The following is a 55497-nucleotide window of genomic DNA, read 5'->3' on the forward strand; positions in this document are numbered from 1 at the left end:
CACGGTCTGTACTGGCTAGAGTCAGATGCTGGCTTTTAGTCCCACCACCCCTACAAGTCTAAACATACAAGCTGGCTCGCCATGGTGTTACGGCAAGGTCGGTGCGTTCGGTACCGCCAATTCCCCCTCACACGCGCCGCGCAACTGACTTTCAAACTGCTCGATGATCGCCGTCCACCCCTGACGGCTCGCGTGCTGACGTGCATTCAGGCGTATGCAGCGCAGGGCCTCCGCTTCCTCCAACAGCCAGCCAGCGGCATCGCAAAAGGCGTCTTCATCCCCTGGCATCGCCACGACACCGTTGTAGCCATGGCGAATGTGCTGCGCCGCGGCGGCCTGATCGTAGGCCACCACCCCAAGGCCTGAGGCCAGTGCTTCCAGTACCACATTGCCGAAGGTTTCGGTCAGGCTCGGGAACACGAAAATGTCCCCGGATGCATAGTGGCAGGCCAAGGCTTCACCGCGTTGTGAGCCGCAGAAGATTGCATCGGGCATGTCCTTTTCCAGGGCGGCGCGCTGTGGTCCGTCACCGACCACGATCAATTTCATCCGACGCTGTGGATAAGTTGATTGCAGGTGTTGGTAGCAGCGTTTGAGCAACCCCAGGTTTTTTTCCGGGGCCAACCGGCCCACGTGAATCACCGCGATGTCGTCATTGGCCAGCCCCCAGCTTTCCCGTAGAGAGCCCAGGCGTTTGGTCGGGTGGAACAACTGGCTGTCGACTCCCCGGGACAACAGCGCCAGGCGCTCGAAGTGCCGACGCTCCAGTTCCAGGCGCTGGCTGGCGCTGGGCACCAGCGTCAGTTGGGAGCGGTTATGGAACCAGCGCAAGTAGTGCGTCAGCAGCCGGGTCAACAGCCCGAGGCCGTACTGGCTGGAGTACTGCTGGAAATTGGTGTGGAAACCGCTCACCGCGGCAATGCCCAATCGCCGTGCTGCCCGCAAGGCAGACAAGCCCAATGGCCCCTCGGTGGCGATGTAGAGCACGTCCGGGCGCTGACGCTTCCAGCGCCTGAGCAGCTTGTGCATCGACGATTGGCCCCATTGCAGTCCAGGGTATCCGGGCAGCGGCCAGCCTCGGCAGAGCAACAGCTCGTCATCACTGGCTCGGGCCTGATCGCCCGCCTGGCGCGGTCGCACCAGTTCGATCTGGTGCCCACGCGCGCGCAATCCATCGCACAAGCGGCCAAGGGTATTGGCCACACCGTTGATTTCGGGTGGAAAGGTTTCGGTGATCAGGGTGATGTGCAGGGCTGTCGTCATAGCCTCAGTGTCGGCTGAGGCCGTGTCGTCATTGTGTCAGCGCGATGACGAATTCATGAAGGGTCAGCCTTGCTTGGCCACCAGGTTTTCCGCGCCGCGCTCGCGCACCCAGAACAATGTCGCCCCAGCCACGGCGGCCGGCATCATCAGGATATTGACCACGGGAATCAGCAGCACCAGGTAAACGCTGCCGCCAAAGCCCATGCTCTGCCAGCGTTTCTCGCGCAGCCAGGCGAGCATCTCGTTCCAGCCCAGCTTGTGGTTGTCCGCCGGGTAGTCGATGTACTGGATCGCCATCATCCACACGCCGAAGACCAGCCACAGCGGTGCGGCAATCAGGTTGAGCACGGGAATGAACGACAGGATGAACAGCGCCAGGGCCCGGGGCAGGAAGTAGCCGAGCTTGCGCATCTCGCGGGCGAGGGTGCGTGGGATCATGGCGATCAGTTCTCCCCAGCTGAAGGCCGGGAAATCGTCGGTGCCACGCACCACCACTTCGACTTTCTCCGCGAGAAATCCGTTGAAGGGGGCAGCGATCACGTTGGCCAGCATGGTGAAGCTGAAAAACACCATCAACACCACCAGCACCACGAACAGTGGCCAGAGCACATAACTGAGAAAACTCAGCCAGTCGGGCAGGGAGGGCATCAAGGTGTCGACCCACAGGCTGAACTGATGGCTGGCCAGGTAGATCAATCCGACGAACAGCACCAGGTTGATGGCCAGTGGCAACAGCACAAACAAGCGCAGGCCGGGACTCAGGATCAGCTTGAGGCCTTCGCGCAGGTATTGCGGGCCGGACAGAACGGGGGCGGGCATAGTGTGCTCCGAGCAATGAGAAACGCGCCGACCTTACCGGCTTTGCCCGGCAGGCGAAAGCACGGTAACGGCATCGACATTAACTGTAACAAAGGCGCCTATAAATAGACCTCCGGTGTATAGAGACCGCCTATGAGCTGGATTGTTAAACCGTATTTCCTTAATCTTCGCCTCCTCGATACGCTGCACCCATTATTTTTCAGGGCTGTCCCACTATGGCGCTTCCCCAAGCGTCGGCACGGTCCTTTTTTATTCCAGCCGGCAATCCGGCATCCGCGCCAGGTAGTACCGGCCGGTCGATAGGAGTGAGTCATGTCTGATGTACGTCATTCGCGAGTGATTATTCTCGGTTCCGGCCCTGCCGGTTACAGCGCTGCGGTCTATGCCGCCCGCGCTAACCTCAAGCCGTTGCTGATCACTGGCATGCAGGCGGGTGGTCAGTTGACCACCACCACCGAAGTCGACAACTGGCCGGGCGACGTTCACGGCCTGACCGGCCCGGCGCTGATGGAGCGGATGAAAGAGCACGCCGAGCGTTTTGAGACCGAAATCGTTTTCGATCACATCAATGCCGTCGACTTTGCTGCCAAGCCGTACACCCTGATCGGCGACAGCGGCACTTACACCTGTGACGCCCTGATCATCGCTACCGGCGCCAGCGCTCGCTACCTGGGCTTGCCGTCGGAAGAGACCTTCATGGGCAAAGGCGTTTCGGCCTGCGCGACCTGCGACGGTTTCTTCTACCGCAACAAGCCAGTGGCCGTGGTCGGCGGCGGCAACACCGCTGTTGAAGAAGCCCTGTACCTGGCCAACATCGCCAGCAAGGTGACCCTGATCCACCGCCGCGAAACTTTCCGTGCCGAGAAGATCCTGATCGACAAGCTCAATGCCCGGGTTGCCGAAGGCAAGATCGAACTGAAGCTGAACGCGACCCTGGACGAAGTGCTGGGCGACAACATGGGCGTGACCGGCGCGCGCCTGAAGAACAACGATGGCAGCTTCGACGAGTTGAAAGTCGACGGTGTGTTCATCGCCATCGGCCATACCCCGAACACGTCGCTGTTCGAAGGCCAGTTGACCCTCAAGGACGGTTATCTGGTGGTGCAGGGCGGTCGTGAAGGCAATGCGACTGCTACCAGTCTCGAAGGTATCTTCGCCGCCGGCGACGTGGCTGACCACGTCTACCGTCAAGCGATCACCTCGGCGGGCGCTGGCTGCATGGCCGCACTGGACGCAGAGCGTTACTTGGACGATCTGCAGAACGCTTGATTTCGCGAGCGTTGAAATGAAAAAACCGGCCTTGGCCGGTTTTTTTATATCTGTCGATCAGTGCCGTCGTGCGATGAATGAGCTTTTGTGGCGAGGGAGCTTGCTCCCGCTCGGCTGCGAAGCAGTCGTCATCCGGTTTTAGGGTCGCTACGCGCCCCAGCGGGAGCAAGCTCCCTCGCCACAGTGATCGAGCCAAGCTCCTTTCAGCGGCGCGCCAGTGGCTGCTGCGTAAACTTCACACCCGCCAGGCCATGGGCAATCAGTGCCCGGATGTTGCCGTGATCACTGCCTTCAGGCGTCGCCACCACCGAGCGGTAGTGTTCGCCAAATGCCAGCAGTGCCTCTTCATCGCTCAAGCCTTCCAGCAGGGCCAGGCCCAAGGTCTTGCACGAACCTTCGTTCTGCCCGGCGGCGTTTTCCACGCCACCGTTGTTGAAGGCCTGTGGCTGGTAGTCGTAGCCTTCGGCAATGAACGCCAGGGTATCGGCGAACGCGTGTTCGCCGCTGTTCAGGCTGGCGCGCAGGGTGTTCAGGTCAGTCATGGGTTTTTCCTTTGGCGAACGCCGCTTGTTGCTCGGCGCTGGCTTCTTGCTGGTATTGGGCTTTCCACTCGGCATAGGGCATGCCGTAAACCACTTCACGGGCGTCGTCGAGGCTGACCTCGATCTGGCGTTCGTCAGCGGCGGCCTTGTACCACTTGGACAGGCAGTTGCGGCAGAACCCCGAGAGGTTCATCAGGTCGATGTTCTGCACGTCCTTGCGGCTGTCCAGGTGGGCAACCAGCCGACGGAAAGCGGCGGCTTCAAGTTCCAGGCGTTGTTGGTCGGTCATAGGTCTCTCTGAGCCAGCTTCAAGCGGCAAGCTTCAAGCTGCAAGATATGGATTACGTTGGCTTCTAGCTTAAAGCTTACGGCTTGTAGCTCAAAGCTCAGCGGCTTGCCGCGAGGGTGATCGACACCGACTCGGCAAAGCGCAGGGCGTGGGGTTTGTCGACTTCGACCTCGGCGTAGAGCACGCTCTGGTTGGCCATGACCAGGTCCAGCAACTCCTGGGTCAGGCGTTCGAGCAGCGCAAACCGGTTACCTTCCACGTGGGCGATGATCGCTTTGGTAATGGTGCGGTAGTTGAGCGCGTGATCGATGTCGTTATCGCGTACCGCGTCTTGGGCGGCATACAGGATGGTCAGGTTGATCAGGATGTCCTGCTTGTTGAGGATTTCATCCTCATTGATCCCGATGAAGGTCCGCAGACACAGGTCCTTGACCCGGATGCGGGCCATTCCTGGTTGAAGTTGTGGCATTGCTACTTGCTCCGTCCAATCAATTGCAGGAATTCTTGACGGGTGGTGCTCGACTCGCGAAAAGCGCCGAGCATCACCGAGGTATTCATGATCGAATTCTGTTTTTCGACGCCGCGCATCATCATGCACATGTGCTGGGCCTCGATCACCACCGCAACACCGGCGGCGCCGGTCACACGCTGCACCGCCTCGGCGATTTCCCGGGTGAGGTTTTCCTGGATCTGCAAGCGCCGGGCGAACATGTCGACGATGCGCGCAATCTTCGACAGGCCCAGCACCTTGCCGGTAGGAATATAAGCGACATGGGCCTTGCCGATGAAGGGCAGCAGGTGATGTTCGCAGAGTGAGTAGAGCTCAATGTTGTCGACGATGATCATTTCATCATTGTCAGAGGCGAACAGTGCACCGTTGACAATCTCTTCGACACTTTGCGCATAACCATGACACAGGTACTGCATGGCCTTGGCCGCGCGCAACGGGGTGTCGAGCAGGCCTTCACGGTCGGGGTCTTCACCCAGGCCGATCAGGATCTCACGGTAGTGCTGGGGCAATAACGTCATGGAACATCCTCGCGGGGCGGCTTACTTGACGTGCCGTCCGCCGTTGACGGTCAGGGTCGTGCCGGTGACATAAGGGTTGTCCAGCAAATAGCGCAGGCTCTGGTAGATCACTTCGGCACCGGGCTCGATGCCCAGCGCGGACTTGGCCAGTGCCTTGGCGCGGTAGGCAGCATCGTCGTCGGGGTTGAACAGTAGCAGGGCGGGGGCGATACCGTTGACCTTGATCTTCGGGGCGTACTTTGCCGCGAACGAAAGGGTCAGGCTGTCGAGCCCCGCTTTGCTGGCGCAGTAGGCGATGTGCTTGCTGCTGCCCTTGCGCGTGACATCGTCGCTGATGTGCACGATGTCCGCCGGGGTCGAGCGCTCCAGCAGGTCTGCACAGTGCAGGTTGATCAGGTAAGGCGCCAGCATGTGCACGCTGAACATCCGGGTAAATGCGCTCGCTTCGGTGTCAGGCGTTTCTGCCAGCCAGGAGGAGGCGTTATGCACGATGGCGCGCAAACAGTGGGTGTGCTGTTTCAGTTCGCTGATAAAGGCCAGGATCCCGGATTCGCTGGAGAAGTCCGCGAACAGTGTGATCGCCCCCAGATCGCGCAGGGTTTGCACGCCGGGGCGTTCACTGCGGTAACTGACGATCACCGGTTGACCGTCTTCCAGCAGCCGTTTGGCGCAATGCAGCCCGACACGCTGGCTGGCGCCGGTGATGAGGATCGGGGCAAGGGAAGGGGGCATGGGCAGCTCGCACGGCGGGTATGGCAAAACTATACCAGCGACGAGCCTTGTTAACCTATGCCAAGCGCACCGGTGGGGGATCAGCGATTCTGTGTGGAGGGCTCGGTGGGCAACGACCGTACAGGCGTGCTGTTCAACCAGCCGGCCAGCAGGCGGGTCGACAATGGAATGAAGAGGTAGACCATCAGCGGAGTCAGGGCCAGCGTGCTGACGAGCACGCGGGGCAGCATGCTCATGTCGTTGAGCAATGGACCGAGGACGAAGTTGAACAGCAGCGAGACCGGGAAAAACGCCAGCCAGATCGCCACGGCCTGTTTCCAGCGAGGGGGACGTTGCCCGATGGCACCGAACCAACCGTCGATGCCACTGACGCGATGCTCGGAGGGGTGGGCAAACAGGTCGCTGCCGCGCGCAAGCCACGTGGTGCGCGAGACGGAATGTTCCCAGGCGTGCAGGGTTTTCTCGTCGGCAAAGCGGAAGATGATCTGGAACTCGTCATCGTCGGGCGGCGGAGCGAGCACGCCAGAGCCCAGATAACCAGGGAAGTCGGTGGCCAGTTGTTCGCCTTCGCGCAACCAGGCGATCAGGTCCTGATAGCGCCCATTGGCAACGCGACGCGCCACCATCAGGGTGACCGGTGAGGTAGACATTTTGTATCTCCATATGACGTGCATGCATTTCCGGGTAAGAGGCATGCGAAACGCAGCGCCGGGGTAGAGGACTGCGCTAACAAACAGGCAAGAATTATTCCTGATTGTGCGAAAAACACCAACGACCTTCGTCGAATGCCGCGCGCTTGAATGTCGGGGGCGCTTGAGGGATAAAGTAAGATCCGACTTGGCAAGGATGTCCACGCGCCCATGGAAGATACTGAGCTTCACGAGCCTTTATTGGCTCCTCTTGCCGTCAGTCAGGAGCAATTGTTCCCGATTCGAGAAGTGGCGCGCCTGACAGGCGTCAACCCCGTAACCCTGCGTGCCTGGGAGCGGCGCTATGGTTTGATTCAGCCGACGCGCACCGAAAGCGGACATCGACTCTACTCCATGACCGATATCGAGCAGATTCGCAGCATTCTTGGCTGGATTGGCCGGGGCGTGGCGGTCAGCAAGGTAGGGCGGATTCTGACCCAAAGCCGTGAAATCCGGGTTGTCTCGAAGATCATCCCGGATGAGCTGGGCCAGGCCGACTATGCCCAGTGGCAAACCCAGATCAAGGCTGCGCTGAGTCATTTCGATGATGTCGAACTGGGGCGTATCTACGGTCAGGTCTTTTCCACCTATTCACTGGCCGTGGTGTTCCAGGACATCTTCATGCCGTTATGGGCGCAGCTACTGCAACAGAAGGATGTCTTCGGACAAACCAGCGAGTGGGTGATGCTCGACGGGTTCCTGCGTACCAGGCTTCTCCAGCGTCTGATCATGTTGCGCGGTTCGCGGCCGGTGCGGGTCGCCGTGGCTGCCATCGAAGGGCACTGTCACGAGCTTGAGTTGCTGTTGGCGGCGTTGTATCTGGGCAGCGAGGACATGGGTGTCAGGGTACTGGCGTTGGGAAAGCCCTTTGATGAACTGACCCTGGTCTGTGAAAAAATCCAGCCCCAGGCACTGGTGCTGGTTTCCAATCGGGCGCCGACACCGGACTTCACTCGTCGTCTGAATCGTCTGGCAATGAGCCTGGATTGCCGTCTGCTATTGGTCGGCGATGCGTCGGACCTGGCACAGGACAGCCTGGCCGGGTCGTCCATTGGCTGCCTGGGTAGCGAAGGCGGGCTGATGCAACAGCGTCTGCAGCGGTTCCTTCTGGGAACGCTCGATACCTGATGCTCAGGTGTGCAGGGCAGGGTGGGTCAGGCGGTGTTGCTGAAGGATGTACTGACGCAACCGTTCGGTTTCGTCCTTGTCGCCCTGGTTGAGCCGATAGGCGTAGTAACCGTGTTCGGTTTCCCGCTCGAAGGTGCCGCGCAGGGCGATACGCTCATAACCTGAAGGGCTGAACCACAGCGCGAAGCTTTTCGGTGGCTTGGTGCGATTGCGCACTTCCAGCAGGACCCCTTTGAATGACACTTCATGTACCCACAGCATGCCTGGCTGGCCTTTGGCGTTTTCCAGCGCGACCGGCTCTTCAAGCACCAGGCGCCACGGGCGAACCATGGGGCCGTCTTCATAGATGCTCGGTACGCCCAGGCGCAAATGCAGCGCATGAAACTCGTCTTCGACCAGGTGCAGGGGGAAGGTTATCTGCTGGTTTTCAAACTGTGCCTGGATGGTCACTTGCTCGTGCGCTGCCAGGCGAGTCAGCAGGTCGCGAATTTGGGCGCCCCCATTCACCAGCAGGCTCGACGTTGCGTCACGCACGTTGAGCTGCGGGTTGTGTTGCATCATCTGGATGAAATCGAGTTCATCCTGAGTCAGAAGGGCATCGCGGTGCATGGTTTACTCGAAAGATATAATTACAAAGTCATTGGTGATTGTAGTTAGTGACCATTGATTCGTTCAGTTGTTTTGACCGTTTGTCGTATTGAGCGCCCGCAATTGGGCTTTCAATGTGCTCAACTCGGCTTCCAGTTGTTCGACCCGCAGTTGGGCCTTGACTTGGGCCGTGACGTTTTTTTGTACACCGACGAAATATGTCTGCTTGTCGCTTTCGTTATACACCGTTGAAAGCGACAGTTCATTCCAGAACGGTGTACCGTCCTTGCGGTAGTTGCGCAGGACCTCGCGACAGGAACCGCCGTTTTCCAGCGTTTCACGGATACTGCCCAAGGCGCGTTGATCGCGATCTCCAGACTGGAGAAAACGACAGTCCTGATAGAGGATTTCTTCAGCGCTGTAACCGGTGAGCTTTTCGAAGGCCGGGTTCACGTAGATCAGGATATTGTCTTCGCCTTCCCTTTCGGCAATCACGATTCCATCGTTTGAAGCGTTGATCACCAATTGCAGCAATTGAGCGTTGATCATCGAAGAGTCCTTTCTGCGTTGAGTGGTGCGTTGCATTCTATGACAGGCCGGGAAACTGTCCACTGGCTATCATTGCTGATTGAGAGTCAATCGCAGTTTTTTTGCGTCAGCTGTTAGTATTCCGGTTTTCACTCAGATTCAGGATCAGATTGATGAAAGTCGCCATCCTTTCCGGCTCGGTCTACGGCACGGCTGAAGAAGTCGCCCGACATGCGGCCAAGCTACTCAATGCTGCGGGGTTCGAGACCTGGCATAACCCGCGCGCGACCCTGGCGGATGTTCAGGCATTCGGCCCTGAAGCGTTTCTGGCGGTGACCTCGACCACCGGCATGGGCGAGCTGCCGGACAACCTGCAACCGCTGTACTCGATGATTCGCGATACGTTGCCAGCGGCCTGGCGCGGTTTGCCGGGCGCGGTGATCGGTCTGGGCGATGCCAGTTACGGTGATACCTTCTGCGGTGGCGGTGAACAGATGCGCGAGCTGTTCAGCGAGTTGGGGGTGCGTGAAGTGCTGCCCATGTTGCGCCTGGACGCCAGTGAAAGTGTGACCCCCGAAACGGATGCCGAACCTTGGCTGGCTGAGCTGATCAGCGCACTGCGCGGTTGATCGGACGCTCGCGCGACTATGCAGGGCAGTGTGACCAGACGCCGTTCGCCGGGGGCCTGCTCAAGTGGGTGTCGTGCCATGGGGCACGACCCAGTCGACTGGAAAATGTACTGACTCGTTAGGTCATTAAGCTGGCTGCCAATGCAACTACCCGAATGCCGATAGCTGACTAGACTGTTTTCACATGTTGAGAATAATAAGAACTGAGGTCTTGTCGTGAGCGCAGCCCCCGCAGCATCAACCCCGAATGTCAGAGATCAGGTCAGCGTCACCGAGTGGCAGGCGCGGGTGGATCTGGCCGCCTGTTATCGGCTGGTGGCTCTGCATGGCTGGGATGATCTGATCTTCACCCACATTTCGGCCAAGGTGCCGGGCACCGAAGATTTCCTGATCAACCCGTTCGGGATGATGTTTCACGAAATCACCGCGTCGAGCCTGGTCAAGGTCGATCGGGCCGGCAACAAGCAAATGGACAGTCCGTACGAGATCAACCCCGCCGGTTACACCATCCATAGCGCGGTGCACGAAGTGCGTCACGACGTGGCGTGCGTGCTGCATACCCACACGGCAGCGGGCGTAGCGGTTTCTGCGCAAAAGCAAGGCGTGCTGCCGATCAGTCAGCAATCGTTGTTTGTCCTCTCCAGCCTGGCGTATCACCCTTATGAAGGTGTTGCTTTGAACCATGAGGAGAAGGCACGCCTGCAAGAGGACCTTGGGCAGAACCACTTCCTGATGCTGCACAACCATGGGCTGCTGACCTGTGGCAGCACGATCGCCGACACTTTTCTGATGATGTTCACCTTCCAGCGCGCCTGCGATATCCAGGTGCTGGCGCAGAGTGGCGGGGCCGAGTTGATTGCCATCGAACCGCAGATCCTCGCCGGCGCCAGAGCGATGATTGCCGGCGTGACCAAAAGTGCTCAAGGAATGGGTGGCGCGCTGGCCTGGCCTGCGTTGCTGCGCAAACTCGATCAACAAGACCCGGGTTACAGACTCTAAATGTCTCTCGCCGAAATCCCGTTATGCGTCTGGCGCAAACGAAGCCAGAGCTTTGTGTTCCGTGGCCAGGCCATCCGCTATTGGGTGGCTGGCCAGGGCGAACCCTTGCTGCTGATCCACGGCTTTCCCACCGCCAGCTGGGATTGGCACTACCTGTGGCAGCCCCTGGCCCAGCGTTATCGGGTGATCGCTTGCGACATGCTCGGTTTTGGCGACTCGGCGAAACCCCTCGGCCATGAATACTGTCTGCTGGAGCAGGCAGACCTGCAGCAGGCACTACTGGCTCATTTAGGCATCGACCAACCCGTGCATCTACTGGCCCACGATTATGGGGACAGCGTGGCACAGGAGTTACTGGCCCGGCACGAAGAGGATCGAGCGCAGATTGCCAGTTGCGTGTTCCTCAACGGCGGGCTGTTTCCCGAGACTCATCGGCCGGTGCTCATGCAGAAATTGTTGCTCAGCCCCTTGGGCTGGATGATCGGGCGAGCCTTTACGCGAGATACCCTGGTCAAGAGTTTTCGGCAGATCTTCGGTCCCCGATCCCGCCTCAGTGAAAGCGAGCTGGACGATTTCTGGAGTTTGATCAACAGCAACAATGGGCCGCGTATCCTGCACAAGCTGATCGCCTATGTGCCGCAACGCCGTGCACTGCGCAATCGCTGGGTTCGCGCCATGCAGACGGGAGAGGTTGCACTACGGGTGATCGACGGTGAAGCCGACCCGGTGTCGGGTGGACACATGGTCGAACGCTACCGGGCGCTGATTGCCAATCCGGACACCGTGTTGCTGCAAGGCATTGGTCATTACCCGCAGATTGAAGCGCCGGTGCAGGTGCTCAAGCACTACCTGGCCTTTCGTGAGCATCTGAGTTCCCTGGCGTTGAAAGTCGCCTGTTCCTGATCGCCTGGCACACCGCTCGATCATCCCCCTGCCTTATCGTCCACCATTCAGCTTCAGCCCACTTGATTGTGAGTGCATGCCGTGTGCCCGACACTCGGGTTCACTGTCCTTGGGCCTGCTGGAGTTGGGTAATGAATGAGTCTGTGCGCTTCGAAGATAAAGTCGTGATCGTGACGGGGGCGGGCGGCGGCCTGGGACGGGCCCATGCGTTGCTGTTCGCCAGGCACGGGGCCAACGTGCTGGTCAACGATCTTGGCGGCTCGGCGCAAGGCGAGGGGGCCAACGCCAGCGCAGCTGACCGAGTGGTCGCCGAGATTCGCGAGGCCGGCGGTACTGCCATCGCCAACCATGACTCGGTGACCGACGGCGAGAAAATCGTTCAGCACGCACTCGACGCCTTTGGCCGGATCGACGTGGTGGTGAACAATGCCGGGATCCTGCGGGACAAGACGTTCCATAAAATGGACGACAGCGACTGGGACCTGGTTTACCGCGTCCACGTCGAGGGCGCCTACAAAGTCACCCGTGCCGCCTGGCCGCACATGCGCGAGCAAAACTACGGTCGGGTAATCTTCACCGCGTCGACGTCGGGCATCTACGGCAACTTCGGCCAGTCCAACTACGGCATGGCCAAGCTCGGCCTCTATGGCTTGACCCGTACCCTGGCCATCGAAGGCCGCAAAAACAACATCCTGGTCAACGCCATCGCCCCGACCGGTGGTACACGCATGACCGAAGGCCTGATCCCACCACACGTGTTCGAGCAACTGAAACCGGAACTGGTCAGCCCGCTGGTGGTGTACCTGGCGAGCGAAAACTGCCAGGAAACCTCCGGGCTGTTCGAAGTGGGTGGCGGCTGGATGGGTAAAGTGCGCTGGGAGCGTAGTCTCGGTGCCGGGTTTGATCCGCGCGAGGGTTTTTCGCCAGAAGAGGTAGCGGCCCATTGGCAGCAGATCTGCGACTTCGAAGGTGCGGCACATCCGAAGGACAACATTGAAGCGTTGAAGGAGATGATGGGGAATTTGCAGAAGTATTCGTTGTAACAAGTTAAAGGCCGCTGCTCATGCAGCGGCCTCGGTAGAGTGTTCGATCAAGTTACGATACTCGTATGTTGAACAGGGTGCTATTTCGAGTACTTTTTAACCAGTGCCGCCAGGTTCGCCGCTGTTTCCAGATCCATGGCGCCATCATATTTTTCAGGACGAAAATGCAGCTGGAATGCCCGCACCAGTTGCTGGAATCCAGACTTCGTGTTGGCCGCCTTAATGTCATACCCATAAGACTTGAAGAGTGTGAGTGACTGTTGGCGCGTGGGCAGTCCGTTTGTTTGATATTCGTTGAAAAAAGTGCGTTGAGTCACTGGGTCAAACCAGGCGCCGATACCCTTCAAATACAGCGCATGCCATGGAAATTCCGGGCCCGGGTCGCTCTTTCGGCCAATGGAAATGTCGGAGTGGCCCAGGACATTACGCGCACTGATGTCCGGGTAGCGCTTGAGTATGTCCAGTGCCAGTTGCTCAATCGCGGCGACTTGCAGAGGGTGATAAGGCGGAAAGTTGAAGTGTCCCTGATTGTCACTCGCCAGATTGACCACCTCGATACCGATCGAGGTGTCATTGAGATTGTTGCGATTGTCCCACTGGCTGACTCCGGCGTGCCATGCCCGCTGCCGTTCATCGACAAGACTGAAAATCTGCTGATCCGTGAGCCCGGCCTTGGCGTAGGTGGGGTCGGTAACGTCGGGGATCAGGTAATGAGCGCTGACGCTGGGGCCGGTCAGTGCTGCGATCGAACTTGAGAAGTTGCCGGCAGTGTAGTGAAGGATCAGAAATCGAATTCGGCTGTTGTAACCTTTGGTGGAACGGTATTGGGTATTGATGGGGAACATGATTGATAACTCTGCTATAGACGTATTTTAGTTGGCGTTTACCGCCAGTTAAAATTAGCCTATCAGTGAGGTATCGGTAATTGTGTGGCGCTTATCTGGTGCTTGTGTAGGAGAGGGCGTTAGTGTTGTCTGGCTTTGTATCGCCGGTGCTGTAGTGCCAGGTTGTAGTGAATAAAAACCTGCGCATAAAAAAGGCCGCTGCAAACGCAGCGGCCAAGGTAAGACGTTAGATCAAGGAGCTACAAATCAACGTCAGTGAACAGCGGGCAATGAATTGAATCGGAGGCTCAACTCATCTGAACTTTTTGGCAGGGCAAGTGGACGATCCACACTTGAGTGCCTTTGCGCATTCAGGGTGTTTCCCGTGAAAGCCAGACAATAGTAAGTTCTTCTTTGCATGGGAAAAATAGCGATTCGAGACATGCACTGTTACATCATTGGCAACAGTCGCGATCTCGACTTTGGTGCGCTTGCATCATGGGTGTGGCTGATACCCCCGTCATCCTGTCCGTCCATGCCCGGTTCAAAGTCCCGGGCCCGCAAGGGTATTGATCCTCGGAAAGTGCGCGGTTGAACGTCGAACCCAGGCGGTGGCCAAGGCCTTGGATTTTTTTACCTGAGTGCAGTCGTGCAGCGATCAGGTCAAGGCCGTGGCGGGTTCATGCCCCATGCGCCAGCTCACGGCCCGGGTTGCTGCCAACAGGCGCTGCGCCGCCGGCCCGTTTTCGTCGGCGTGGAACAAGGACGTCGGGCCGACGATGGTCAGCACGGCGGCAATCTGTCCAACCGCATTGAACACCGGTGCCGAGAGCGCATCGACGCCTGGCATCAGCAAGCCATGCACATGGTGCAGGCCGCGTTGGCGAATCTGTTCGCACAAGGTGCTGTAGGCCTGTTCATCGGCCAAGGGGTGAGCCTCTGCGGCCTGGACTTCCTGCTCTCGCAATTCGGCGGTTTCCCGATGCGGCAAGTACGCGCCGAATACCAGGCCGGTGGACGAACTGAGCAGCGGTAGCACCGAGCCTAACTGGGTCACCACCGTCACCGCCCGCACCGCAGGCTCGATGTGCACCACGGTTGCCCCCTGATTGCCCCACACCGCCAGGAAACAGGTTTCATTCAGCTCGTCGCGCAACTCGCTGAGTGGCAGGGCGGCGACTTTCAGCACGTCCATACTGTTCAGGGCCGCCAGGCCGACGCGCAAGGCTTCACGGCCCAGACCGTAGTGGTTGGTCGTCGTGTTCTGCTCGGCAAAACCGCTGGCGATCAGCGCCTGCAGATAGCGGTGAACCTTGCTCGCCGGCATCTGCACGTGTTCGGCCAGACGCGACAATGACGTCGACGGCGACAACTCGGCCAACGCCTTGAGGATGTCGGTGCCGACCTCGGCCGAGCGGACTTTCTGTTTACCGTTGCTGTCGCTGGTTGCGCGCGGCTTTTCCATGGTTCAGTCATGCCTGGAGATGAATGGGCGTCTTTATAGCTTGACGGTCAATACCAATCAAATTACGTTAAGCGTAATCGAATTACGATAAAAATAACCTGGGCGTGCCGAGACTCTGAAAAGGAGCCATGGCCACGGCCTACTCCCTGTTCAGGAGGCTCCATGAACCTCGATTCAACGGCACCGGCGCTGGTTTATCAGTCAGGCTTCGGCAACGAATTCAGCAGTGAAGCGCTGCCTGGCGCATTGCCTGTCGGCCAGAACTCTCCGCAAAAAGCCCCTTACGGGCTCTACACCGAACTGTTCTCCGGCACCGCATTCACCATGGTTCGCAGCGAAGCGCGGCGCACCTGGATGTACCGTATTCAGCCGTCGGCCAACCACCCGGCGTTCGTCAAGCTGGAGCGGCAACTGGCCGGTGGTCCGCTGGGCGAAGTGACGCCCAACCGCTTGCGCTGGAACCCGTTGGACATCCCCGCCGAGCCGACTGATTTCATCGACGGCCTGGTGAGCATGGCCGCCAACTCGGGTTCGGAAAAACCGTCCGGCATCAGCATTTACCATTACTGCGCCAATCGCTCCATGGAACGGGTGTTCTTCAATGCCGATGGCGAATGGTTGCTGGTGCCTGAGTTGGGCCGTTTGCGTATTGTCACCGAGCTGGGCGTGCTGGAACTGGAGCCGCTGGAAATAGCGGTACTGCCGCGGGGCTTGAAATTCCGTATCGAACTGCTCGACCCGCAAGCTCGTGGCTACCTGGCCGAGAACCATGGCGCGCCGTTGCGTCTGCCGGACCTGGGGCCGATAGGCAGCAACGGCCTGGCCAACCCTCGGGACTTCCTGACCCCGGTCGCGCACTACGAAGATCTCAGGCAGCCGACCACCCTGGTACAGAAGTTCCTCGGTGAACTGTGGGGGTGCGAGCTGGACCATTCGCCGCTCAACGTCGTGGCCTGGCACGGTAACAATGTCCCGTACAAATACGACCTGCGTCGTTTCAACACCATCGGCACTGTTAGCTTCGACCATCCGGACCCATCGATCTTCACCGTTCTGACGTCGCCCACCAGCGTTCATGGCCTGGCCAACCTCGACTTCGTGATCTTCCCGCCACGTTGGATGGTTGCCGAGAACACCTTCCGTCCGCCTTGGTTCCATCGCAACCTGATGAACGAATTCATGGGCCTGATCCAGGGAGCCTACGACGCCAAGGCTGAAGGCTTCCTGCCGGGCGGCGCGTCGTTGCACAGTTGCATGAGCGCTCACGGACCGGATGGCGAGACCTGCACCAAGGCGATCAATGTCGAACTGACACCGAGCAAGATCGACAACACCATGGCGTTCATGTTCGAGACCAGCCAGGTATTGCGCCCAAGCCGTTTCGCACTCGACTGCCCGCAACTGCAAAACACCTATGATGCTTGCTGGGCTTCGCTGCCCGTCACTTTCAATCCGAATCGGAGATAACCCATGATCCAGACCACCCCCACTCGTAGCTGGGTTGCCTCCGCCAACGGCCACGCGGATTTCCCGTTGCAGAACCTGCCGCTGGGCGTGTTCAGCACTCAGGGTTCGGCGCCGCGCAGCGGCGTGGCCATCGGTGAGCACATTTTTGACCTGGAAGCGGCACTCGAGGCCGGCCTGTTTGACGGTGCTGCACGCACGGCCGTCGAAGCCACCCGTGGCGGCCAACTGAACGCGTTCTTCGACCTCGGTCGCGGTGCGCGGGTTGCCCTGCGTGAGCGCCTGCTGGAACTGTTCGCCGAAGGCAGCACCCTGCACGGCAAGATCGAAGCCCAAGGCGCGAAATTGCTGCCACTGGCCGCCGATTGCCAGATGCACCTGCCGGCGAAAATCAATGACTACACCGACTTTTATGTCGGCATCGAGCACGCACAGAACGTTGGCAAACTGTTCCGTCCGGACAACCCGCTGCTGCCGAACTACAAGTATGTGCCGATCGGTTATCACGGCCGCGCCTCGACCATCCGTCCCTCCGGCACCGACGTCCGTCGCCCGAAAGGCCAGACCCTGCCAGCCGGCCAGACCGAGCCGACTTTCGGCCCGTGCGCACGCCTGGACTACGAACTGGAGCTGGGGATCTGGATCGGCCAGGGCAACGAGATGGGTGATTCGATTGCCATCGGTGACGCCGCCGAACACATCGCCGGTTTCTGCCTGCTCAATGACTGGTCGGCCCGGGATATCCAGGCCTGGGAATACCAGCCACTGGGTCCGTTCCTGTCGAAAAGCTTCATCACCAGCATCTCGCCGTGGGTGGTGACCGCCGAAGCGCTGGAGCCATTCCGCCGTGCCCAGCCGGCGCGCCCTGAGGGTGATCCGCAGCCACTGCCGTACCTGTTCGACAAGCGCGATCAGGCCGCCGGGGGCTTTGATATCGAGTTGGAAGTGCTGCTGCTCACCGAAACCATGCGTGAACAGCGTCTGCCCGCCTATCGACTGACCCTGAGCAACACCCAGCACATGTACTGGACCGTTGCCCAAATGGTTGCGCACCACAGCGTCAACGGCTGCCAGTTGCAGGCCGGCGACCTGTTTGGCTCGGGTACCTTGTCGGGTCCGGAAAACGGCCAGTTCGGCAGCCTGCTGGAAATTACCGAGGGCGGTAAAAAACCGATTGAGCTGGCGTCTGGCGAGGTGCGCAAGTTCCTTGAAGACGGCGACGAAATCATCCTGCGCGCCCGTTGCAGCCGTGACGGCTTTGCGTCCATCGGCTTCGGCGAATGCCGTGGCAAGATCCTGCCAGCACGCTAAGAGGTTCAGGCCATGGAACTCTTTACTTACTACCGTTCGACCTCATCCTTTCGGGTGCGCATTGCCCTGGCGCTCAAAGGGCTGGATTACCAGGCACTGCCGGTCAACCTGATCGCGCCGCAAGGGGGCGAACACCGGCAGCCGGCCTACTTGCAGATCAACCCGCAAGGCCGGGTGCCGGCCTTGCGCACGGACGAAGGCGAATTGCTGATCCAGTCACCGGCGATCATCGAGTACCTGGAGGAGCGTTACCCCCAGGTGCCGCTGCTGTCCGGCAACCTGGCCAGGCGCGCGCACGAACGCTCGGTGGCGGCGTTGATCGGTTGCGACATTCATCCGCTGCACAACGTCAGTGTGCTCAATCAACTGCGCCAGCTGGGGCACGACGAGCCGCAGGTGGTGCAGTGGATCGGTCACTGGATCACTCAGGGACTGGCGGCGGTCGAGCAGTTGATCGGCGATGAGGGTTACTGTTTCGGCAGTGCACCGGGGGTGGCGGATGTCTACCTGATTCCACAGCTGTATGCAGCGGAGCGCTTCAGTATCTCCCTTGAGGCGTTCCCCCGGATTCGTCGAGTGGAAGCCCTGGCGGCGCAACACCCGGCCTTCATCAAGGCTCATCCGGCGAATCAGCCCGATACCCCGGCGTAACACCAGCCCCTGTGGGGGCGGGCCGGGCGGTGCCCAGCTCGTCCCCACAGGAACAGCGCGGTGTGTTGCTTGCACCACTTCATCATTCATCGCGGGCAAGCCCGCTCCCGCAAGAGATGTGGAATCCCCCCCGGCATAACCAAAAAATAATAAAGGTACCTTGCGATGCATAATCAGATTGCCAGCTTTCGGTCGGCGCTCGACGCCCGCCCGGTGTCGCGTTATCAGTGGTTGCTCTTGTTGCTTCTCGCGTTGTTGCTGGTGACTGACGGCTACGACGCACAGGTCCTGGGTTATGTAGTGCCTGCGCTCGCGCAGGATTGGGGGCTGGAAAAAGCGGCGTTCGGCCCGGTGTTCAGTGCCAACCTGCTGGGTCTTACCCTGGGCTCGCTGGCGGTCACCCCCTTGGCTGACCGCTTCGGTGTGCGGCGAATTCTGCTGTGCTGTGTGTTGATCTACGCCAGCCTCACGGTGTTGATGGTCTTCGTCGACTCTTTGAACACCTTGATGGTTGCACGGTTCATTTGCGGTATAGGCATGGGCGGGGCGATGCCCAGTGCCATGGCGCTGATGTCCGAATACTCACCCCCCCGCCTGCGCACGCTGATGGTCACGCTTGCAGCATGCGGTTTTTCGTTTGGCGGCGCTGCGGGTGGCTTTGTGGCGGCCGGTTTCATCGACAGTTTCGGTTGGCAGGCGGTGTTCCTGGCGGGAGGTGTCGCGCCTTTGCTGCTGTTCCCTTTCCTGTTCTGGTTTCTCCCTGAATCCCTGCCGCGCTTGCTGCGTGATCAGCCGCCTTATGCGCGACTGCGCAAAGTCACTGCCCGCATGCTGCCGAACTGGCAGCCTCCGGCGGCTTCGGTGCAACAGAATGAGCAGGAGCAGGGCAGCAAGCTGACAGTGGTGGAGCTCTTTCGCAACGGTTACGCACGGCCTACGTTGCTGATCTGGTCGACATTCTTTGTCAGCTTGATCCTGCTGTATTTCATGATCAGCTGGTTGCCGTCATTGCTGCTGGAAAGCGGCCTGACACTCAAGGACGCTAATCTGGTGACGTCGATGTTCCTGTTCGCCGGCACGGTCGGTGCAATCTGCATGGCCTGGATCGCCGACCGTCTCAAGCGCAAAGTACGTCTGTTGTCGGGTGTGCTGGCGGCAGCCGCGGTGTGCACCATCCTGCTGGGCCTGAACCATGACAATCCACGCTACCTGGTGGCTTTCGTGTTCGCGGCGGGTTTCTGCATCATTGGTGGTCAACTGACCCTCAATGCCTTTGCCAGTAACTTCTATCCGGCTCACGTTAGAGCCACTGGCACCGGTTGGGCATTGGGCGTCGGGCGTTTCGGGTCGATTCTTGGCCCGCTGTTTGGCAGCATGTTGTTGGCGATGCATGTTCCCGTGGAGCAGATTTTCTTCTTCTGTGCGATTCCGGCAGTGATTGCCGCGCTGTTGATCATTCAGGTGCGTTCACCCGTGGATACAGCCCCGAGTCCTATTGGGGGCGAGCTTGCTCACGATGAACGATAACGCGCTCTGTCAGTAACACTGGGGTGCCAGGATCGCGGGAATCAATGCACGATAGCGTTGGGCGGCAGATGCCCCAGCCGTTCGGTCAGGCGAATGCGCTGGATAGGGTCTTCGCAGAGCAGCAGGGCGTGCTCCAGGTCATAGCGTTCGGCGTTGGGGCAGTCCAGGCGTTGATACAGGCTGGCGCGGGCCAGGTAGTCGCTGGCACTGGCATTTCCCAGTTCCAGCACCCGCTCGGCGTCGATCAGGGCGTTAAGGTTGTCGTCATTGCTCAAGTGCAACTGGCGCAGGTTGCGTGACAGGCGCTGGAGCATCTGTACCGGTTCGCAGGTCAGCAGATGCTCGGCGTTGAGCTGCATGTTCGGGCCGAACTGACGTTGCAGCAGCTCGCGGCAATCGTTGGGGTACAGGCGTCTACCGCCGCATGGATCAAGCAGATGGTCGGCGCCAGGCACTCGCAACAGAAAATGCCCGGGGAAGTTGACGCCAACCATCGGGATCTCCAGTCGTCGAGCCAGTTCCAGGGCTACCAGGCCCAACGCCAGTGGTTGCCCACGCCGCCGCTCCAGTACTTTGTTGAGCAATGCCGCCTGTGGGCGTAGCGGGGAGGATTCGTCCTGTTGATAGCCCATGTCGTTGAGCCGTCGCAACAACGGCTGGCCCAGTTCGCTGACCGGCAACATCGGTAAACCGGCGCTGACCCGTTGCTCGACGTCCTTGAACTGCTCGAGCAATAACTCGGGTTTCACCTCGGGATCATGTTCGGCCGCGATCCACAGCGCCGCTTCAAAAAGCGCTGGTGGCGAGCGTTGCAGGCAGGCGAAAAAAGCTTGGCGCGGTTTCATCGAAATCTCCGGTGAATGCCTCGTTTTAGCCCCGTCACGGGCATTCGTCCAGTGCCTTGCACGGGGTGTCGCGGGATATGTCCTAAAGCCTCTACGACTCACTCTGCTTATTCCGGTGCGCTTCAGCAATTTTTAGCCGCAAGCCTATACTGGCGACTACTGGAAGTGATTCGGGAGCCCTACGATGTTCGCTCTCATGCAAAGCACTCGCCTTGAATCGCTGCACCTGAGCGTTGACCCGGCCACCGGGTTAAAGGCCGTGATCGCCATTCATTGCAGCCGTTTGGGCCCCGCCCTGGGCGGTTGCCGCTACCTTGCCTATCCCGACGATGAAAGCGCCGTGATCGATGCCGTGCGCCTGGCGCAAGGCATGAGTTACAAGGCAGCCCTGGCCGGATTGCCGCTGGGTGGTGGGGTGGCGGTGATCATGCGCCAGCCCCATGTCGAGAACCGTGCGGCCCTGTTCGAGGCCTTCGGCCGTTGCGTCGAGCAGCTCGACGGACGCTACATCACCGCCATCGACAGCGGCACCTCGGTGGCCGACATGGACTGCATTGCCCAGCAAACCCAGCATGTCACCAGCACCACGGCCTCGGGCGACCCCTCGCCGCATTCGGCCATGGGGGTGTTCACCGGTATTCGAGCCACTGCCATGGCGCGACTGGGCAGCGACAACCTGGAGGGCCTGCGGGTGGCAATCCAGGGATTGGGCAATGTCGGTTTTGCCCTCGCCGAGCAGTTGCACGCAGCGGGCGCCGAACTGCTGGTGAGCGACATCGATGCGGGAAAAGTCCAGCTGGCAATGGAGCTTTTGGGGGCCCATCCGATTGCCAACGATGCCTTGCTCAGCACGCCTTGTGACATCCTCGCACCGTGCGGCCTGGGCGGAGTGCTCAACAGCCACAGCGTGGCGCAATTGCGTTGTGCGGCGGTGGCGGGGTCGGCCAATAACCAACTGACCAATTTGCAGGTGGCGGACCAACTGGAGAATCGCGGCATTCTGTATGCGCCGGACTACGTGATCAATTCCGGTGGGTTGATTTATGTCGCACTGAAACACCAGGGCGAAGAGTTGCCGACGATCACCGCCCACCTCTCGAAAATCAGCTCGCGCCTCACGGAAGTCTTTGCCCACGCCCAGGCGGAAAAACGCTCGCCGGCACGGGTGGCGGACGAGTTGGCGGAGCGCTTGCTGTATCGCTGAGCGCCCAAGCTGGTGGTGGGTCTTTTTTCTGCATGGCAGGGCAAGTGAGCATTTTTTGTCAGGCTCGGCTTGTGGTGGTCCGCAACTTCATCGGCAAGGTGGGAGAAACCAATCCTTGCCGATGTAGAAGGGCCGTGTATGAGCTTCCAAGCACCTTTGCGTGACATGCGTTTCGTGCTCCATGAACTGTTTGATGTCAGTGCCCATTGTGAGCTGCTGGGGCACGGCCTTGATCGCTCATTGATTGACGGCGTCCTGGACGAAGCGGCTCGCTATGCCGCAGAGGTGGTCGCGCCGCTGAACCGTAATAGCGACGAAGAAGGCGTGACCCTCGTCAATGGCCAGGTCACAACCCCCAAGGGGTTTGCGCAAGCCTACCAACAATATGTCGATAACGGCTGGGCCAGCATGACCGGACCTGCCGAGTACGGTGGCCAGGCATTCCCGCAAATGGTGTCGGCCAGCTTCCATGAGATGCTGATGGCCGCCAGCTTGTCGTTCCGGGTGTATTCGGGGTTGACGGAAGGCGCCGTGCTGGCGCTGTACAAGCACGGTGACGAGGCGCTGAAAAACAGCTACCTGGAAAAAATGGTCCAAGGCACCTGGACCGGGACCATGTGCCTGACGGAGCCCCAGGCCGGCACTGACCTTTCACTGTTGCGAACCCGCGCCATCGCGCAAGCGGACGGTAGTTATGCCGTCACCGGCAGCAAGATTTTCATCAGCGGGGGTGAGCAGGACCTTTCCGAGAATATTGTGCACCTGGTGTTGGCCCGCCTGCCGGATGCTCCGCCAGGCGTCAAAGGAATCAGTCTGCTGCTGGTGCCCAAATTCATCGCCGATGCGGATGGCCGTCCAGGGCGAAAAAACAACCTCGGTTGCGGTGCCATCGAACACAAAATGGGGATCAAGGGCGCCTCGACCTGTGTGATGAACTTTGATGGCGCCACGGGCTGGATCATCGGCTCGGCGAACCAGGGGTTGGCCTGTATGTTCACGATGATGAACGACGCGCGCTATCAAGTCGGTTTGCAAGGGCTGGGCGTTGCCGAGCGTTCATTCCAGGGTTCTGTGCGCTACGCCCGGGAGCGGCTGCAATCCCGAGCCTTGCAGGGGGCTGCCGCGCCGGAAAAGGCCGCAGACCCGATCATCGTCCACCCCGATGTTCGACGGATGTTGCTGACCCAGAAAACCTTGATCGAAGGCTGCCGGATGGTGTCGGCGTACACGGCGCAACAACTGGATCTGGAACATGGTCACCCGGATCAGGAGGCTCGCACGCGTGCGCGTCAACGCGCGGCATTACTGATCCCGATCGTGAAATCATTCTTTACCGACATGGGCCAGGAAGTCGCCAGCCTCGGTGTGCAGATTTACGGCGGTCACGGGTTTATCCGTGAATGGGGCATGGAACAGTTGATGCGCGATAGCCGCATCACGCAGATTTATGAAGGGACTAACGGCATCCAGGCGCTGGATTTCATTCGCCGAAAACTGCTGGGTGATGGCGGCAAGGAACTCGGCCTCCTGCAAGACGAGCTGAGCCAGTGGTGCACCCGCCAGTCGCTTGAGGGGCGGTTGAGCCAGTTGGTGATACCGCTGCAGGTTCGTCTGCAGGAGTGGCGGGAACTGACGACCCATATCCTCGAAGCGAGCAATCGCAATGTGCAGGAGATCGGAGCCTGCTCCGTGGACTTCTTGCAGTATTCGGCCTATGTGCTGATTGCCGGGTTCTGGCTGCAGGCGGCGGCCCGGGCCGAAGCCGCCTTGGCTTCGGGCACTGACGAGGCCGGGTTCTACCAGGCCAAGCTGTACAGCGCAGCGTTCTATACGGATCGGCTTCTGCCCCGGGCCAGTGCCCATCGTGAGGCTATTCTGGCGGGCGCGGACTCCTTGATGGCGATGCCGGAAACCAGTTTCGCGTTTTAACCATTCCATCCCGATGTCCTGTAAAACACGGGCATGAAAAAGGCCCTGAATCTCATGATCCAGGGCCTTTTCAATTCGCACGTTGCTTACTTCGCGGCTTTGGCGGCCTTGGCCGGTTTGGCGGGCGGTTCGACAGGTTCGGCAGGCTCAACCGATTCCACTGCCGGAGCGGGCACGTTCAGCAATTCGGACAGGGCATCCGGCTGGCTCTTGAACGCCTTGGCAAACACATCGCGGTTTTTCGCCATGTAGATCCCGGCTTCTTCGACCTGCTGTTCGGTCAGGGACGGAACGGCTTTTTGCAACACTTCAGCCAGCAATTCGGCCAGTTCGAGCATTTTGTCATGACGGTCAGCTTCGGCTTTATCCATGAACAAGCGCTCCAGATCTCGGCTGCTGCGGTATACCACTTCGACGGCCATTTACCACCTCACATGCCTTCACATTAGTTGTCTTTTACGACTACTGTATTTATATACAGCGAAGGATAAGCGAATCCCTGCGCTTTGGGTAGTGGCTTTTTAATGTAGACGTGTTTGCGGGTTTGTCTCCCAGGATCAATGCAGTCCCTTGCATAATGTTTAAAGTAGTGCGGCTAATGCTCTGGGATATGGCTGGTTCTCAATAATCATAATTGTTTGGTATCGCGATATTTTCACTCGCTAGCGCTGCATTAATCGAGTCTGCACAGTAGGTCGCGCCTGTAAGAATATGCCATATTTTCCGTAGTCCAAGACCATTCCTGAATGGTGAACGGTAGAAATGTATTGTCCCGTACGGGTTTTGTATGAGACTGTTTTTTAGTCGATAGTAAGTAGGCGTATCTAAGTATATCTTTGCAAGGAAGTGAGCTATGGATGATCTGATATGTGCGCGGTCGAGCGATAAATATCAACAGTTCTCCAATGAAGTAGAGCAGGATGCACTCTTTATAAGGGAGCTCGCTTTACATACTCCGTTGATAAGGCTTTCTTGGCTCAGTACTGCGACGCGTGTTGTTTGGGCAAAACTTGAATGTAATCAGCTGACCAACTCATTCAAGATACGCGGTGCTTACAACGCCATCAGGAAGTTATCTCCGAATATTCCTCTGTTTACCGCGTCAGCCGGCAATCATGGGCTGGCAGTTTCCTATGTGGCCCAGCATTCGATCGTTGAACTGGCTCAAGGCAAATCCATCGAATGGAATCCTTCTGTCAACAGAGGTGTTGCGATCCATCGTGTGACGATGCCTGAGGCTGGCTTTTTTCTAGGGCTTGAAAATGAACATGAAATGAGAAGCCGCCCAAGGGTGGAGAGTGTTCAGGTTCTTGGCGAAATCAATAAGTGGTACGAGCCGGCAGCGTCTAATCAAGGGGTCATCGGTTCGATCATCGTCTCTCATGAGTCGGCAGAGCAAGCCATGATGTTGGCCGTGTCACTGGCCAGAACGGCAAAAGTACGATTGTCCAAAAGCAGGCATGAAGACACCGTACATATTGCTACTCCATCCTCTAATTAACTGATTGAAAAAGATGATTCGAACTTTGCCTCGATCGGTACAACTCCAACTGTTGGCGACGCTGCTGAATAGCGCTGGGGGTATCGTCAAATTGTTTATGCCGTTGTACTTCCTCGAGGTATATGGGTATGACTTTTCTACTATCGCTTGGCTCATGGCTGCTTATGGCGGCGGATGTATCCTCGGGGCTTATGTCGGTGGCGCGTTATCGGAGCGTCTGGACTCACAATGGGCGACCGGGATCTCTTTGCTGTTGAGCGGTGTTTTTGCCGTTACGCTGGCATTGACCCCACCCTTTGCACTGTTACTGATCGTGGTGCCCATGGTAGGCATTTTTGACGGTGCGTTTCGTCCAGCCAACTTGCGCCTGGTGATGGAGGGGAGTCCGCAAGAGCTACAAGCTCGTGTGCAGGGTTTGCATCGAGTGGTATTCAATCTGGGAGTCGCCCTCGCAGGTCTGCTGGCCGGAACACTGGTCGGCTTTGGATACGGCTACGTGTTTCTGTTTCAAGGATTGCTGAATTTATTTGGCAGCTTTTTATTGCTCGGCTATGCCCTGAAACATGCCGTAGGACTCTGGCAGCTTGAGAGCATTGCGGCGACGCAGAAAGACACAGGGGATTTTGCAGTGGGTTCGCCTTGGAGAGACGGTTTTTTCCTTGTCTTCATTCTTGGTCAATTGCTGGCCTTGGGTATATTCGATCAGATGTATGGCACATTCGGGATTTTCTTGCGTGAGCACGCTGATGCCGGTCCTCATTGGATCGCCTATCTGTTTTCCATGAATGCGCTGCTGGTAGTGGTATTGCAGTTGCCCGTGAGCCGATGGATTGAACGACATGGAATCGTCATCGCCTCACGCCTGGGTATTTTGCTACTCGGTGGGGCTTTCCTTATTCTGAATATGGGCAGCCATATCATCTGGGCGGTATTGACCATGTTGGTGATTACCGCTGCCGAGTTGCTGTTGACGCCTGTCTGGACACTGTCGGTAATGAACCGCTCTCAAGGGCGTCAACGCGGCAAATACCTGGGTATATTCAGCGCCGCATGGTTAGGTCACTCGCTTTATGGTCCCGGTGTGGGGGCATGGTTATACGGAGCCTATGGTGGCTTTACCTTATGGTGGATATGCGGGGGTACGGGCCTGTTGGTATTCATGCTGCATTACTCGACAGTCTCCAAGCTATGGACAGAACCGGGAACAAGTCCAAAAGAGCAGACATCTCTCGCCAATTAACGGCCTGAGAGGCGAGCGTTGTCGTTGGCATGAAAAAGGCCCTGAGCCATTTGACTCAGGGCCTATTCAATTCGGGTGTTGCTTACTTGGCGGGCTTGGCGGCTTTCGCGGGCTTGACCGGCTCCGCTGCTTCAGTCGCTTCGGCTACTTCAGCCGGCACGTTGAGCAATTCGGACAGGGCATCCGGCTGGCTCTTGAACGCCTTGGCAAACACATCGCGGTTTTTCGCCATGTAGATCCCGGCTTCTTCGACCTGCTGTTCGGTCAGGGACGGAACGGCTTTTTGCAACACTTCAGCCAGCAATTCGGCCAGTTCGAGCATTTTGTCATGACGGTCAGCTTCGGCTTTATCCATGAACAAGCGCTCCAGATCTCGGCTGCTGCGGTATACCACTTCGACGGCCATTTACCACCTCACATGCCTTCACATTAGTTGTCTTTTACGACTACTGTATTTATATACAGCGAAAGGATAAGCGAATCCCTGCGCTTTGGGTAGTGGCTTTTTAATGTAGACGTGTTTGCGGGTTTGTCTTCGAGGATCAATGCTGCCCCTTGCGGGAGCGGGTTTGCCCGCGAAGGTGTGGGTAAATGCACTGCAGAAGTGTCCAGTCGCAATCCATTATCATCTCACTCCATAGCCGCTGGCCTTTTTTCTGCATGCAGAACAACCGTCACGTCGAACCCGCATCATCCGGTCGAGCCGACCTAAGGAAGAACCACCGTGAAAATCAATTGGGCGGAGCGACTTCGCCAGAACGTGCATGAACTGGCCGAGTCCCTGGGCAATCTGTTCGTTGAAACCTTCCATTACCTGGCGCTGTTCGCCATCGGCGCGGTGACGGCCTGGGCGGCGGTCATGGAGTTTCTCGGCATGATCGAAGAGGGAGACATCAAGATCGATGACATCTTGCTGCTGTTTATCTACCTGGAACTGGGGGCGATGGTCGGGATTTACTTCAAGACCAACCACATGCCGGTGCGTTTCCTGATCTACGTAGCGATCACCGCATTGACCCGCCTGCTGATCTCCAACGTCTCGCACCACAATCCGCCGGACCTGGGCATCATCTACCTGTGCGGCGGGATTCTGTTGCTGGCGTTTGCGATTCTGGTGGTGCGTTATGCCTCTTCGCAGTTCCCTTCGGTGAAGATCGAACACCCGCAGCGCAAGATCGGTGCGGGCTCCAGTGAGCATCCGGAAGTCGAGAAGGGCGAGCTTTAATGCCGCGCTGACATGGGCAGTGGAGCCTTGCGTATCGATGTCGGCAGCCGGTGGTTGTCGCCATCGGTCATGGTTTCGAGGATCGCCACGGCGCTATGGCCCTGTTCGATGGCAATGCCGAACTGAATGCTTTGCACCAGGCGCTTGAGGCGCTTGAGGCGCTTGGGGTCATTGCGTTGTTCGGTGCTGATCATCCGTTTGGCGATGATTCGGCCGGCGTTGGACAGGGTCAGCATGATGCCGCCGTCCAGCCCTTGAATGCTCAGGTTGACCTGATAGTCCGGGGCAAAGGTGTCGGTTATCAGTTGGAAAGGGTTATCCATGATGCGTCACCGCTTGATTGGATCGTGCAGTCATTGACCGGTCGTGATCAGGATTGGTTCGCTTTTCCAGACCATCGGCAAGCCGTTCGCGAAAGCTCGAGCGACTTCCATGTCGCTCGAACCTTGGCAAAGCAAAGGACATGCCGAGCATTCCCGGGCACCGCAGAGCCGGCAATAAAAAGGCGAGCCCGGTGGCTAATGCCGGTCAGTTAGGAGAAATAAAGCCGAACACGAAACCTGTGGCGAGGGAGCTTGCTCCCGCTGGGCTGCGTAGCAGCCCCAAAACAGGGCCGCTTTGCGCCCCAGCGGGAGCAAGCTCCCTCGCCACGGGTTCTATGTTCGGCTGGTCTTTGGCTTAACTGATCGGCATTAAGCCCAGAGGCTCGCCTTTTTGGTTTTCGGTCCGTTTCAGGGCATGACGGAATAGATGATCGCAGACAGTGCGATCAGGCCGATCAGCACCACGAACACATTCGAGAGTTGACCCGAATACTGGCGCAGGGACGGCACGCGCCGAATGGCATACATCGGCATCAGGAACAGCAGGCATGCGATCACCGGCCCGCCGAGGGTTTCGATCATGCCCAGGATGCTTGGGTTGAAGGTAGCGACGGCCCAGCAACTGAGGATCATGAACAACGCGGTGGCGCGGTTCAGCCAACTGGCCGACATCGCCCGGCCACGGCTGCGCAGGCTTTTCACGATCAGGCCCTGGAAGCCTTCGCTGGCGCCGATGTAGTGGCCCAGGAAGGATTTGGTGATTGCCACCAGCGCGATCAACGGCGCGGCATAGGCGATGACCGGGGTCTGGAAGTGGTTGGCCAGGTACGACAGGATCGAGATGTTCTGTGCCTTGGCGGCCGCCAGGTCTGCCGGTGACAGGGCCAGCACGCAGCTGAAGCAGAAGAACATCACCGTCACCACCATCATGCCGTGGGCGACCGCGAGAATACCGCTGCTCTTTTGTTCAGCCTGGGCACCATAGCGCTGTTTCTGATCGACGGCGAAGGCCGAGATGATTGGCGAGTGGTTGAACGAGAACACCATCACCGGGATCGCCAGCCACAGGGTCTTGAGAAACACCGACATGGGCATGCCGTCGCCGGCCGAAGCAAAGAATGCACCGTTCCAGTTCGGGATCAGGCTCACCGCCAGCAACAGCAGTGCGGCGACGAATGGATAGACCAGCACGCTCATGGCTTTGACGATCACGCCCTGGCCGCAACGAACGATGGCCATCAGCCCCAGAATCAACGCCAGCGACAGCACCGCGCGCGGTGGCGGGGTCATGTGCAGTTGGTGTTCCATGAAGCTGCCCAGGGTGTTGGTCAGCGCCACGCTGTACACCAGCAGGATCGGGAAGATTGCAAAGAAGTAGAGCAGGGTGATCAGCTTGCCGGCACCGATGCCGAAGTGTTCTTCCACCACGTCAGTGATGTCGCCGGAACGCCCCGACAGCACGAAGCGGGTCAGGCCACGGTGGGCGAAGAAGGTCATCGGGAAGGCCAGCAGCGCCAACACCAGCAACGGCCAGAAGCCGCCGACGCCGGCGTTGATCGGCAGGAACAGCGTGCCCGCGCCGATGGCCGTGCCGTACAGGCCGAGCATCCAGGTGGTGTCGTGCTTGCTCCAGCCTTTGCGGGTTGTTGCAGTGTCGCGGGTGACGTCTACAGCAGGATTTTCAGCAGCAGGTGTACGTACATCGGTCATCGTTTTTGCCTCGTTATTATTCTTGCTCGGGCTCACGTGGGGCAGGTCACCTGAAGCGACCTGCCAGGGTGGTCAGGGAATGCTCGTCAGCACTCCACCCAGCTGACAGCCAGGCCGCCCCGTGAAGTCTCTTTGTATTTGTCGTGCATGTCGGCACCGGTATCGCGCATGGTGCGGATGACCCGGTCCAGGGAAATGAAGTGTTTGCCGTCGCCGCGCAGGGCCATCTGGGTGGCGTTGATCGCCTTCACCGCGGCAATCGCGTTGCGCTCGATGCACGGCACCTGGACCAACCCGCCGACCGGGTCGCAGGTCAGGCCGAGGTTGTGTTCCAGGCCGATTTCGGCGGCGTTTTCCAACTGTTCGGGGGTGGCGCCCAGCACTTCGGCCAAGCCGGCAGCCGCCATGGCGCAGGCGGAACCGACTTCGCCCTGGCAGCCGACTTCGGCACCGGAGATCGAAGCGTTTTTCTTGCACAGGATGCCCACGGAAGCGGCTGCGAGGAGAAACGCCACCACATCATCGTCCGAGGCGTCGGGGTTGAACTTCATGTAGTAGTGCAACACCGCCGGGATGATCCCGGCCGCACCGTTGGTAGGCGCGGTGACCATGCGTCCGCCGGCGGCGTTTTCTTCGTTGACCGCCAGGGCGAACAGGTTCACCCATTCCATCGCCGAGAGGGTCGAACTGATGACGTTCGGCTTGCCGATTTCCAGCAGGCTGCGGTGCAGTTTTGCCGCGCGACGTGGCACGTCCAGGCCTCCGGGCAATACACCTTCGTGGCTCAGGCCTTGCTCGACGCACTCGCGCATCACCGACCAGATATGCAGCAGGCCCTGACGGATTTGTGCGTCGCTGCGCCACGCCCGTTCGTTGGCCATCATCAACTCGGATACCCGCAGGCCGTGTTGATTGCACAGCGTCAGCAGTTCAGCGGCGCTGGAGAAGTCGTACGGCAATACCACGTCGTTGGCCGCCGGCACGCCGGAGTCGACTTCGGCCGCTTCGACGATAAAGCCGCCGCCCACCGAATAGTAGGTTTGCTCGAACAAGAGGCCGGACTCGCCAAAGGCGGTCAGTGCCATGGCGTTGGGATGGTAGGGCAGGCTTTCATCGAGCAGCAGCAAATCGCGCTGCCAATCGAAGGCGATGCTCAGGCGCCCGGCCAGCAGCAGTTCACCGCCGTCGAGCACCTGGGCAATGCGCGAAGGGATGCTGGTGGGGTTGATGCTGTCGGGCCATTCGCCCATCAGGCCCATGACGCAAGCGCGGTCGGTGGCGTGGCCGACACCGGTGGCGGAAAGCGAACCGTACAGGCGCACTTCCACACGCCAGACCTGCCCCAGCAGACCTTGGTCAAACAACGATTGGGCGAAGGTGGCGGCGGCGCGCATCGGGCCGACGGTGTGAGAGCTGGACGGACCGATACCGACTTTGAAGAGATCGAAAACACTGATAGCCATGCTAAAGCCTTACAAGCAATGGAGTAGGAATCGCTGCCATTTTTTGTAGGACAAGCGCAATGTCGGCGATACTGCCTACCTCGGTCAGCACTGACCAACGAAACTTCCTAAGACAGGCTTTAGTAGGACTAAACGATGAGTCGTCAATTTCATGCCCAGACCTACGTCTGGCTGCATGTGTTTTCCTGTGCGGCGCGACACTTGTCGTTCACCCGTTGCGCCGAAGAGTTGCACATCACCCCCGGGGCCGTGAGCCAGCAGATTCGCCAACTGGAAGAGCGCCTGGGGTTTCGCCTGTTTCATCGCCGTGCACGGGGCGTCGAGTTGAGCGCCGAGGGCCAGCGGCTGGCGATCACCGTCAACGAGGCTTATGGCAGCATCGACGCGGAATTGCGTCGGCTGGACGCCGGCATGATCAGCGGCATTCTGCGCTTGCGCTCCATCCCTTCGTTTCTGGGCAAATGGCTGACCCCGCGTCTGCCACGCTTGCAGCAGCGTTATCCGGATATCCAGTTGCGCCTGGTGGCCGAGGACAGCAGCGTGGCGCTGCACGAAGGCGACTTCGACCTGGCGATCGACCTGAACGACGGTAGCTACCCGGGGTTGTTATCCACAACCTTGCTCGATGAACAGATTTTCCCGGTCTGCGCGCCGAGCCTGTTGCGTGGCCGGCCACCGCTGCACGGGCCGGCGGATCTGGTGCACTTTGCGTTGCTGCACGACATCACCGCCTGGCGCGGCAGCTATGAATATGCGGAGTGGGAGTTCTACCTGAATGCGATCGGCTTCGACGGTGCCGACGTACGGCGTGGCCATACGTTCAATCGCAACCACCTGACCATCGAGGCCGCGATTGCCGGCATGGGCGTGGCCATCGCCCGGCGGACATTGCTCAACGATGAACTGGAGCGTGGCACGCTGATCGTGCCCTTTGGCGTCGCCGTGCCCAACTACAAGCGCTACGTGCTGTTGTATGCACCGGGGGCGCTGAGCCATCCGGGGGTACGCGCGGTGCATGACTGGCTGGTGGAGGAGGCGAAAATCTTTCGCGGGATGCACCCGTTGGGCGAGGGGCAGCCATGAGGTTTTTGGGCTGCGTTGCAGGGCGACCGAACTCCCGACCTTAACAGCGCTTTTGCCGGTTGTCCGACTTTTTTTGCGTATGAATATTTATCTTTTTTTAGGGGTTGAATTGTTTCTCCGTCTGCCCAACTCTGTAAGCAAGAGGTCAGGAAAACTGAAGTTTCAAGCGCTACACCGGACCTCTCGCGAGCTAGCTGAAATAAGGGATGAACTATGCAAATCCAAGTCAACAGCGATAACCATATTCAAAGCAGCATCCGACTGGAGGAGTGGGTACGTACTACCATAGAGAGCGCGCTCGAACGATATGAAGAGGATCTGACACGGGTCGAGGTTCACCTGCGGGACGAGAACGGCGATAAACCCGGTCCACACGATATGCGCTGCCAGCTTGAAGCGCGGCCAAAAGGCCATCAACCGGTATCCGTGACTCATAAAGCCGAAAACCTGGAACTGGCCATCGAAGGGGCGGCCACCAAGCTTGAACATGCGTTGGAGCATCTGTTCGGCAAATTGCGCGGTAAACGCGCCACCGTGACACCCATCCAGTCTGGTGCCCACGCCGATGCACTGCTTGAAGAAGAATTTCTCGAGAACGAACAGGCAGCGCTCAATGGCTGATGCCTGAAACACGTCTACCACCCCAATGAAAACGGGCCTGCAATTGCAGGCCCGTTTTGTTTTCCGGGTCTGTTGATAGCGTTGTGTTGTTCCATGGACCCTCGGCGTAACCCACACCCGGCGTGCCTTTGTGGCGCGACCATTTCCGGCAACTGCGCCAATGCCTCAACGTGGGCAGCACCCGCTTGGCGATGGTGATGAGGAACACCCTCGGTCTGATGATCGGCGGCGCAGCTCGTTGATAATACTATTTTGCATATGAGAATATTTATCATTATTATTGAGCCTCGTTGACCCTGTGCAGGCATGGACCGCGCGCAGGTTTCCCCAAGGTTTCAAGGTCGAAACATGAAAAGCCTCCCCATTTCCTATCGTATGGCGGTCACTTCCCGGGTGCTGGCCGCACTGCTGGGTGGATACATCCTGGCGGCGCTGGCCAGTATCTGCATGGGCCTCTGGCTCCCGATGCCCCGCGCCGAAGCCGTCCTCACCGGCATGATGACCTCGTTCCTGGTCTACCTGGTGGCGGTGCTCTGGTGCTTTGCCTGCCGTAGCGCCAGGCAGGCGTGGTCCGGTTTGATGGTGCCCAGCCTGGTGCTGGCGGCCCTGAGTGGCCTGGGTTACTGGCTGGGTCAGTCATGAAGGAGGGCTTTCGTCAGACCATGGCCTGGTTGCACACCTGGACCGGGTTGGTCTTTGGCTGGTTGCTGTTTGCGATTTTCCTGACGGGTACCTTGTCGTACTTCAAGGACGAGATCAGTCACTGGATGCAGCCGGAAGTACCAGTACGCCCGGTCAGCACCGAGGCCAGCCTGACGTTGGCGCAGGACTACCTGCAACAACACGCGGCGGGTGCCGGACGCTGGGTGATCAGCCTGCCCAGTGCCCGCGATCCTGGTCTTTCAGTGTTCTGGCAGGCGCCGGGCAACGAAGGCCGACGCGGCAATCGCGAGCAACGCCAACTCGATCCTCTGACCGGTGAACTGATCCAGGCCAGGGATACCCGCGGCGGGGACTTCTTCTATCGTTTCCACTTCCAACTGCAGATGCCACACCCGTGGGGCCGTTGGTTATCGACAGCGGCGGCCATGTTGATGCTGGTGGCACTGATCACCGGGATCATCACTCACAAGAAAATCTTCAAGGACTTCTTCACCTTTCGGCCGCGCAAGGGCCAGCGCTCCTGGCTCGATGGGCACAACGCGGTGGGGGTGCTGGTATTGCCGTTTCACTTGATGATCACCTACAGCAGCCTGGTGATCTTCATGTCGATGGTGATGCCGGCGAGCATCCAGGTTGCCTACGACGGCGATAGCGACGCGTACTTCAATGAACTGTTCCCGGAGTCCGACACCCCGTCGGCAGTCGGCAAACCCGGTCAATTGCTGCCTTTGGCATCGTTCGTGGAACGTGCCGGCAAGCACTGGTCCGGCGGGCAGGCTGCGGCAGTGACGGTGAGCAACCCCGGCGACCTCAAGGCCTCGGTGAGTGTCATGCGCAACAGTGACGATCGGGTGGTGTATGACTTTGACAGCAGCCTGTCGTTCGATGGCGTCAACGGCCAGTTGCTTACGGTGCAGGCACAGCCGTCGATGCCGATGGCCTTCATGGGCAGTTTCTACGGCCTGCACCTGGGGCGCTTCGCCGGGCCGGTCTTGCGCTGGCTGTACTTCATTTGCGGCTTGGCTGGTACCGCGATGATTGGCACCGGGCTGGTGATCTGGCTGGGCAAGCGTCAGTTGAAACACGCCAAGAGCGGTGTGATGCCGTTTGAGCTGCGCCTGGTGCAAGTGCTGAACATTGCCAGCATGTCTGGCCTGCTGATCGCCGTGGCAGCGTTCTTCTGGGCTAACCGTCTATTGCCGGTGAGCTTTGTCGAGCGCTCGACGTGGGAAGTGAACAGCTTCTTCATCGCCTGGGGATTGAGCTTGTTGCATGCAACGTTGCGCCAGGGCCGTGCGGCCTGGGTCGAGCAATTGGCGTTGGCGGCGTTACTGTTCGCCGGCTTGCCGTTGCTCAACGCGCTGACCACTACCCGGCACCTGGGCGTGTCGATTGCCCAGGGTGACTGGGCCATGGCCGGCTTCGACCTGACCTGCCTGGGCAGCGGGTTGTTTCTGAGCTGGGCCGCCTGGAGAATGTGGCGCTCAGGTCTGGCCAATGGTGTTGTCCCGGCCCGTACCGCACGCGCGCGTCGGGCCACGCTTGAACACGAGGTGAACTGAATGCTGCTGCCCTTGCTCTTGTGCTACGGCGGGTTCACCGCGTTGTGCCTGTCGATGGATCGCCATCACCGTGACCTGCTCGGCCGTCCACCGTCGCCTCGTTTGCGTCAGCTATTGCAGCTGGCAGGGTGGTCGTTGCTGGCATTGTCATTGTGGGCGGCGGTGGCCGCCGCCGGCTGGGGCCTGGGAGTGGTGGAGTGGTGCGCGGTCCTGATGCTCAGCGGGTTATGGCTGGTGTTGCTGCTGCCCTATCGCCCGCGCCTGGTCATGCTCATGGCGGGACTGGGGTTGCTGGCTAGCCCGGTTGCCGTACTCGCCCGGTTTTAGTTGAACCTGCCCTTGATGATCACGGCGCCCTCTGAATCGCAGGCGGCGCCGTGAGATAAGGCTACAGAACTCCGGGAGCAGATCAGCGCAAGAACGCCTGGCGGTACTCGCCAGGCGTTCCATGCATGGCCTGGCGAAAGCGGTGGGTGAAATGGCTGGCGCTGGCAAATCCACAGGCCAGTGCAATCTCGCCCAGCGGCTGCCGGGTACTGCGCAGCAGCTGCCGGGCATGGGCCAGGCGGCGGGCCAACAGGTATTGATGAGGCGGCAGGCCGAAGCTCTCGCGGAACATTCGCGCGAAGTGGTATTCCGACAGTGCGCACATCCCCGCTAACTGACCCAGGCTGATGGGCTCGGCCAGTTGGCTGTCGATGTACTCGACCAGTTGCCGGCGTTGGTGCGCGGCCAATCCCCCCTTGAGGCGCAAGCCCTGGCGCAGGCCAACCTGATTGAGCAGCGTATGGCTGAGCATTTCGTGGGCGAGGCTGCTGGTCAGCAGACGTTCGCCAGGCTCATTCCAGTTCAACGCAATCAACTGGCGGAAGCGCTGGGCCTGCTGAGCGTCGTCCAGGAAAGTGCTTTCCTGCAGTTGCAGCGCGCGAGGTTCGCGGTCGAGCAAGGTGATGCAGCCGAGGGCGAAGTGTTCGGGACTGAAGTACAGGTGTGCCAGGCGGATTTCACCGTTGATCACCCAGGCCGATTGATGCTCGGCGGGCAGTACGCAGAGTTTGCCCGGGCCGCCCTTGATGCCGGGTTGTTCACGGCGAAAGGTTCCGGTACCGCCGGCAATGTAGCAGGAGAGGGTGTGATGCCCCGGCGCTTCATAGTCCTGGGCGTCATGATGATTGCTCCACAGGGCTGCAGCCATGCCGTCACCGAGCTCGGCGCTGTGCTCCAGACGAGCATTGGGCGAGCGGTTGAGGGCTTGAAAGACTTGCAGGGTTTCCAGTGCGGGCATGATCGGTTCTCCAACGCCTGCATCCTACTCCGAAGGCTTTTGCGTGCCAGCCCATCCGCCGACAAAAGCGCAAGTTTATGCAAGCGCACTGGGGTATCGGGCGACAGACTGAAGGCCATCTTCAGGAGTTACCGTCATGAACCTTTCGTTATACCTGCTGACCGTGCTGATCTGGGGTACCACCTGGATCGCCTTGAAACTGCAACTGGGGGAAGTGGCCATTGCAGTGTCCATTGTCTACCGTTTCGGCCTGGCGGCGCTGGTGTTGTTCGTGATGCTCTTGCTCAGTCGCAAGTTGCAGGTGATGAATCGGCGTGGGCACCTGATCTGCGTGGCGCAGGGTTTGTGCCTGTTCTGCATTAACTTCATGTGTTTCCTCAGTGCCAGCCAATGGATTCCCAGTGGCCTGGTCGCGGTTGTGTTTTCCACCGCAACGCTGTGGAATGCGTTGAATTCGCGGCTGTTCTTCGGCCAGAAAATTGCCCGCAATGTCCTGATGGGCGGGGCGTTGGGCCTGTGCGGGCTGGGCTTGCTGTTCTGGCCCGAAGTGGTCGGTCACACGGCCAGCCCGCAAACCCTGCTGGGGCTTGGCCTGGCATTGCTGGGTACCCTGTGTTTTTCGGCCGGTAACCTGTTGTCGAGCCTGCAACAGAAAGCCGGTCTCAAGCCCCTGACGACCAACGCCTGGGGGATGGCCTATGGCGCGGCTATGTTGTCGATGTATTGCCTGGTCAAAGGCATCCCTTTCGATATGGAATGGAATGCCCGTTACATCGGCTCGTTGTTGTACCTGGTCATTCCAGGGTCGGTCATCGGCTTCACGGCGTACCTGACCCTGGTCGGGCGCATGGGGCCGGAACGTGCGGCGTATTGCACGGTGCTGTTTCCCGTGGTGGCGCTGAATGTGTCGGCCTTTGTCGAGGGCTATCAGTGGACGGCCCCCGCATTGGCAGGGCTGGTAATGGTGATGCTGGGGAACGTGTTGGTGTTCCGTAAACCCGGGACAAAGGTCAAGCCAGTGACTACCCGATTGGCATGAGGCTGGAGGCGGTCAGTTATCGTTGTCCAATGTCAGGTATATCAGTGCGGGAAACATGTATTCAATATTGCTGCGTGCCCAGTCGAAGGCATTTGACTGGGCGGAATATTCAACATCAAACCACTCGCTGAGAATGATGACGTACATAAAGTAATAAACAACGATAGCGGTGATCAGGCCAAGAACGGCAAACTTTTTCGCCACTTTGAACTCTTTTCGAGAAGCATTCATTTTTCGGCAGAGCTGATAAACCCCGAGCAGGCAGAAAACGGTGTAGATGGTTTCCAGGGTGATGATCATCCAGTAGAAACGATGGTGGAACAGGCCTGAAGTGACGGCCCGGTAGCGTCGGGACTCGTTTCCTTCGGTCGTGCTCATGCTCAGGATCTGCCCGATGTATTCGTAATAGGACGTGTAGTCGGTGAAGTTGTTAACTAGCGTTGTTAGGCCGAATATTCCGACCATTAAGACAATCAGTATTTTACTCCGCCTGATCGTGCAGGCGGTGGTGATGTTACTCATGCGCGTGACTCCGAATTCAAGTTGTGACTTGTGCGGTTGTATAAGTTTACGGAGTCTATCGCGCGCATACGTAAGTTTGTTACTAACTCATTTTCAAGTTGTGTCCCTTGTTGCGGTTCGACAAGTAGTGAACCGCAGGGAAGAGTTGGGGGGAGCGGCAGGTTGTTGCAAGTCCCTATACTGACTTCTTGACAGTGGAGCGTATGGCCAGGTTTCAGCGCTTCCATACCTGTGGATTGACCAGGTCCTGCGGTCGCTCGCCCAATAGCGCACTGCGCAAGTTGGTCAAGGCGCGATTGGCCATGGCGTTGCGGGTCTCATGAGTGGCCGAGCCGATATGGGGCAAGGTCACGGCGTTCTTGAGCTGGAACAACGGCGACTCGGCCAGTGGCTCCTTCTCGTAGACATCCAGGCCCGCGCCGCGGATCCGATGGTTTTGCAAGGCCTCGATCAGTGCCGGTTCATCGACGACCGGGCCACGGGAGATGTTCACCACAATGGCGCTGGGCTTCATCAGCGCCAGTTCACGGTGGCTGATCAGGTGCCTGGTTTTCTCACTCAGTGGCACCACCAGGCAAACGAAGTCGGCTTCGGCCAGCAGTTGGTCAAGACTGCGAAACTGCGCGCCCAGTTCTTGTTCCAGCGCACTTTTACGGCTGTTGCCGCTGTACAGGATCGGCATGTTGAAGCCCAGGCGGCCGCGTCTGGCAATGGCGGCACCGATGTTGCCCATGCCGACAATGCCCAGGGTCTTGCCGTGCACGTCGCATCCAAACAGTGGGGCACCGACGCTGGCTTGCCATTGTCCGGCTTTGGTCCAGGCATCCAGTTCCGCGACACGCCGGGCGCTGCTCATCAGCAGGGCGAATGCCAGGTCGGCGGTGCTTTCGGTCAGCACGTCCGGAGTGTTGGTGAGCATGATCCCGCGTTCGTTGAAGTAGGCCAGGTCATAGTTGTCGTAGCCAACCGACACACTGGACACCACTTCCAACTGGCTGGCGTTTTCCAGTTGGGCACGACCGAGCTTGCGACCGACGCCGATCAAGCCGTGGGCGTGGGGCAAGGCTTCATTGAACTGTGCGCTGATATCGCCCTGCTTGGGGTTGGGCACGATCACGTTGAAGTCGTGTTGCAGGAACTCGACCATATCGGGCGAGATACGGCTGAAGGCTAGAACGGTCTTTTTCATCGCAGGAGGGCTCGTCAGGCGGAGGAGAATGCCAAGCAAGCTAACATCTTGCACGGGAGGAGTGCGAGGGCATCAACCTGATGCTCATCAGGCTGCACACCGAATGTGTGGCAAGGGGGCTTGCCCTAATGCCAGTCAGTCAAGTGAACGCCGACCCGCGTAGGAGCGAGCGTGCTCGCGATGGACGTTAACGATAACGCGCGTTTTCTGATTGAACGCGTTGCTCTTGAGTTCATCGTGAGCACTCGAGCGTCGACCGGCGGCTCCTACAAATGCGACTTCTCTCCTTCACTGTTCGGCATTGGCGAATGCCCCTCGCCACACTGGATCGCATTCAGTTCGCTACGCGAACCCCACCCAGGCTGCCACTCAATTCATAGGCCGCCAGCTCCGACTGGTGGGCCGCCAGGATCTCCGGCAACGAGCCACGCAGGTACTCGACCCAGGTCTTGATCTTCGCATCCAGGTACTGGCGTGAAGGGTAAATGGCGTAGAGGTTCAGTTCTTGCGAGCGGTAGTTGGGCATGACCCGCACCAGGCTGCCGTTGCGCAGGCCTTCGATGGCGGCATAGACCGGCAGCACGCCGACGCCCATGCCGCTGATGATTGCGGTTTTCATGGCATCGGCCGAGTTCACCAGGAAGGGCGAGCTGTTGATGGTGACCATCTCCTGGCCTTCAGGGCCGTCGAACAACCACTTCTCCAGCGGAATCACCGGACTGACCAGGCGCAGGCAGGCATGGTTCAGCAGGTCGCTGGGCTTCTGTGCACAGCCGTTGGCTTTCACATAGGCCGGCGAGGCACAGACGATGCTGTAGGTGATCCCCAGGCGTTGCGAGACGAAGCCGGAGTCCGGCAGTTCACTGGCCAGCACGATGGAGACATCGTAGCCCTCGTCCAGCAAGTCCGGGACGCGGTTGGCCAGGGTCAGGTCGAACGTGACATCGGGATGGGTCTTGCGATAGCGGGCGATCGCATCGATGACAAAGTGCTGACCGATCCCGGTCATGGTGTGCACTTTCAGTTGTCCGGCCGGGCGGGCATGGGCGTCGCTGGCCTCGGCTTCGGCTTCCTCGACATAGGCCAGGATCTGCTCGCAGCGCAGCAGGTAGCGTTTACCGGCTTCGGTCAGGGCGATGCGGCGGGTGGTGCGATTGAGCAAGCGGGTTTGCAGGTGGGCTTCCAGATTGGAGACCGCGCGCGAGACGTTGGCTGTCGTGGTATCGAGCTGCACGGCGGCGGCAGTAAAGCTGCCGGCTTCGGCGACACAGCTGAAGGCGCGCATGTTTTGCAAAGTGTCCATGGGGAGCTCTCGGGGGCGATGGCAAATTGTTACACGAAGTTGCAGCTTTTTTACAGGCGACTTAAGGATGCCGCCAACGGATTATCTCGTTAACGGTAACAAAGATTCACAGGATTCCCGGCTTATCGCCGCACAGGGCCCCCCCTAGAATTGCGCCGATTGGAAATCTCCCCCTCCTCAGGAATTTGCAGCAGTGCCGCGTCGCATCAGCAGAGAGTTGAAGGCTCTCAGTGTTTGGGCTTTATCGTTAGCAATCAGCGGCTGCATCGGAACCGGAGGTATTGCCCCACAGGGCAAGGCACTCGATGCCAATACATTGGCCACCGACGAGGCCATTCAACGTGCGGCCAAGGACGCCCACTGGCCCACCGCGCAGTGGTGGCAAGCCTATGGCGATCCTCAGTTGAACGCCTGGGTCGAGCTTGCCGTACAGGGTAGCCCAAGCATCGCCATGGCGGTGGCGCGCGTGCGCCAGGCCCGGGCCATGGCCGGGGTGGTCGAGTCCGCCGAGTCGTTGCAGATCAATGGCGACGCAACCCTCAAGCGCCACAACTGGCCTACCGATCAGTTCTACGGTCCGGGTGAGCTGGCCAATAGCACCACCTGGGACAACAACGCCGCACTGGGTTTCAGTTATGCGCTGGACCTGTGGGGGCGGGAAAGCAATGCCAGCGAACGTGCCGTGGACATGGCCCACATGACTGCCGCGCAGGCGCGCATGGCGCAACTCGAACTGCAGAACAACGTGGTACGCGCCTACATCCAACTGTCGCTGCATTACGCCCAGCGTGACATCGTTGCTGCAACGCTTGCCCAGCAACAGCAGATTCTCGATCTCGCGCAAAAGCGCCTGGCCGGTGGCATCGGCACTCATTTCGAAGTCAGCCAGGCGCAAACCCCACTGCCGGAAACCCATCGGCAACTGGATGCCCTGGACGAAGAAATCGCCCTGGCTCGCAACCAGCTCGCCGGCCTCGCGGGCAAAGGGCCGGGGGAGGGCGCGCGCCTGCAACGGCCAAGCCTTTCGCTGGCAACGGCATTGAAGCTGCCCTCGTCCCTGCCGGCGCAATTGCTTGGCCAGCGTCCTGATGTGGTTGCCAGCCGCTGGCAGGTGGCGGCCCAGGCGCGCGGCATCGATGTGGCGCACGCCGGCTTCTACCCCAATGTCGATCTGGTCGGCAGCCTTGGCTACATGGCTACCGGCGGCGGGGCGCTGGAGTTCCTGACCGGCAAGAAGCTCAACTACAACGTCGGGCCGGCCATCTCCTTGCCGATCTTCGATGGCGGCCGATTGCGCTCGCAACTGGGGGAGGCCTCGGCGGGCTATGACATGGCCGTGGCCCACTACCACCAGACCCTGGTCAATGCGCTCAAAAGCCTCTCCGACCAATTGATTCGCCGTGAGTCCATGGACAAGCAGCAGGAGTTCGCGAACGAGTCGGTGGCGGCTGCGCAGAAAACCTACGACATCGCCATGGTCGCTTTTCAGCGCGGCCTGACCGATTACCTCAACGTGCTCAATGCCCAGACGCTGTTGTTCAAACAGCAGCAGGTGCAGCAACAGGTCCAGGCGGCGCGCTTGAGTGCCCACGCCGAACTGGTCACCGCCCTGGGAGGCGGCCTGGGTGCCGGCCACGATGTGCCGGCCGATGGCGAAGTCCAGGCACCCAGCACTCCGGCCATTCTCTCTGCCCTCGATCACTGAACAGGACATCATGACTTCCTTGCCTGCACCGCTGCGCTGGCTGCATTCCCTTGAGTGGCGCCGTGGTTTTTATGAATGGGCGCGCAGTGACGGCGTGACCTGGGTCTATATCTTCAAGGTGCTGATCGCGGCCTTCCTGACCCTCTGGCTGGCGATGCGCCTGGAGTTGCCGCAACCGCGTACGGCGATGATCACCGTGTTCATCGTCATGCAGCCGCAGAGCGGCCAGGTGTTTGCCAAGAGTTTTTACCGCTTCCTCGGCACGCTGGCCGGTTCCGCGGTAATGGTCGCGTTGATTGCCTTGTTCGCGCAAAACACCGAGCTGTTTCTCGGTGCATTGGCGATCTGGGTGGGGATCTGCTCGGCCGGTGCCGCGCGTTATCGCAACTTTCGCGCCTACGGCTTTGTGCTGGCCGGCTACACGGCGGCGATGGTCGGCTTGCCAGCATTGGCGCACCCGGACGGGGCGTTCATGGCCGCCGTCTGGCGGGTGCTGGAAATCTCCCTGGGGATTCTCTGCGCCACCCTGGTCAGCGCCGCGATCCTCCCGCAAACCGCCAGCGCCGCCATGCGCAACGCCTTGTACCAACGCTTCGGCGTGTTTGCCCTGTTCGTCACCGATGGCCTGCGGGGGCGTAGCCAGAGCGAGACCTTCGAGAGCCGAAATGTCGGCTTCATCGCCGAAGCCGTGGGCCTGGAAGGCCTGCGCAGCGTGACCGTATTCGAAGACCCGCACATGCGCCGGCGCAACGGTCGGCTCAGTCGTCTGAACAGCGAGTTCATGGGCATCACCACCCGCTTCAATGCGTTGCACCGGTTGCTCGAGCGCCTGCGCAGCAGCGCCGCCGATCATGTGGTGGCAGCCATCAAGCCGGGGTTGCAGGACCTGGCCGAGTTGCTCGACGGTTTCTCCGGCCGGGCACTGACCCATGCGGATGCGGCGCGCCTGGCGAGCCAACTGGCGGCCTACAAGGAAGGCCTGCCGGCGCGAGTGCGTAGCCTGCGGGCCAGCTTTCAGGAAGGTGTGCCCAGCGACGCCGATCTGCTGGATTTCCACACCGCGTATGAATTGCTCTATCGCTTCGTCGACGAGCTGCACAGTTATGCACAGACCCATGCGTCGTTGGCCGATCACCGCCATGAACGCGAGCAATGGGACGAACCCTTCACCCCGAAAACCAACTGGCTGGCCTCGGCCGCGTCAGGGCTTCGTGCCTCGTTCATTCTGATGGTGCTGGGCAGTTACTGGGTCGCCACCGCCTGGCCGAGCGGCGCCACCATGACCTTGATCGCGGCCGCCACGGTCGGCCTCTCCGCCGCCACACCCAACCCCAAGCGCATGGCCTTTCAGATGGCGTGCGGGACGTTGCTTGGTGCGCTGATCGGCTTCGTCGAGATGTTTTTCATCTTCCCCTGGATCGACGGCTTTCCATTGCTCTGCGTGATGCTGGCACCGGTGATCGTACTCGGTTCGTTCCTCTCTTCGCGGCCGCAATACGCCGGTGTGGGCCTGGGTTTGCTGATCTTTTTCAGCACTGGTTCCGTGCCTGACAACCCGACGGTCTACAACCCCTACACCTTCATCAACGACTACATCGCCATGGTCATGGGCATGCTGGTGTGTGCGGCGGCCGGGGCGATCATCCTGCCGCCCAACAGTCGCTGGTTGTGGCGACGGCTGGAGCAGGACCTGCGCGCTCAGGTGGTGTATGCCATCAGCGGCAAGCTCAAGGGGCTGGCGTCGGGGTTTGAAAGCAGTACCCGGGACCTGTTGCACCAGGCGTATGGCCTGGCCGTCGGGCAACCTCAGGTCCAGCGCCACTTGTTGCGCTGGATGTTCGTGGTGCTGGAGGTCGGTCACGCGATCATCGAGTTGCGCAAGGAGCAGGCGATCCTGCCGGTGCACCCGGCGTATGCCGAGTCCCAGCCCTGGCGCCAGGCAATCCGCGTCATGGGGCGGGCGTTGGTGCGGCTGTTTCTGCAACCGGGCCACAGCAATCTGGAGCGTGCATTGATTGCCGTCGACCACGCCATCAGCCGGGTGCAGGCCACTGACGAACCGTTCGCCCCGCACTTCGATACCTCGGCCCTGCGCCGGGTGAAGAGTTACCTGCATTTCATCCGCACTTCGTTGCTCGACCCGCAATCGCCGCTGGCGGCCCTGGCCGCCCCGCAAGGACCTGACCATGCCTCGTGAAATCGCCTTCCACGGCGTGTATATGCCGACCATGACCCTGATGTTTTTCATCGCCGCCGCACTGGCCTGGGCGCTGGACCGGTTTCTGTCCGGGTTCGATCTGTACCGCTTCTTCTGGCATCCGGCTCTGTTGCGCCTGAGCCTGTTCATTTGCCTGTTCGGCGCCCTGGCGCTGACTGTCTACCAGTGAGACCGTTTCGATGAAAAAACTCTTCAGTCTGCTCGCGACCTTGCTGGTGCTGGCCCTTGCGATGTGGATCGGCCGGACCCTCTGGGTGCATTACATGAACACCCCCTGGACCCGCGATGGGCGGGTTCGCGCGGACATCATCAACGTGGCCGCCGACGTCAGCGGTGAAGTGGTCGATGTGCCGGTGCGCGACAACCAACAGGTCAAGAAGGGCGATGTGCTGATGCAGATCGACCCCGAGCACTACCTGATCGCGGTCAAACAGGCGCAGTCGCTGGTGGCATCACGCAAGGCCACCTGGGAGATGCGCAAGGTCAATGCGCACCGCCGCGCCGATCTCGACAACCTGGTGATCTCCCGGGAAAACCGTGACGACGCCAGCAACATTGCCGACTCGGCCCTGGCCGATTACCAACACGCCCAGGCGCAACTCGAAGCAGCACAACTGAATCTCAAGCGCACCCAGGTGCTGGCGGCCGTGGACGGTTATGTCACCAACCTCAACGTCCATCGCGGTGACTACGCGCGCATCGGTGAAGCGAAAATGGCCGTGGTCGACATGAATTCGTTCTGGGTCTACGGCTTCTTCGAAGAAACCAAATTGCCCCGGGTGCGGGTGGGCGATCAGGCCGACATGCAGTTGATGAGCGGCGAAGTGCTCAAGGGGCATGTGGAGAGCATTTCCCGTGGCATCTATGACCGTGACAATCCAGAAAGTCGCGAACTGATCGCCGACGTCAACCCGACCTTCAACTGGGTGCGCCTGGCCCAACGGGTGCCGGTTCGGATTCACATCGATCACGTGCCAGAGGGAGTGCTGCTGGCAGCGGGGATTACCTGTACGGTGGTGGTGAAACAACCGCCACAATAGCCTTGGCGACAGCGGCATATTGTGCGAGGGAGCTTGCTCCCGCTGGGGGGCGTAGCCCCCCCAAAATAGCTGCATCACACTATCGTCAGGCAGTGCGGAGATTGAGGTTTACGACGGCGTTGTCCGAACTCGGTTCGCCCGACGGCAGCAGGCTCCCTCGCTACAAAAGCAATCTTGCTCAAGCCTGGCAATACGTCTCATGCAAATGCCGCCAGAGCATGTCACCTGACGGCCGCTTCTCAATCACCGCCGTCGCCCGGCGATCGGTCAGCACGCCGCTGGCATCCTCTTGCAATTCGCGGTAGCTGACGGTGGCGCCCCGCGCATGCTGGTCGACCCCGCGCAACTCGCTCAGCCTGATGCGCAGGCCCGGACGAGCGCCGCCGAGTGTATCGAACAGTTGGTTCAAGGCCGGGGCATCCAGGGCATTGCCATTGGGTACGATCATCGAGAACTGCGGTGAAAAGCGTGCCAACAGGCGTGTCAGCACGTCTCTATTGCCTGTGCCGCTGAACCACTGCTCGATATCGACGTGGGTCTGGATCACTTCATTGAAGTATTCGCGGTAGTCCTTCATGGGTTTTTCTCCTTGGCAGATTGAGGGGTAAGGTGAGCCAGCAAGGCCGTTGTGTCCAGGCGCAGGACCGCGGGCAAGGGCAGTAGCGTCAGGATTGCGGCGAGCAGAAAGCACAGGGCGAACGCAGCGGGTGAGAAGGGGGTGAGCACACTGAGCACGGAACTCAGGAACGCTGCGCCGAGACAGAAGCTCAGCTGTCGATTGATGTTCCACAGGGCGCTGGCATGGCCCATGTGCGAGGCGCGAGTGTCGAGAAAGGCCAGAGTTTGCGCCGTGCTGCTGCACAGGCTGCCGCCTAGCCCCATCAGGGCATAGGCAAGGATCGGCAACAGTTCCCGGGGGCCTTCGATCAGGGGCAGCAAGGCGATGCCCAGCCCTTGCAGCGCCATGCCGCCGACCAGCAAAGGTTTAGGTCCCAGACGCTGGAACACACGCTTGCCCAGAGTGATGGCAAGTCCCGATGCCACGGCCCAAGGCAGCATGAGCGCCCCGGTCATTGCGGGGCTGAATCCACGGTCGTGCAAATACAGCACAGCGATCAGGCTGGTGCCGATGAATACGCCAGGGACAAACAGGTAGACCACCATCGCTACACGCAACCATTGGCCCTTGAGCAGTTGCAGGTCGAGGAGTGGCGCTGGTTTGCTCCAGCCATCACGTACATACAGCCATCCCAGCACGGTACTGAGTCCCAGCACCCCTAGGCCCGCAATGCGCTGTTCGCGTTCGCTCAACAGGCTCAATGCAACCAGCAACAGGCTGATGGTCGTAGCGCCCAACACTAGACCTCGACCGTCCAGCGTAGTGCGCTGCGGTAATGGCTCATCGGTTCTCAGCCAAAAAATCGCGAGCACCAACGTCAGCAACGCCAGCGGCAGATTGGCGTAGTAGATCCAGCGCCAAGAGAGTGTCTGCACCACCAGCCCGCCTGCCGCGGGCGACAGTGCCGGCACCAATAGGGCGACCAGCATCACCATGGCGGTCAGGTGACTACGCTCGGCGGCCGGAAAGTGTCGATAGGCCAGGGCTTGACCCACCGGGATCAGCAGCCCGCCGCCGAGTCCTTGCAGCAGTCGCCAACCGATCAGCGCCTCGATCGAAGCCGCCTGCGCCGCCAGCCACGAAGCGCTGCCGAACACCATCAGTGAACCGAGGATCAAGCGTCGCTCGCCGACCCTGGCCGCCAGCCACACACTCAGTGGAATGATCAAGGTCAAGCCGAGCATGTAGGCGTTGCTGATCCACGCCAGTTGCGTGACCGAGGCGTGCAGCTCCAGGGCGATGTTCGGCAGGGCGATGTTGCTGGCGAACATGTTCAGCAGGTCGAGGGCAAAGCCCAGCAGGTACACAAGGGTGATTTTCGAGCGATAGGCCATGGCAGCCTCCGGGCAGACAGAGGCGCAGGGTAGAGCGTTCATCGGGTTGGAAAAACGTCGTCCCGGCTGTTAGTTTGTCAAAAATATTTTGACAAAGGATCACTGCACTATGGTCAGCCTGGACCGTTTCGACACCTTCAAGGCCGTGGTCGAAGCCGGATCGTTGACGGCCGCGGCAGACTTGCTGGGCCAGACCCGCGCGGTGGTCAGTTTCAACCTCAAGCGCCTGGAGTCTGAGCTGGGCGTCACCTTGCTGACGCGCAACACCCGCCAATTGGCGTTGACCGATGCCGGCGAGCGGTTTTATCAGCGCTGCCTGCGCACCCTTGATGAAGCGCAACTGGCCATTGAAGAGGCCCGCTCGGAGCACACTCAGCTCAAGGGCACCCTGCGCCTGACCACCACGGTCGAATACGCCTTGGCCAAGGTGGTGCCGGCGCTGCAGGCATTTGCTGCCTTGCACCCTGACCTGAATGTCCACTTGTCCACGTCATCGACACACGCCGACCTGATCTCCGAGCGCTTTGACCTGGCCATTCGCCTGGGGCGCATGCTCGACTCCAACCTGCGGGCGGTGCAGCTCTCGACCTTCGAGATTTTCGCCGTGGCAGCGCCGGCGCTGATTGCCCGGCATGCCGAAGTCGTGACGCTGGCGGACCTGGAGCGGCTGCCCATGCTGGGGCATGCGCGGGTGACGGAGTTGAGCGTGACGGATGCCTCGGGTAGTGAGCGGCTGTACCTGCCGGGGCCCGATAACACCACGATAGTGACCGACAGCGCCGCCACCTTGCGCGCGTTCGCCCTGTCCGGGCATGGCGTGGCCATCCTGCCGCAATGGTTGATTCAGGACGACCTTGATGGCGGCCGCCTGGCGCGGTTGCTGCCTGATCATCACTTCGCCCGGCAAGGGGTCTACGCGTTGTATCCGGATACCCGGCATTTGCCACTCAAGGTGCGGGCGTTCATTGATTTCATGAAGGACCGGCAAGCGGATTGAACAACCTGGCGCTTTCGCGGCCTCAGAGCTGTTCGCGCAAGCCAAAGCGCTTCATCAACCCCGACTCCAGCAAGCCCTTGGGCAGCAACCCCGCCAGCAGCGGCAGTGCCCGGCTGCCATTGCCCAGACGCAGCAAGCGTGGGGGTGTGTTCTGCTGCGCGGCCTTGAGCAGGCCGGCAGCGAACTCGGCGGCCGGTGTCGGGTGGTCCTGGGACGCCCTGGCCCGGGCACGGATGCCTTCGCGCAGCGGCCACCACGGCGATTGCTCGCTGATCAACTGTTCGGCTTCATGCCCGGCGTTCCTGGCGAAACTCGACGCGATGGCGCCAGGTTGAACTTCCATCACCCGAATGCCGAACGGCGCCAACTCCATGCGCAGGGCATCGCTCAAGGCATGCACCGCAGCCTTGGAGGCGCAGTAGGCGCCTGCGAACGGCGTCACCAGCACGCCGGAGACACTGCCGATGTTCACCACCAGGCCCTTGGCGCGCCGTAGTACCGGAAACATCGCACGAGTGACGCCGACCACGGCGAATACATTGGTCTCGAACTGGCGTTGCATGGCCGGCACACCACCATCGAGCAAGGGCCCCATGGCGCCATAACCGGCATTGTTGATCAGCACATCCAGGCCGCCATGCTGCTGGTTGATGCGCTCGCTCAACTGTTCGAGGGCCACACCGTCATTGACGTCCAGTTGCACGGCGGTGAAGCCGGCCGCCGCCAGTGTCACCACGTCTTCGGTCTTGCGTGCACTGGCCCAGACCTCGAAACCGGCCGCTTTGAAGGCATCGGCCAAGGCGCGGCCAATGCCGCTGGAACAACCGGTGATTAACGCAACAGGCATGGCGCGGTCCTTGTGCAGCGAGAGGAATTGGGGGAATCAGTCGGAGAAACTACCTTGCAAACGCTCGGCGCGAAACTCCAGGGTTTGTGGGCGATAGCCGGGACGCAGCGGTGGCATCGGTAAACAGTCTTCCCAGCTCGCGCCGGCCTGCAATTCGCCTGGGCCTCGGTAGCGTGGCGCGGTGTATTGGTTGTCGGCCAGATTGACCGTATCGCCCGGCGCATAAGCGGCGATCCGCCAGCGCAGTTCGGTCAGCGGCACATCGTTGCCGTTGTTCATTTTCAGCAGCAGCGGGCGATCTGCCGGGCAACGTTCCGGTGCGTAGGTGATACGCAACTCCAGGCGTGCCAGTTGCTGGGCCTCGCGGTTGTCTAGCCATACCACCCAGGCGGCCACCATGCCCAGCCCGAGCGCCGCCGCCAACGACACCGGCATGGCCTTGGCCGGGTAGCGCAGCAACAGGACCAGCCAGGTAATGACCAGCAGAACGCCGATGAACATGACGCTTAACCTCAGGAGGGAATAGCACCATCGTACCTAAGCGTAGATGGGATTGACCATGGGCGAGCATCAGCGTGGGAGCGATAAGGCAAAAAGCCCCCACCCAACCGGCTGCGGATAGGGGACGCAGTCGGCTGGACGGGGGCTTCTTGTTTCAGCGATTGATCACTGGGCGATGGTCTTTATCGACACTCCCCGCTCAATCGGCGTCGAGCGACCATAGATGTCTTCGAACCGTTCGATATCGTCCTCACCCAGGTAGCTGCCCGATTGCACTTCGATGATCTCGAGCGGAATCTTGCCCGGGTTGCGCAGACGGTGGACCGAGGCGATCGGGATGTAGGTCGACTGGTTTTCGGTGAGCAGGAACACGTTTTCGTCGCAGGTCACTTCCGCGGTGCCACTGACCACGATCCAGTGTTCGGCGCGGTGGTGGTGCATCTGCAATGACAGGCAGGCACCCGGCTTGACCGAGATGCGCTTGACCTGGAAGCGGCCACCCATGTCCACCGAATCGTAGGAACCCCACGGACGGTAGACCTCACAGTGGTTCTGGGTTTCGCTGCGGCCCTGTTCGTTGAGGGTGTTGACCATCTGCTTGACGCCTTGGACCTTGTCCTTGTGGGCGATCATCATGGCGTCCTTGGTTTCGACCACCACGATGTTCTCAAGGCCGATCACCGACACCAGTTTGCCGTTGCCATGGATCATGCAGTTGCGGCTGTCCTGGATCACCACATCGCCCTTGCAGACGTTGCCGTTGGCATCTTTCTCATGCACGTCCCACAACGATGACCAGCAACCCACATCGCTCCAGCCGGCGGTCAGTGGCACCACGCAGGCACGCTGGGTCTTTTCCATCACCGCGTAGTCGATGGAATTGTCGGGGCAGCAGGCGAAGGTGGCTTCGTCGAACGTGACGGAGTCGGCGTCCTGATGGCTACGCTCAAGGGTCAGCAGGCAGGTGTCATAGATATCCGGATCGTGCTTCTTCAGCTCTTCGAGGAAGCGACTGGCGCGGAACAGGAACATGCCGCTGTTCCAGAAATAGCCGCCGGCCTGGACGAACTCGGTGGCGCGCTTGACGTCGGGTTTTTCGACGAAGTGCGAGACTCGGCTGACGCCTTCGGGCAGCAGCGCGTCGTTGGTGGACTTGATATAGCCGTAACCGGTTTCCGGTTTGGTCGCCGGTACACCGAACAACACCATCTCGCCGCGCTCGGCGGCGACGGTGGCCAGGGCCAGGGCACGTTGCAGGGCTTTCTGGTCTTCCAGCACGTGGTCGGCCGGCAGCACCAGCATCAGTTCGTCACGACCTTCATTGACCAGCATCATCGCCGTCAGCGCTACCGCCGGCGCGGTGTTGCGCCCGAAGGGTTCCATGAGGATGCGCTGGGCTTGCAGATTGCGGTTGCCCAGTTGCTCGTTGACGATGAAGCGGTGGTCCTTGTTGCAGACCACGATCGGGGTGTCCATGCCGTCGAACACCAAGCGCTCCAGGGTTTGCTGGAACAGGGTGTGTTCACCGGTCAGGGCCAGGAACTGCTTGGGGAATTGTTTGCGTGAAAGCGGCCAAAGACGTGAGCCGCTACCACCGGACAAGATCACTGGAATCATGGTGTTACTCCTTGAAAATCGTTTGGTTAGAGCTACCGCGTTCTGTCGCTTCACTCTTGTTTTTGTCTCGTATCCGAATTGACGCCTCGGTCCACTGTGGGAGCGGGCTTGCTCGCGAAGGCGGTGTATCAGTCGACATCAATGCTGAATGTCAGACCTCTTTCGCGAGCAAGCCCGCTCCCACTGGGGGATGCGTCAATCCGGAAAATTCATCAGCGGGTCGACACCGGGCGTTTCACCCACACCGGCGACAGGCTGCTGCCGCTTCCGGTGACGTACAGCACCGCCGCTTCACCGCGCTCCAGTGCTACGGGCTTCACGTCGCCGACTTTCTGCTCGCCGTCATACAACGCCAGGCTGACTTTCACCGGATTGATTTCACGTTCGCCACGGCCCTTGGCGGCAACGCTCTTGACCACCTCGGTCTTGCCGTCGGCGGTCTTCAGGGTCAGGGCCTTGTCACTGAGGTTCTGCACCCGCACCAGGGATTTCTGCTTGTTCTTGAACGGTGGTTCTTCGATCAGTTGGGGTTGGCCGCTGGCGTTGTTGACCAGGGTGTAATAGTGATCGGCCGCCAGTTTCACCGGCAGGGTCTGGCTGCCGACCTTGGCGCTGTAGTCGCCACCGGGCATGAAGCTGAAGTCGCTGCTGGCCAGTGGCGCGACATCGCTCAGACTGGTGCTGCCGACCGTGGCGCTGACTTCAGCGTTGCTGGCGTTGTAGATACGCACGAAGCTCGAGCCTTTCGGCGCGGTCGGGCCGTAGAGCGCGGCGTCACCGGCGGCGAAGGCCTGCATCGACAGGGCACTCATGCCCGCGACGAGTGCCAGGGTTTTAGCGAGACGGCGAGGAGTTGTAGTGAAAGTCATGGTGTACCTCTCTTTCAGTTTTGCGCCCGGTCGGGCGTCTCGGATTTGCTGTTGATGGCTACGTTTTGTTGGCGGGCACCGGCTTGTTTGAGCGCGGCGACCCACTGCGGGTCGGCGTCGCCGATTTCGTTGTTCACCGGCAGATATCGTTCAGGGAACTCCCAGATCAGCACTTGCGGCGGGCTGTTCTTGAAGGCGTCGCTTTTCAGGTAGCTGAGCATCGGCAGAATCGGGCCGTGACCGTCTTCGGCGTAATTGACCACATCGCTGTGCAGCGCCTGCTTGAGCGCACCGACAAAGTTCCAGTCGGGATTGGCGCTGTAGCTGGTACCGATCAGTGCGACCGGTACTTCGGTGTCGGCAAACAGTGCGCCATCACCGGCAGACGGATCTTCAACCGCCAGGGTGCGGCGCTTCTGCAAGGCCTCGGTGGCCGGCATCAGGTTTTCGAACAGCGGGTCCAGCGGCAGGAACAGGCGCAGGTCGCCCTTGTGGCTGACGTTCTCCGTGGTCTCGGTGACGAAGCGCTGTGGCGGGCCACTGAGCGGCGTCTTGTCGGCAATGGTCCTGGCCAATTGCTCGGCGGCGATTTGTGCGCCCTCCGGGGTCCAGTGGGTATCGGTACGCAGGAACACGTGCTGACCATTCTGCTTGGCTTGCTTGAACGGCCCCAGCAGGTCGGGAGCGAGGATCCGGTCGGCGGCCAGGCGGTTGTGGAAGTCCTTGTAGAGATCGGCGTGGATGCTGGCCGGTTTAACCTCGGCCAGGTGTTCCGGGTACAGGCGAACCTTGGCTGGAACCACCGCCATCACCAGCTGCACGCCGCTGGCCTTGAGGGTCTGGCGCACGCCTTCGACCAGCGCGTAGTTGCCTTGCAGGTTCAGCTCTTCGTTGACGATCGGGTGGAACTCTTCATCGCTGTACAGCCACTGGTCGCGACCGAGCACCACGCCCGGACGACCTTCGTTGAAGAGCTTGAAGTCCAGGGCCGCCCACAGGTTGGTGCCCAGGCGCTTGATCGGGAACTGGTCGTCGTAATGGGTTTCCACGGCCTTGGCCCAGCGACCGTTGAGCACGGTGGCATCGGGGTTGGTGTTGAAGCCGAAGAAGCTGCGCACCGACCACAGGCCCAGGACCATCAGGGTCACCAGGAACAGGGCGATGTAGAACAGACGTAATGAGCGGGTCATGGTCAGATCCCTCAGAACTGGAAGTAAAGGAACGGCGAGAAGCTTTGCGCCGAGAGTTTGAGAATCGAAGCAATGAACAGCAGCAGCACCAGTGCGCGCATCACGTAACGCGACCCGTCAGCCGTCCAGTAGGCGGGTTGCACCTGGGCTTCGACACCAGCGGTGTAGCCAGGCGCGTGGATGCTTGCCGGGTTATCCCCAGGTACGGCTTTGATCAGGCCCGGTTGGGCGGCGGCCGGGCCATCGGCATCGACGCTCACCGCAGGCTTGGTCTTGACCGGTGGCTGGTTGCTGTAGAAGTCGCGCAGGCCGAAGAACGCCAGGGTCACGTAAGCCACGATCAGGGTCGCGACTTGCAGGCCGGTGAGGCTGGCCTGATTGAGCTCCGAGAGCGACCAGTCGCTGAAGCTGAACATGGCGCCGTACATGCGACCGGCGACGTGCAGGTTCTCGGCGCGGAAGATCACCCAGCCCATCACCACCAGCAGGAAGGTCAGGGCCCAGCGCACCGGATTGAAACTGCGTGGCGAGGTGTTGAGGCCGATGGCTTTTTCAATCGCCAGCCACATGCCGTGCCACGCGCCCCAGACGATGTAAGTGATGTTGGCGCCGTGCCACAGGCCACCGAGCAACATGGTCAGGAACAGGTTGCGGTAAGTGACCAACGTGCCTTTGCGGTTACCGCCCAGGGTGATGTACAGGTAGTCCCGCAGCCAGGTGGACAGGCTGATGTGCCAGCGCCGCCAGAACTCGGTGATTGACTGGCTGATGTACGGCTGCTTGAAGTTTTCCATGAAGCGGAAACCCATCATCAGCCCCAGGCCGATGGCCATGTCGCTGTAGCCGGAGAAGTCGAAGTACAGCTGTGCGGTGTAGGCCAGCGCACCGAGCCAGGCATCCCCCGTGGTCGGGTTTTGCAGGGCGAAGCAATGGTCGGCGACCACCGCCAGGGTGTCGGCGATGAACACCTTCTTGATGAAGCCCTGCATGAACCGTGTGCAGCCCTCGGAGAATTTGTCGAGGGTGTGGGTGCGGTGGTTGAACTGGTCGGCCAGGTCGCGAAAACGCAACACGGGACCGGCGATCAGGTGCGGGAAGATCGCCACGAACGCCGCGAAGTCGATCAGGTTGCGGGTCGCCGGCGTATCGCCACGGTAGACGTCGATGATGTAGCTGATGGACTCGAAGATGTAGAACGAGATCCCGATCGGCAGCAGCACGTGGGTCAGGATGAACGGCTCAAGTCCCACCGAGGTCATCATGGCGTTGATGCTGTCGACGCCGAAGTTGGCGTACTTGAAGTAGCCCAGGATGCACAGGTCGACGGCCACGCCCAGCAGCAGCCAGCGCTGCGCCGGCTTGGTCCTGACGCCGGCGGCGCCGACTTTCAGGCCGATCCAGTAGTTCCACAGCGTGACGGCGGCGAACAACGCCAGGAAGTCCACGCGCCACCAGGCATAGAACACATAGCTGGCGATCAATAGCAGCAGGTTGCGATAGCGTTGCCCGCTCAAGTAGTACAAGCCGAGAAAAATCGGCAAGAACAAAAACAGGAACACGTTGGATGAAAACACCATCCCGGTCTCTCCTTGTTGAACTCACAGTCAAGGGCCAACGGCCCCCCCAAACCCCCCATTGAAAAACCGGGGGCATAACACTCGACTCAAGTCTTGCACTGACCCTGCGTGGGAGCGGGCTTGCTCGCGAAAGCGGTGTGTCAGTCGACATCTTTGGTGAATGTCCGACCGCATTCGCGGGCAAGCCCGCTCCCACAGGGTTTCGTGTTTGTCTTAAGACCCTTTGCCTTTTTCGTTGACCGGGTCATAGACCCTGGTCAGGTCGCCACCCAGGCGGAAGGTCTTGAACGGTTGCATCTGCCGTTTGCGTTTCAGCACATCCGGCGTGCAGGTGTAGAGCGAGCAGTACGGTTCGAGCCAGGCAAACTTCGAGTCGACTTTCAGGTCGGTCATGTCCTGCTCCTTGCCGTTCTTTTTCTCGAAGGCTTCAGGGTCTTTCGCCCCGGCCAGCACCCGCTCACCCAGACGCTTGAGCGCACTGTTGTTTTCCTGGCGCAGGTCGACACCGTTGACCTTGGCGAAGCTGGCGATCATCGCCAGCGGCGGCAGGGCGTAGTTGTGATAGGCCAACGCCCGTTGCTGGC

General features: G+C 59.9%; 55 protein-coding genes and 2 pseudogenes (1 of these 57 only partly in view). 26 read left to right on the forward strand and 31 right to left on the reverse strand.

The window, feature by feature from the left end:
• Positions 1-87: 87 nt before the first annotated feature.
• Both AC3WQN_RS12615 and cysZ read right to left on the reverse strand, forming a co-directional pair.
• Positions 88-1263 (reverse strand): glycosyltransferase family 4 protein, encoded by a 1176-nt coding sequence (locus AC3WQN_RS12615; RefSeq protein WP_103401825.1) that lies wholly within the window; start codon positions 1261-1263, stop codon positions 88-90.
• Between the two features lie 63 nt (positions 1264-1326).
• Positions 1327-2082 carry a sulfate transporter CysZ gene (cysZ, locus tag AC3WQN_RS12620; RefSeq protein ID WP_095077812.1) on the reverse strand — a complete coding sequence of 252 codons (756 nt, stop codon included), beginning with the start codon at positions 2080-2082 and terminating at the stop codon, positions 1327-1329.
• Between the two features lie 312 nt (positions 2083-2394).
• Between cysZ and trxB the strand changes: the two genes are divergently transcribed.
• A complete protein-coding gene (gene trxB, locus AC3WQN_RS12625) occupies positions 2395-3351 on the forward strand; it encodes a thioredoxin-disulfide reductase (RefSeq protein ID WP_095077808.1) in 957 nt (318 codons plus the stop codon).
• Positions 3352-3554: 203 nt separating this feature from the next.
• Here the strand turns inward: trxB and AC3WQN_RS12630 are convergent, their stop codons facing one another.
• From AC3WQN_RS12630 to AC3WQN_RS12655, 6 genes are all read right to left on the reverse strand, one after another.
• Positions 3555-3893, reverse strand: a complete 339-nt coding sequence (locus AC3WQN_RS12630; RefSeq protein ID WP_103401824.1) for a HopJ type III effector protein — start codon at positions 3891-3893, stop codon at positions 3555-3557.
• Positions 3886-4182, reverse strand: coding sequence for a DUF1244 domain-containing protein (locus AC3WQN_RS12635; protein ID WP_095077800.1), 297 nt, complete (start codon positions 4180-4182; stop codon positions 3886-3888). The genes AC3WQN_RS12630 and AC3WQN_RS12635 overlap by 8 nt, the downstream gene beginning before the upstream one ends.
• 97 nt (positions 4183-4279) lie before the next feature.
• A complete protein-coding gene (folX, locus tag AC3WQN_RS12640) occupies positions 4280-4651 on the reverse strand; it encodes a dihydroneopterin triphosphate 2'-epimerase (protein WP_095077796.1) in 372 nt (123 codons plus the stop codon).
• 2 nt (positions 4652-4653) lie between these two features.
• Positions 4654-5211 carry a GTP cyclohydrolase I FolE gene (gene folE, locus AC3WQN_RS12645; protein ID WP_095144966.1) on the reverse strand — a complete coding sequence of 186 codons (558 nt, stop codon included), beginning with the start codon at positions 5209-5211 and terminating at the stop codon, positions 4654-4656.
• Between the two features lie 21 nt (positions 5212-5232).
• Positions 5233-5943 carry a dihydromonapterin reductase gene (folM, locus tag AC3WQN_RS12650; protein WP_103401823.1) on the reverse strand — a complete coding sequence of 237 codons (711 nt, stop codon included), beginning with the start codon at positions 5941-5943 and terminating at the stop codon, positions 5233-5235.
• An 80-nt stretch (positions 5944-6023) separates the two neighbouring features.
• Positions 6024-6593, reverse strand: coding sequence for an antibiotic biosynthesis monooxygenase (locus AC3WQN_RS12655; RefSeq protein WP_103401822.1), 570 nt, complete (start codon positions 6591-6593; stop codon positions 6024-6026).
• A 210-nt stretch (positions 6594-6803) separates the two neighbouring features.
• Between AC3WQN_RS12655 and AC3WQN_RS12660 the strand changes: the two genes are divergently transcribed.
• Positions 6804-7760, forward strand: a complete 957-nt coding sequence (locus tag AC3WQN_RS12660) for a MerR family transcriptional regulator (protein ID WP_103401821.1) — start codon at positions 6804-6806, stop codon at positions 7758-7760.
• Positions 7761-7763: 3 nt separating this feature from the next.
• Here the strand turns inward: AC3WQN_RS12660 and AC3WQN_RS12665 are convergent, their stop codons facing one another.
• Together AC3WQN_RS12665 and AC3WQN_RS12670 are read right to left on the reverse strand one after the other, a co-directional pair.
• Positions 7764-8369: a hypothetical protein gene (locus AC3WQN_RS12665; protein WP_103401820.1), complete on the reverse strand. Its 606-nt coding sequence runs from the start codon at positions 8367-8369 to the stop codon at positions 7764-7766.
• 63 nt (positions 8370-8432) lie between these two features.
• Positions 8433-8897 carry a PAS domain-containing protein gene (locus tag AC3WQN_RS12670; RefSeq protein WP_103401819.1) on the reverse strand — a complete coding sequence of 155 codons (465 nt, stop codon included), beginning with the start codon at positions 8895-8897 and terminating at the stop codon, positions 8433-8435.
• A 152-nt stretch (positions 8898-9049) separates the two neighbouring features.
• Here AC3WQN_RS12670 and AC3WQN_RS12675 point away from each other — a divergent pair, with 152 nt between their 5' ends.
• The 4 genes from AC3WQN_RS12675 (at position 9050) to AC3WQN_RS12690 (ending at position 12450) form a co-directional block, all read left to right on the forward strand.
• The gene (locus AC3WQN_RS12675) at positions 9050-9505 is read left to right on the forward strand and encodes a flavodoxin (RefSeq protein ID WP_103401818.1); all 456 of its coding nucleotides are present in this window, start codon (positions 9050-9052) and stop codon (positions 9503-9505) included.
• A gap of 216 nt (positions 9506-9721) precedes the next feature.
• Positions 9722-10504, forward strand: a complete 783-nt coding sequence (locus tag AC3WQN_RS12680) for a class II aldolase/adducin family protein (RefSeq protein ID WP_103401817.1) — start codon at positions 9722-9724, stop codon at positions 10502-10504.
• Positions 10505-11407 carry an alpha/beta fold hydrolase gene (locus AC3WQN_RS12685; protein ID WP_103401816.1) on the forward strand — a complete coding sequence of 301 codons (903 nt, stop codon included), beginning with the start codon at positions 10505-10507 and terminating at the stop codon, positions 11405-11407.
• 131 nt (positions 11408-11538) lie between these two features.
• Positions 11539-12450 carry an SDR family oxidoreductase gene (locus AC3WQN_RS12690; RefSeq protein WP_103401815.1) on the forward strand — a complete coding sequence of 304 codons (912 nt, stop codon included), beginning with the start codon at positions 11539-11541 and terminating at the stop codon, positions 12448-12450.
• A gap of 80 nt (positions 12451-12530) precedes the next feature.
• On the opposite strand, the gene AC3WQN_RS12695 is transcribed toward AC3WQN_RS12690, so the two are convergent.
• Together AC3WQN_RS12695 and AC3WQN_RS12700 are read right to left on the reverse strand one after the other, a co-directional pair.
• On the reverse strand, positions 12531-13295 hold the full coding sequence (locus tag AC3WQN_RS12695) for an N-acetylmuramoyl-L-alanine amidase (RefSeq protein WP_103401814.1): 765 nt from the start codon (positions 13293-13295) through the stop codon (positions 12531-12533).
• 637 nt (positions 13296-13932) lie between these two features.
• A complete protein-coding gene (locus AC3WQN_RS12700; protein ID WP_103401813.1) occupies positions 13933-14739 on the reverse strand; it encodes an IclR family transcriptional regulator in 807 nt (268 codons plus the stop codon).
• Between the two features lie 162 nt (positions 14740-14901).
• Between AC3WQN_RS12700 and hmgA the strand changes: the two genes are divergently transcribed.
• The 4 genes from hmgA to AC3WQN_RS12720 all read left to right on the forward strand — a co-directional run bounded on the left by hmgA (position 14902) and on the right by AC3WQN_RS12720 (position 19692).
• Positions 14902-16206, forward strand: coding sequence for a homogentisate 1,2-dioxygenase (gene hmgA, locus AC3WQN_RS12705; RefSeq protein ID WP_103401812.1), 1305 nt, complete (start codon positions 14902-14904; stop codon positions 16204-16206).
• A gap of 3 nt (positions 16207-16209) precedes the next feature.
• Positions 16210-17514, forward strand: coding sequence for a fumarylacetoacetase (gene fahA, locus AC3WQN_RS12710; RefSeq protein WP_103401811.1), 1305 nt, complete (start codon positions 16210-16212; stop codon positions 17512-17514).
• Positions 17515-17526: 12 nt separating this feature from the next.
• Positions 17527-18165: a maleylacetoacetate isomerase gene (gene maiA / locus AC3WQN_RS12715; protein ID WP_103401810.1), complete on the forward strand. Its 639-nt coding sequence runs from the start codon at positions 17527-17529 to the stop codon at positions 18163-18165.
• Positions 18166-18330: 165 nt separating this feature from the next.
• Positions 18331-19692, forward strand: a complete 1362-nt coding sequence (locus AC3WQN_RS12720; protein WP_095144947.1) for an MFS transporter — start codon at positions 18331-18333, stop codon at positions 19690-19692.
• 41 nt (positions 19693-19733) lie between these two features.
• Here the strand turns inward: AC3WQN_RS12720 and AC3WQN_RS12725 are convergent, their stop codons facing one another.
• Positions 19734-20537, reverse strand: coding sequence for a SirB1 family protein (locus tag AC3WQN_RS12725; RefSeq protein ID WP_103401809.1), 804 nt, complete (start codon positions 20535-20537; stop codon positions 19734-19736).
• 184 nt (positions 20538-20721) lie between these two features.
• Here AC3WQN_RS12725 and AC3WQN_RS12730 point away from each other — a divergent pair, with 184 nt between their 5' ends.
• Positions 20722-21741 carry a Leu/Phe/Val dehydrogenase gene (locus tag AC3WQN_RS12730; RefSeq protein WP_095077742.1) on the forward strand — a complete coding sequence of 340 codons (1020 nt, stop codon included), beginning with the start codon at positions 20722-20724 and terminating at the stop codon, positions 21739-21741.
• Between the two features lie 138 nt (positions 21742-21879).
• Positions 21880-23670: an acyl-CoA dehydrogenase C-terminal domain-containing protein gene (locus AC3WQN_RS12735; RefSeq protein ID WP_103401808.1), complete on the forward strand. Its 1791-nt coding sequence runs from the start codon at positions 21880-21882 to the stop codon at positions 23668-23670.
• A gap of 182 nt (positions 23671-23852) precedes the next feature.
• Here AC3WQN_RS12735 and AC3WQN_RS12740 read toward each other — a convergent pair.
• Positions 23853-24092, reverse strand: a pseudogene (locus AC3WQN_RS12740) (YebG family protein); the annotation flags it as partial.
• Positions 24093-24523: 431 nt separating this feature from the next.
• Between AC3WQN_RS12740 and AC3WQN_RS12745 the strand changes: the two are divergent.
• Positions 24524-25171, forward strand: coding sequence for a pyridoxal-phosphate dependent enzyme (locus tag AC3WQN_RS12745; RefSeq protein WP_103401807.1), 648 nt, complete (start codon positions 24524-24526; stop codon positions 25169-25171).
• 13 nt (positions 25172-25184) lie between these two features.
• On the forward strand, positions 25185-26411 hold the full coding sequence (locus AC3WQN_RS12750) for an MFS transporter (RefSeq protein ID WP_103401806.1): 1227 nt from the start codon (positions 25185-25187) through the stop codon (positions 26409-26411).
• 166 nt (positions 26412-26577) lie between these two features.
• Here AC3WQN_RS12750 and AC3WQN_RS12755 read toward each other — a convergent pair.
• Positions 26578-26817: pseudogene (locus AC3WQN_RS12755) on the reverse strand (YebG family protein); the annotation flags it as partial.
• 318 nt (positions 26818-27135) lie between these two features.
• On the opposite strand from AC3WQN_RS12755, the gene AC3WQN_RS12760 reads away from it, so the two are divergent.
• Positions 27136-27636 carry a phosphate-starvation-inducible protein PsiE gene (locus AC3WQN_RS12760; RefSeq protein WP_103401804.1) on the forward strand — a complete coding sequence of 167 codons (501 nt, stop codon included), beginning with the start codon at positions 27136-27138 and terminating at the stop codon, positions 27634-27636.
• Here the strand turns inward: AC3WQN_RS12760 and AC3WQN_RS12765 are convergent.
• The 3 genes from AC3WQN_RS12765 to AC3WQN_RS12775 form a co-directional block, all read right to left on the reverse strand.
• On the reverse strand, positions 27633-27959 hold the full coding sequence (locus AC3WQN_RS12765) for a DUF3509 domain-containing protein (RefSeq protein WP_103401803.1): 327 nt from the start codon (positions 27957-27959) through the stop codon (positions 27633-27635). The genes AC3WQN_RS12760 and AC3WQN_RS12765 overlap by 4 nt on opposite strands.
• Before the next feature lie 408 nt (positions 27960-28367).
• The gene (locus AC3WQN_RS12770) at positions 28368-29669 is read right to left on the reverse strand and encodes an HAAAP family serine/threonine permease (protein WP_103399888.1); all 1302 of its coding nucleotides are present in this window, start codon (positions 29667-29669) and stop codon (positions 28368-28370) included.
• A gap of 86 nt (positions 29670-29755) precedes the next feature.
• On the reverse strand, positions 29756-31132 hold the full coding sequence (locus AC3WQN_RS12775) for an L-serine ammonia-lyase (protein WP_103399887.1): 1377 nt from the start codon (positions 31130-31132) through the stop codon (positions 29756-29758).
• A gap of 135 nt (positions 31133-31267) precedes the next feature.
• On the opposite strand from AC3WQN_RS12775, the gene AC3WQN_RS12780 reads away from it, so the two are divergent.
• From AC3WQN_RS12780 to AC3WQN_RS12800, 5 genes are all read left to right on the forward strand, one after another.
• The gene (locus AC3WQN_RS12780; protein ID WP_103399886.1) at positions 31268-32215 is read left to right on the forward strand and encodes a LysR substrate-binding domain-containing protein; all 948 of its coding nucleotides are present in this window, start codon (positions 31268-31270) and stop codon (positions 32213-32215) included.
• Positions 32216-32428: 213 nt separating this feature from the next.
• A complete protein-coding gene (locus AC3WQN_RS12785) occupies positions 32429-32836 on the forward strand; it encodes an HPF/RaiA family ribosome-associated protein (RefSeq protein WP_095077728.1) in 408 nt (135 codons plus the stop codon).
• A 348-nt stretch (positions 32837-33184) separates the two neighbouring features.
• On the forward strand, positions 33185-33478 hold the full coding sequence (locus tag AC3WQN_RS12790; protein WP_103399885.1) for a DUF3649 domain-containing protein: 294 nt from the start codon (positions 33185-33187) through the stop codon (positions 33476-33478).
• A complete protein-coding gene (locus AC3WQN_RS12795; protein WP_103399884.1) occupies positions 33475-35061 on the forward strand; it encodes a PepSY-associated TM helix domain-containing protein in 1587 nt (528 codons plus the stop codon). The genes AC3WQN_RS12790 and AC3WQN_RS12795 overlap by 4 nt, the downstream gene beginning before the upstream one ends.
• Complete coding sequence (locus AC3WQN_RS12800) at positions 35062-35388, forward strand: DUF3325 domain-containing protein (protein WP_103399883.1); 327 nt, start codon at positions 35062-35064, stop codon at positions 35386-35388.
• Positions 35389-35470: 82 nt separating this feature from the next.
• On the opposite strand, the gene AC3WQN_RS12805 is transcribed toward AC3WQN_RS12800, so the two are convergent.
• A complete protein-coding gene (locus AC3WQN_RS12805) occupies positions 35471-36346 on the reverse strand; it encodes a helix-turn-helix domain-containing protein (RefSeq protein ID WP_103399882.1) in 876 nt (291 codons plus the stop codon).
• Between the two features lie 136 nt (positions 36347-36482).
• On the opposite strand from AC3WQN_RS12805, the gene AC3WQN_RS12810 reads away from it, so the two are divergent.
• Positions 36483-37385 (forward strand): DMT family transporter, encoded by a 903-nt coding sequence (locus AC3WQN_RS12810; RefSeq protein WP_103399881.1) that lies wholly within the window; start codon positions 36483-36485, stop codon positions 37383-37385.
• Positions 37386-37397: 12 nt separating this feature from the next.
• On the opposite strand, the gene AC3WQN_RS12815 is transcribed toward AC3WQN_RS12810, so the two are convergent.
• The 3 genes from AC3WQN_RS12815 to AC3WQN_RS12825 all read right to left on the reverse strand — a co-directional run bounded on the left by AC3WQN_RS12815 (position 37398) and on the right by AC3WQN_RS12825 (position 40399).
• Positions 37398-37907: a DUF2165 domain-containing protein gene (locus tag AC3WQN_RS12815; protein WP_103399880.1), complete on the reverse strand. Its 510-nt coding sequence runs from the start codon at positions 37905-37907 to the stop codon at positions 37398-37400.
• A 214-nt stretch (positions 37908-38121) separates the two neighbouring features.
• Positions 38122-39096 carry a 2-hydroxyacid dehydrogenase gene (locus tag AC3WQN_RS12820; protein WP_103399879.1) on the reverse strand — a complete coding sequence of 325 codons (975 nt, stop codon included), beginning with the start codon at positions 39094-39096 and terminating at the stop codon, positions 38122-38124.
• A gap of 334 nt (positions 39097-39430) precedes the next feature.
• A complete protein-coding gene (locus AC3WQN_RS12825; protein WP_103399878.1) occupies positions 39431-40399 on the reverse strand; it encodes a LysR family transcriptional regulator in 969 nt (322 codons plus the stop codon).
• A 193-nt stretch (positions 40400-40592) separates the two neighbouring features.
• On the opposite strand from AC3WQN_RS12825, the gene AC3WQN_RS12830 reads away from it, so the two are divergent.
• The 4 genes from AC3WQN_RS12830 to AC3WQN_RS12845 are packed head-to-tail and all read left to right on the forward strand — an operon-like array spanning position 40593 to position 45362.
• The gene (locus AC3WQN_RS12830) at positions 40593-42104 is read left to right on the forward strand and encodes an efflux transporter outer membrane subunit (RefSeq protein WP_103399877.1); all 1512 of its coding nucleotides are present in this window, start codon (positions 40593-40595) and stop codon (positions 42102-42104) included.
• Positions 42105-42114: 10 nt separating this feature from the next.
• Positions 42115-44301 carry an FUSC family protein gene (locus AC3WQN_RS12835; protein ID WP_103399876.1) on the forward strand — a complete coding sequence of 729 codons (2187 nt, stop codon included), beginning with the start codon at positions 42115-42117 and terminating at the stop codon, positions 44299-44301.
• Positions 44291-44491, forward strand: a complete 201-nt coding sequence (locus AC3WQN_RS12840; RefSeq protein WP_095077709.1) for a DUF1656 domain-containing protein — start codon at positions 44291-44293, stop codon at positions 44489-44491. Before AC3WQN_RS12835 ends, AC3WQN_RS12840 begins: the two co-directional genes overlap by 11 nt.
• A 10-nt stretch (positions 44492-44501) precedes the next feature.
• On the forward strand, positions 44502-45362 hold the full coding sequence (locus AC3WQN_RS12845; RefSeq protein WP_095077707.1) for an efflux RND transporter periplasmic adaptor subunit: 861 nt from the start codon (positions 44502-44504) through the stop codon (positions 45360-45362).
• Between the two features lie 178 nt (positions 45363-45540).
• Here the strand turns inward: AC3WQN_RS12845 and AC3WQN_RS12850 are convergent, their stop codons facing one another.
• A complete protein-coding gene (locus AC3WQN_RS12850) occupies positions 45541-45939 on the reverse strand; it encodes a DUF4440 domain-containing protein (protein ID WP_103399875.1) in 399 nt (132 codons plus the stop codon).
• Complete coding sequence (locus AC3WQN_RS12855; protein WP_103399874.1) at positions 45936-47315, reverse strand: MFS transporter; 1380 nt, start codon at positions 47313-47315, stop codon at positions 45936-45938. The genes AC3WQN_RS12850 and AC3WQN_RS12855 overlap by 4 nt, the downstream gene beginning before the upstream one ends.
• A gap of 109 nt (positions 47316-47424) precedes the next feature.
• Here AC3WQN_RS12855 and AC3WQN_RS12860 point away from each other — a divergent pair, with 109 nt between their 5' ends.
• Positions 47425-48312 (forward strand): LysR family transcriptional regulator, encoded by an 888-nt coding sequence (locus tag AC3WQN_RS12860; RefSeq protein ID WP_103399873.1) that lies wholly within the window; start codon positions 47425-47427, stop codon positions 48310-48312.
• Positions 48313-48334: 22 nt separating this feature from the next.
• Here the strand turns inward: AC3WQN_RS12860 and AC3WQN_RS12865 are convergent, their stop codons facing one another.
• The 7 genes from AC3WQN_RS12865 to AC3WQN_RS12895 all read right to left on the reverse strand — a co-directional run.
• The gene (locus AC3WQN_RS12865) at positions 48335-49159 is read right to left on the reverse strand and encodes an SDR family oxidoreductase (RefSeq protein ID WP_103399872.1); all 825 of its coding nucleotides are present in this window, start codon (positions 49157-49159) and stop codon (positions 48335-48337) included.
• Between the two features lie 36 nt (positions 49160-49195).
• Entirely contained in the window at positions 49196-49660 is a 465-nt protein-coding gene (locus AC3WQN_RS12870) for a multidrug transporter (RefSeq protein ID WP_103399871.1), read from the reverse strand.
• A 165-nt stretch (positions 49661-49825) separates the two neighbouring features.
• Entirely contained in the window at positions 49826-51277 is a 1452-nt protein-coding gene (locus AC3WQN_RS12875; protein WP_103399870.1) for a mannose-1-phosphate guanylyltransferase/mannose-6-phosphate isomerase, read from the reverse strand.
• A 212-nt stretch (positions 51278-51489) separates the two neighbouring features.
• Entirely contained in the window at positions 51490-52146 is a 657-nt protein-coding gene (locus AC3WQN_RS12880; RefSeq protein ID WP_103399869.1) for an alginate O-acetyltransferase AlgF, read from the reverse strand.
• 14 nt (positions 52147-52160) lie between these two features.
• On the reverse strand, positions 52161-53336 hold the full coding sequence (locus AC3WQN_RS12885) for an alginate O-acetyltransferase (RefSeq protein ID WP_103399868.1): 1176 nt from the start codon (positions 53334-53336) through the stop codon (positions 52161-52163).
• Between the two features lie 11 nt (positions 53337-53347).
• Positions 53348-54913 carry an MBOAT family O-acyltransferase gene (locus tag AC3WQN_RS12890; protein WP_103399867.1) on the reverse strand — a complete coding sequence of 522 codons (1566 nt, stop codon included), beginning with the start codon at positions 54911-54913 and terminating at the stop codon, positions 53348-53350.
• 213 nt (positions 54914-55126) lie between these two features.
• Positions 55127-55497: the 3' end of a mannuronate-specific alginate lyase gene (locus AC3WQN_RS12895; RefSeq protein WP_103399866.1), read on the reverse strand. Its footprint extends 751 nt past the window's final position; the window shows 371 of its 1122 coding nt (coding positions 752-1122); the start codon falls outside the window, past its right edge; the stop codon is at positions 55127-55129.

Source organism: Pseudomonas sp. FW300-N1A1, assembly GCF_058789115.1.

Bases quoted from the DNA above. Each gene is read 5' to 3' on its own strand.
- AC3WQN_RS12800 (WP_103399883.1), top strand. From the start codon at position 35,062: ATGCTGCTGCCCTTGCTCTTGTGCTACGGCGGGTTCACCGCGTTGTGC.
- AC3WQN_RS12810 (WP_103399881.1), top strand. From the start codon at position 36,483: ATGAACCTTTCGTTATACCTGCTGACCGTGCTGATCTGGGGTACCACC.
- AC3WQN_RS12790 (WP_103399885.1), top strand. From the start codon at position 33,185: ATGAAAAGCCTCCCCATTTCCTATCGTATGGCGGTCACTTCCCGGGTG.
- hmgA (WP_103401812.1), top strand. From the start codon at position 14,902: ATGAACCTCGATTCAACGGCACCGGCGCTGGTTTATCAGTCAGGCTTC.
- AC3WQN_RS12750 (WP_103401806.1), top strand. From the start codon at position 25,185: ATGATTCGAACTTTGCCTCGATCGGTACAACTCCAACTGTTGGCGACG.
- AC3WQN_RS12890 (WP_103399867.1), bottom strand. From the start codon at position 54,913: ATGGTGTTTTCATCCAACGTGTTCCTGTTTTTGTTCTTGCCGATTTTT.
- AC3WQN_RS12725 (WP_103401809.1), bottom strand. From the start codon at position 20,537: ATGAAACCGCGCCAAGCTTTTTTCGCCTGCCTGCAACGCTCGCCACCA.
- AC3WQN_RS12850 (WP_103399875.1), bottom strand. From the start codon at position 45,939: ATGAAGGACTACCGCGAATACTTCAATGAAGTGATCCAGACCCACGTC.
- AC3WQN_RS12870 (WP_103399871.1), bottom strand. From the start codon at position 49,660: ATGTTCATCGGCGTTCTGCTGGTCATTACCTGGCTGGTCCTGTTGCTG.
- AC3WQN_RS12825 (WP_103399878.1), bottom strand. From the start codon at position 40,399: ATGGACACTTTGCAAAACATGCGCGCCTTCAGCTGTGTCGCCGAAGCC.
- AC3WQN_RS12700 (WP_103401813.1), bottom strand. From the start codon at position 14,739: ATGGAAAAGCCGCGCGCAACCAGCGACAGCAACGGTAAACAGAAAGTC.
- AC3WQN_RS12630 (WP_103401824.1), bottom strand. From the start codon at position 3,893: ATGACTGACCTGAACACCCTGCGCGCCAGCCTGAACAGCGGCGAACAC.
- AC3WQN_RS12885 (WP_103399868.1), bottom strand. From the start codon at position 53,336: ATGACCCGCTCATTACGTCTGTTCTACATCGCCCTGTTCCTGGTGACC.
- AC3WQN_RS12875 (WP_103399870.1), bottom strand. From the start codon at position 51,277: ATGATTCCAGTGATCTTGTCCGGTGGTAGCGGCTCACGTCTTTGGCCG.
- maiA (WP_103401810.1), top strand. From the start codon at position 17,527: ATGGAACTCTTTACTTACTACCGTTCGACCTCATCCTTTCGGGTGCGC.
- AC3WQN_RS12665 (WP_103401820.1), bottom strand. From the start codon at position 8,369: ATGCACCGCGATGCCCTTCTGACTCAGGATGAACTCGATTTCATCCAG.
- folX (WP_095077796.1), bottom strand. From the start codon at position 4,651: ATGCCACAACTTCAACCAGGAATGGCCCGCATCCGGGTCAAGGACCTG.
- AC3WQN_RS12690 (WP_103401815.1), top strand. From the start codon at position 11,539: ATGAATGAGTCTGTGCGCTTCGAAGATAAAGTCGTGATCGTGACGGGG.
- AC3WQN_RS12855 (WP_103399874.1), bottom strand. From the start codon at position 47,315: ATGGCCTATCGCTCGAAAATCACCCTTGTGTACCTGCTGGGCTTTGCC.
- trxB (WP_095077808.1), top strand. From the start codon at position 2,395: ATGTCTGATGTACGTCATTCGCGAGTGATTATTCTCGGTTCCGGCCCT.
- AC3WQN_RS12880 (WP_103399869.1), bottom strand. From the start codon at position 52,146: ATGACTTTCACTACAACTCCTCGCCGTCTCGCTAAAACCCTGGCACTC.
- AC3WQN_RS12695 (WP_103401814.1), bottom strand. From the start codon at position 13,295: ATGTTCCCCATCAATACCCAATACCGTTCCACCAAAGGTTACAACAGC.
- AC3WQN_RS12655 (WP_103401822.1), bottom strand. From the start codon at position 6,593: ATGTCTACCTCACCGGTCACCCTGATGGTGGCGCGTCGCGTTGCCAAT.
- AC3WQN_RS12845 (WP_095077707.1), top strand. From the start codon at position 44,502: ATGAAAAAACTCTTCAGTCTGCTCGCGACCTTGCTGGTGCTGGCCCTT.
- AC3WQN_RS12775 (WP_103399887.1), bottom strand. From the start codon at position 31,132: ATGGCTATCAGTGTTTTCGATCTCTTCAAAGTCGGTATCGGTCCGTCC.
- AC3WQN_RS12670 (WP_103401819.1), bottom strand. From the start codon at position 8,897: ATGATCAACGCTCAATTGCTGCAATTGGTGATCAACGCTTCAAACGAT.
- cysZ (WP_095077812.1), bottom strand. From the start codon at position 2,082: ATGCCCGCCCCCGTTCTGTCCGGCCCGCAATACCTGCGCGAAGGCCTC.
- AC3WQN_RS12835 (WP_103399876.1), top strand. From the start codon at position 42,115: ATGACTTCCTTGCCTGCACCGCTGCGCTGGCTGCATTCCCTTGAGTGG.
- AC3WQN_RS12840 (WP_095077709.1), top strand. From the start codon at position 44,291: ATGCCTCGTGAAATCGCCTTCCACGGCGTGTATATGCCGACCATGACC.
- AC3WQN_RS12795 (WP_103399884.1), top strand. From the start codon at position 33,475: ATGAAGGAGGGCTTTCGTCAGACCATGGCCTGGTTGCACACCTGGACC.
- folM (WP_103401823.1), bottom strand. From the start codon at position 5,943: ATGCCCCCTTCCCTTGCCCCGATCCTCATCACCGGCGCCAGCCAGCGT.
- fahA (WP_103401811.1), top strand. From the start codon at position 16,210: ATGATCCAGACCACCCCCACTCGTAGCTGGGTTGCCTCCGCCAACGGC.
- AC3WQN_RS12785 (WP_095077728.1), top strand. From the start codon at position 32,429: ATGCAAATCCAAGTCAACAGCGATAACCATATTCAAAGCAGCATCCGA.
- AC3WQN_RS12685 (WP_103401816.1), top strand. From the start codon at position 10,505: ATGTCTCTCGCCGAAATCCCGTTATGCGTCTGGCGCAAACGAAGCCAG.
- AC3WQN_RS12780 (WP_103399886.1), top strand. From the start codon at position 31,268: ATGAGTCGTCAATTTCATGCCCAGACCTACGTCTGGCTGCATGTGTTT.
- AC3WQN_RS12815 (WP_103399880.1), bottom strand. From the start codon at position 37,907: ATGAGTAACATCACCACCGCCTGCACGATCAGGCGGAGTAAAATACTG.
- AC3WQN_RS12730 (WP_095077742.1), top strand. From the start codon at position 20,722: ATGTTCGCTCTCATGCAAAGCACTCGCCTTGAATCGCTGCACCTGAGC.
- AC3WQN_RS12660 (WP_103401821.1), top strand. From the start codon at position 6,804: ATGGAAGATACTGAGCTTCACGAGCCTTTATTGGCTCCTCTTGCCGTC.
- AC3WQN_RS12635 (WP_095077800.1), bottom strand. From the start codon at position 4,182: ATGACCGACCAACAACGCCTGGAACTTGAAGCCGCCGCTTTCCGTCGG.
- AC3WQN_RS12745 (WP_103401807.1), top strand. From the start codon at position 24,524: ATGGATGATCTGATATGTGCGCGGTCGAGCGATAAATATCAACAGTTC.
- folE (WP_095144966.1), bottom strand. From the start codon at position 5,211: ATGACGTTATTGCCCCAGCACTACCGTGAGATCCTGATCGGCCTGGGT.
- AC3WQN_RS12820 (WP_103399879.1), bottom strand. From the start codon at position 39,096: ATGAAAAAGACCGTTCTAGCCTTCAGCCGTATCTCGCCCGATATGGTC.
- AC3WQN_RS12805 (WP_103399882.1), bottom strand. From the start codon at position 36,346: ATGCCCGCACTGGAAACCCTGCAAGTCTTTCAAGCCCTCAACCGCTCG.
- AC3WQN_RS12860 (WP_103399873.1), top strand. From the start codon at position 47,425: ATGGTCAGCCTGGACCGTTTCGACACCTTCAAGGCCGTGGTCGAAGCC.
- AC3WQN_RS12615 (WP_103401825.1), bottom strand. From the start codon at position 1,263: ATGACGACAGCCCTGCACATCACCCTGATCACCGAAACCTTTCCACCC.
- AC3WQN_RS12735 (WP_103401808.1), top strand. From the start codon at position 21,880: ATGAGCTTCCAAGCACCTTTGCGTGACATGCGTTTCGTGCTCCATGAA.
- AC3WQN_RS12865 (WP_103399872.1), bottom strand. From the start codon at position 49,159: ATGCCTGTTGCGTTAATCACCGGTTGTTCCAGCGGCATTGGCCGCGCC.
- AC3WQN_RS12720 (WP_095144947.1), top strand. From the start codon at position 18,331: ATGCATAATCAGATTGCCAGCTTTCGGTCGGCGCTCGACGCCCGCCCG.
- AC3WQN_RS12770 (WP_103399888.1), bottom strand. From the start codon at position 29,669: ATGACCGATGTACGTACACCTGCTGCTGAAAATCCTGCTGTAGACGTC.
- AC3WQN_RS12765 (WP_103401803.1), bottom strand. From the start codon at position 27,959: ATGGATAACCCTTTCCAACTGATAACCGACACCTTTGCCCCGGACTAT.
- AC3WQN_RS12675 (WP_103401818.1), top strand. From the start codon at position 9,050: ATGAAAGTCGCCATCCTTTCCGGCTCGGTCTACGGCACGGCTGAAGAA.